The sequence below is a fragment of the Paenibacillus sp. S33 genome (assembly GCF_053615415.1).
The window spans coordinates 1,721,715-1,779,385 of record NZ_JBSIEZ010000001.1 but is presented as its reverse complement, the minus strand read 5'-3'; the positions used below and the strand labels follow the sequence as shown (position 1 = coordinate 1,779,385).

At 40.8% G+C, this 57,671-nt stretch carries 57 protein-coding genes and 5 pseudogenes (2 of these 62 cut by a window edge); 14 read left to right on the top strand and 48 right to left on the bottom strand.

The features are described from left to right. Together mtnK and mtnA are read left to right on the top strand one after the other, a co-directional pair. Positions 1-772: the 3' portion of an S-methyl-5-thioribose kinase gene (gene mtnK / locus ACWGXJ_RS08380; RefSeq protein WP_452566557.1), read on the top strand. Its footprint begins 452 nt before the window's first position; only the last 772 of its 1,224 coding nucleotides appear in the window; its start codon lies off the left edge, out of view; it ends in the stop codon at positions 770-772. 5 nt (positions 773-777) lie between these two features. Next, positions 778-1,887, top strand: a complete 1,110-nt coding sequence (gene mtnA / locus ACWGXJ_RS08375) for an S-methyl-5-thioribose-1-phosphate isomerase (protein ID WP_452566556.1) — start codon at positions 778-780, stop codon at positions 1,885-1,887. Positions 1,888-2,037: 150 nt separating this feature from the next. Here the strand turns inward: mtnA and ACWGXJ_RS08370 are convergent, their stop codons facing one another. From ACWGXJ_RS08370 to ACWGXJ_RS08315, 12 genes and pseudogenes are all read right to left on the bottom strand, one after another. Beyond that, on the bottom strand, positions 2,038-2,340 hold the full coding sequence (locus ACWGXJ_RS08370) for a YunC family protein (RefSeq protein WP_061831876.1): 303 nt from the start codon (positions 2,338-2,340) through the stop codon (positions 2,038-2,040). Positions 2,341-2,621: 281 nt separating this feature from the next. Further along, positions 2,622-2,873, bottom strand: coding sequence for a hypothetical protein (locus tag ACWGXJ_RS08365; RefSeq protein WP_023987879.1), 252 nt, complete (start codon positions 2,871-2,873; stop codon positions 2,622-2,624). A gap of 13 nt (positions 2,874-2,886) precedes the next feature. Next, on the bottom strand, positions 2,887-3,315 hold the full coding sequence (locus ACWGXJ_RS08360; RefSeq protein WP_452566555.1) for a hypothetical protein: 429 nt from the start codon (positions 3,313-3,315) through the stop codon (positions 2,887-2,889). 8 nt (positions 3,316-3,323) lie between these two features. Then, a pseudogene (locus ACWGXJ_RS08355) lies at positions 3,324-4,049 on the bottom strand (WXG100 family type VII secretion target); the annotation flags it as partial. 461 nt (positions 4,050-4,510) lie between these two features. After that, positions 4,511-4,732, bottom strand: coding sequence for a hypothetical protein (locus tag ACWGXJ_RS08350; RefSeq protein ID WP_440722899.1), 222 nt, complete (start codon positions 4,730-4,732; stop codon positions 4,511-4,513). A 676-nt stretch (positions 4,733-5,408) separates the two neighbouring features. Further along, a complete protein-coding gene (locus tag ACWGXJ_RS08345; RefSeq protein ID WP_452566554.1) occupies positions 5,409-5,732 on the bottom strand; it encodes a hypothetical protein in 324 nt (107 codons plus the stop codon). 1,010 nt (positions 5,733-6,742) lie between these two features. Further along, positions 6,743-6,958: a DUF3102 domain-containing protein gene (locus tag ACWGXJ_RS08340; RefSeq protein WP_452566553.1), complete on the bottom strand. Its 216-nt coding sequence runs from the start codon at positions 6,956-6,958 to the stop codon at positions 6,743-6,745. A gap of 91 nt (positions 6,959-7,049) precedes the next feature. After that, positions 7,050-7,499, bottom strand: a complete 450-nt coding sequence (locus tag ACWGXJ_RS08335) for a copper amine oxidase N-terminal domain-containing protein (protein WP_452566552.1) — start codon at positions 7,497-7,499, stop codon at positions 7,050-7,052. Next, positions 7,426-8,571: a YrpD family protein gene (locus tag ACWGXJ_RS08330; RefSeq protein ID WP_452566551.1), complete on the bottom strand. Its 1,146-nt coding sequence runs from the start codon at positions 8,569-8,571 to the stop codon at positions 7,426-7,428. Before ACWGXJ_RS08330 ends, ACWGXJ_RS08335 begins: the two co-directional genes overlap by 74 nt. Positions 8,572-8,780: 209 nt before the next feature. Next, positions 8,781-9,255, bottom strand: a pseudogene (locus ACWGXJ_RS08325) (hypothetical protein). 89 nt (positions 9,256-9,344) lie between these two features. Next, positions 9,345-10,013: a hypothetical protein gene (locus tag ACWGXJ_RS08320; protein WP_322176118.1), complete on the bottom strand. Its 669-nt coding sequence runs from the start codon at positions 10,011-10,013 to the stop codon at positions 9,345-9,347. Between the two features lie 84 nt (positions 10,014-10,097). After that, positions 10,098-10,733, bottom strand: a complete 636-nt coding sequence (locus ACWGXJ_RS08315) for a restriction endonuclease (protein WP_452566550.1) — start codon at positions 10,731-10,733, stop codon at positions 10,098-10,100. Positions 10,734-11,760: 1,027 nt separating this feature from the next. Here ACWGXJ_RS08315 and ACWGXJ_RS08310 point away from each other — a divergent pair. Further along, on the top strand, positions 11,761-11,988 hold the full coding sequence (locus ACWGXJ_RS08310; RefSeq protein WP_322158468.1) for a DUF3139 domain-containing protein: 228 nt from the start codon (positions 11,761-11,763) through the stop codon (positions 11,986-11,988). 286 nt (positions 11,989-12,274) lie between these two features. Here ACWGXJ_RS08310 and ACWGXJ_RS08305 read toward each other — a convergent pair. The 3 genes and pseudogenes from ACWGXJ_RS08305 to ACWGXJ_RS08295 form a co-directional block, all read right to left on the bottom strand. Next, a pseudogene (locus tag ACWGXJ_RS08305) lies at positions 12,275-12,394 on the bottom strand (DUF1805 domain-containing protein); the annotation flags it as partial. A 304-nt stretch (positions 12,395-12,698) separates the two neighbouring features. Next, positions 12,699-12,974, bottom strand: coding sequence for a hypothetical protein (locus ACWGXJ_RS08300; protein ID WP_452567885.1), 276 nt, complete (start codon positions 12,972-12,974; stop codon positions 12,699-12,701). A 28-nt stretch (positions 12,975-13,002) separates the two neighbouring features. Beyond that, the gene (locus ACWGXJ_RS08295) at positions 13,003-14,262 is read right to left on the bottom strand and encodes a WXG100 family type VII secretion target (protein WP_452566549.1); all 1,260 of its coding nucleotides are present in this window, start codon (positions 14,260-14,262) and stop codon (positions 13,003-13,005) included. 1,301 nt (positions 14,263-15,563) lie between these two features. On the opposite strand from ACWGXJ_RS08295, the gene ACWGXJ_RS08290 reads away from it, so the two are divergent. Together ACWGXJ_RS08290 and ACWGXJ_RS08285 are read left to right on the top strand one after the other, a co-directional pair. Continuing rightward, complete coding sequence (locus ACWGXJ_RS08290) at positions 15,564-15,908, top strand: amidase domain-containing protein (protein WP_452566548.1); 345 nt, start codon at positions 15,564-15,566, stop codon at positions 15,906-15,908. 125 nt (positions 15,909-16,033) lie between these two features. Beyond that, entirely contained in the window at positions 16,034-16,396 is a 363-nt protein-coding gene (locus ACWGXJ_RS08285; protein WP_452566547.1) for a hypothetical protein, read from the top strand. Between the two features lie 489 nt (positions 16,397-16,885). On the opposite strand, the gene ACWGXJ_RS08280 is transcribed toward ACWGXJ_RS08285, so the two are convergent. The 20 genes and pseudogenes from ACWGXJ_RS08280 to ACWGXJ_RS08185 all read right to left on the bottom strand — a co-directional run bounded on the left by ACWGXJ_RS08280 (position 16,886) and on the right by ACWGXJ_RS08185 (position 35,586). Beyond that, positions 16,886-17,026, bottom strand: coding sequence for a hypothetical protein (locus tag ACWGXJ_RS08280; RefSeq protein ID WP_250261883.1), 141 nt, complete (start codon positions 17,024-17,026; stop codon positions 16,886-16,888). A 191-nt stretch (positions 17,027-17,217) separates the two neighbouring features. After that, positions 17,218-17,764: pseudogene (locus tag ACWGXJ_RS08275) on the bottom strand (RNA 2'-phosphotransferase). A gap of 451 nt (positions 17,765-18,215) precedes the next feature. Beyond that, positions 18,216-18,407: a hypothetical protein gene (locus ACWGXJ_RS08270; protein WP_155729773.1), complete on the bottom strand. Its 192-nt coding sequence runs from the start codon at positions 18,405-18,407 to the stop codon at positions 18,216-18,218. Positions 18,408-18,507: 100 nt separating this feature from the next. Continuing rightward, complete coding sequence (locus ACWGXJ_RS08265; RefSeq protein WP_452566546.1) at positions 18,508-19,287, bottom strand: hypothetical protein; 780 nt, start codon at positions 19,285-19,287, stop codon at positions 18,508-18,510. A gap of 714 nt (positions 19,288-20,001) precedes the next feature. Beyond that, positions 20,002-20,490: a hypothetical protein gene (locus tag ACWGXJ_RS08260; protein ID WP_250267935.1), complete on the bottom strand. Its 489-nt coding sequence runs from the start codon at positions 20,488-20,490 to the stop codon at positions 20,002-20,004. Next, positions 20,490-21,833, bottom strand: a complete 1,344-nt coding sequence (locus tag ACWGXJ_RS08255) for a WXG100 family type VII secretion target (RefSeq protein ID WP_452566545.1) — start codon at positions 21,831-21,833, stop codon at positions 20,490-20,492. The genes ACWGXJ_RS08260 and ACWGXJ_RS08255 overlap by 1 nt, the downstream gene beginning before the upstream one ends. A 269-nt stretch (positions 21,834-22,102) precedes the next feature. Next, positions 22,103-22,648 (bottom strand): RNA 2'-phosphotransferase, encoded by a 546-nt coding sequence (locus tag ACWGXJ_RS08250; protein WP_452567884.1) that lies wholly within the window; start codon positions 22,646-22,648, stop codon positions 22,103-22,105. A 33-nt stretch (positions 22,649-22,681) separates the two neighbouring features. Then, entirely contained in the window at positions 22,682-22,882 is a 201-nt protein-coding gene (locus ACWGXJ_RS08245) for a hypothetical protein (RefSeq protein WP_028542918.1), read from the bottom strand. 177 nt (positions 22,883-23,059) lie between these two features. Continuing rightward, a complete protein-coding gene (locus ACWGXJ_RS08240) occupies positions 23,060-23,605 on the bottom strand; it encodes a hypothetical protein (RefSeq protein WP_452566544.1) in 546 nt (181 codons plus the stop codon). Positions 23,606-23,937: 332 nt separating this feature from the next. Continuing rightward, the gene (locus ACWGXJ_RS08235) at positions 23,938-24,177 is read right to left on the bottom strand and encodes a hypothetical protein (protein WP_452566543.1); all 240 of its coding nucleotides are present in this window, start codon (positions 24,175-24,177) and stop codon (positions 23,938-23,940) included. A gap of 4 nt (positions 24,178-24,181) precedes the next feature. Further along, entirely contained in the window at positions 24,182-24,475 is a 294-nt protein-coding gene (locus ACWGXJ_RS08230) for a hypothetical protein (RefSeq protein ID WP_452566542.1), read from the bottom strand. A gap of 521 nt (positions 24,476-24,996) precedes the next feature. After that, entirely contained in the window at positions 24,997-26,367 is a 1,371-nt protein-coding gene (locus ACWGXJ_RS08225; RefSeq protein ID WP_452566541.1) for a transcriptional regulator, read from the bottom strand. A 1,039-nt stretch (positions 26,368-27,406) separates the two neighbouring features. Continuing rightward, complete coding sequence (locus ACWGXJ_RS08220) at positions 27,407-28,738, bottom strand: transcriptional regulator (protein WP_452567883.1); 1,332 nt, start codon at positions 28,736-28,738, stop codon at positions 27,407-27,409. A gap of 222 nt (positions 28,739-28,960) precedes the next feature. Beyond that, positions 28,961-29,416, bottom strand: a complete 456-nt coding sequence (locus ACWGXJ_RS08215) for an N-acetyltransferase family protein (protein WP_452566540.1) — start codon at positions 29,414-29,416, stop codon at positions 28,961-28,963. Positions 29,417-29,513: 97 nt separating this feature from the next. Continuing rightward, entirely contained in the window at positions 29,514-30,191 is a 678-nt protein-coding gene (locus ACWGXJ_RS08210; protein WP_452566539.1) for a VOC family protein, read from the bottom strand. 98 nt (positions 30,192-30,289) lie between these two features. Further along, entirely contained in the window at positions 30,290-30,553 is a 264-nt protein-coding gene (locus tag ACWGXJ_RS08205) for a hypothetical protein (protein WP_452566538.1), read from the bottom strand. Positions 30,554-30,851: 298 nt separating this feature from the next. After that, positions 30,852-32,027 carry an MFS transporter gene (locus ACWGXJ_RS08200; protein WP_452566537.1) on the bottom strand — a complete coding sequence of 392 codons (1,176 nt, stop codon included), beginning with the start codon at positions 32,025-32,027 and terminating at the stop codon, positions 30,852-30,854. Between the two features lie 76 nt (positions 32,028-32,103). Then, on the bottom strand, positions 32,104-32,415 hold the full coding sequence (locus ACWGXJ_RS08195; RefSeq protein WP_023987858.1) for an ArsR/SmtB family transcription factor: 312 nt from the start codon (positions 32,413-32,415) through the stop codon (positions 32,104-32,106). A 130-nt stretch (positions 32,416-32,545) separates the two neighbouring features. Then, entirely contained in the window at positions 32,546-34,594 is a 2,049-nt protein-coding gene (locus ACWGXJ_RS08190) for an iron ABC transporter permease (protein WP_452566536.1), read from the bottom strand. After that, the gene (locus ACWGXJ_RS08185; protein WP_165176047.1) at positions 34,591-35,586 is read right to left on the bottom strand and encodes an ABC transporter substrate-binding protein; all 996 of its coding nucleotides are present in this window, start codon (positions 35,584-35,586) and stop codon (positions 34,591-34,593) included. The genes ACWGXJ_RS08190 and ACWGXJ_RS08185 overlap by 4 nt, the downstream gene beginning before the upstream one ends. A 168-nt stretch (positions 35,587-35,754) precedes the next feature. On the opposite strand from ACWGXJ_RS08185, the gene infC reads away from it, so the two are divergent. From infC to ACWGXJ_RS08170, 3 genes and pseudogenes are all read left to right on the top strand, one after another. Beyond that, on the top strand, positions 35,755-36,267 hold the full coding sequence (gene infC / locus ACWGXJ_RS08180) for a translation initiation factor IF-3 (protein ID WP_250261899.1): 513 nt from the start codon (positions 35,755-35,757) through the stop codon (positions 36,265-36,267). A 60-nt stretch (positions 36,268-36,327) separates the two neighbouring features. Then, positions 36,328-36,777, top strand: a pseudogene (locus ACWGXJ_RS08175) (kanamycin nucleotidyltransferase C-terminal domain-containing protein); the annotation flags it as partial. 368 nt (positions 36,778-37,145) lie between these two features. Continuing rightward, the gene (locus tag ACWGXJ_RS08170) at positions 37,146-37,694 is read left to right on the top strand and encodes a hypothetical protein (protein ID WP_452566535.1); all 549 of its coding nucleotides are present in this window, start codon (positions 37,146-37,148) and stop codon (positions 37,692-37,694) included. Between the two features lie 106 nt (positions 37,695-37,800). Here the strand turns inward: ACWGXJ_RS08170 and ACWGXJ_RS08165 are convergent, their stop codons facing one another. Continuing rightward, positions 37,801-38,184, bottom strand: a complete 384-nt coding sequence (locus tag ACWGXJ_RS08165) for a DUF423 domain-containing protein (protein WP_322158499.1) — start codon at positions 38,182-38,184, stop codon at positions 37,801-37,803. Between the two features lie 219 nt (positions 38,185-38,403). On the opposite strand from ACWGXJ_RS08165, the gene ACWGXJ_RS08160 reads away from it, so the two are divergent. From ACWGXJ_RS08160 to ACWGXJ_RS08150, 3 genes are all read left to right on the top strand, one after another. Beyond that, complete coding sequence (locus ACWGXJ_RS08160; protein ID WP_452566534.1) at positions 38,404-38,883, top strand: hypothetical protein; 480 nt, start codon at positions 38,404-38,406, stop codon at positions 38,881-38,883. 32 nt (positions 38,884-38,915) lie between these two features. Next, positions 38,916-39,767, top strand: coding sequence for a DegV family protein (locus ACWGXJ_RS08155; RefSeq protein WP_069291558.1), 852 nt, complete (start codon positions 38,916-38,918; stop codon positions 39,765-39,767). A 157-nt stretch (positions 39,768-39,924) separates the two neighbouring features. Further along, on the top strand, positions 39,925-41,550 hold the full coding sequence (locus ACWGXJ_RS08150; RefSeq protein WP_452566533.1) for an S-layer homology domain-containing protein: 1,626 nt from the start codon (positions 39,925-39,927) through the stop codon (positions 41,548-41,550). Between the two features lie 69 nt (positions 41,551-41,619). Here the strand turns inward: ACWGXJ_RS08150 and ACWGXJ_RS08145 are convergent, their stop codons facing one another. Both ACWGXJ_RS08145 and ACWGXJ_RS08140 read right to left on the bottom strand, forming a co-directional pair. Then, the gene (locus tag ACWGXJ_RS08145) at positions 41,620-43,209 is read right to left on the bottom strand and encodes an amidohydrolase (RefSeq protein ID WP_452566532.1); all 1,590 of its coding nucleotides are present in this window, start codon (positions 43,207-43,209) and stop codon (positions 41,620-41,622) included. Positions 43,210-43,260: 51 nt separating this feature from the next. Next, positions 43,261-43,953 (bottom strand): 4'-phosphopantetheinyl transferase family protein, encoded by a 693-nt coding sequence (locus ACWGXJ_RS08140; protein WP_452566531.1) that lies wholly within the window; start codon positions 43,951-43,953, stop codon positions 43,261-43,263. Positions 43,954-44,180: 227 nt separating this feature from the next. Between ACWGXJ_RS08140 and ACWGXJ_RS08135 the strand changes: the two genes are divergently transcribed. Then, positions 44,181-45,647, top strand: a complete 1,467-nt coding sequence (locus ACWGXJ_RS08135; RefSeq protein WP_452566530.1) for an RICIN domain-containing protein — start codon at positions 44,181-44,183, stop codon at positions 45,645-45,647. Between the two features lie 111 nt (positions 45,648-45,758). Here the strand turns inward: ACWGXJ_RS08135 and ACWGXJ_RS08130 are convergent, their stop codons facing one another. The 6 genes from ACWGXJ_RS08130 to ACWGXJ_RS08105 all read right to left on the bottom strand — a co-directional run bounded on the left by ACWGXJ_RS08130 (position 45,759) and on the right by ACWGXJ_RS08105 (position 52,222). After that, positions 45,759-46,274, bottom strand: a complete 516-nt coding sequence (locus tag ACWGXJ_RS08130; RefSeq protein WP_013309488.1) for an acyl-CoA thioesterase — start codon at positions 46,272-46,274, stop codon at positions 45,759-45,761. Positions 46,275-46,374: 100 nt separating this feature from the next. Further along, a complete protein-coding gene (locus tag ACWGXJ_RS08125; RefSeq protein ID WP_039269838.1) occupies positions 46,375-46,923 on the bottom strand; it encodes a helix-turn-helix domain-containing protein in 549 nt (182 codons plus the stop codon). A 243-nt stretch (positions 46,924-47,166) separates the two neighbouring features. Further along, the gene (locus tag ACWGXJ_RS08120; RefSeq protein ID WP_452566529.1) at positions 47,167-48,705 is read right to left on the bottom strand and encodes a glycoside hydrolase family 32 protein; all 1,539 of its coding nucleotides are present in this window, start codon (positions 48,703-48,705) and stop codon (positions 47,167-47,169) included. A 98-nt stretch (positions 48,706-48,803) separates the two neighbouring features. Further along, positions 48,804-50,423, bottom strand: a complete 1,620-nt coding sequence (locus ACWGXJ_RS08115; RefSeq protein WP_254326027.1) for an ABC transporter substrate-binding protein — start codon at positions 50,421-50,423, stop codon at positions 48,804-48,806. A gap of 18 nt (positions 50,424-50,441) precedes the next feature. Continuing rightward, the gene (locus tag ACWGXJ_RS08110) at positions 50,442-51,323 is read right to left on the bottom strand and encodes a carbohydrate ABC transporter permease (RefSeq protein ID WP_013309484.1); all 882 of its coding nucleotides are present in this window, start codon (positions 51,321-51,323) and stop codon (positions 50,442-50,444) included. A gap of 14 nt (positions 51,324-51,337) precedes the next feature. After that, positions 51,338-52,222, bottom strand: a complete 885-nt coding sequence (locus tag ACWGXJ_RS08105; protein WP_230584986.1) for an ABC transporter permease — start codon at positions 52,220-52,222, stop codon at positions 51,338-51,340. Between the two features lie 506 nt (positions 52,223-52,728). Here ACWGXJ_RS08105 and ACWGXJ_RS08100 point away from each other — a divergent pair. Beyond that, complete coding sequence (locus tag ACWGXJ_RS08100; protein WP_452566528.1) at positions 52,729-53,763, top strand: LacI family DNA-binding transcriptional regulator; 1,035 nt, start codon at positions 52,729-52,731, stop codon at positions 53,761-53,763. Between the two features lie 22 nt (positions 53,764-53,785). Beyond that, positions 53,786-54,760, top strand: a complete 975-nt coding sequence (locus tag ACWGXJ_RS08095; protein ID WP_235307910.1) for a PfkB family carbohydrate kinase — start codon at positions 53,786-53,788, stop codon at positions 54,758-54,760. Between the two features lie 434 nt (positions 54,761-55,194). Here ACWGXJ_RS08095 and ACWGXJ_RS08090 read toward each other — a convergent pair whose 3' ends face one another. From ACWGXJ_RS08090 to ACWGXJ_RS08075, 4 genes are all read right to left on the bottom strand, one after another. After that, complete coding sequence (locus tag ACWGXJ_RS08090) at positions 55,195-55,470, bottom strand: hypothetical protein (protein ID WP_322162900.1); 276 nt, start codon at positions 55,468-55,470, stop codon at positions 55,195-55,197. A gap of 181 nt (positions 55,471-55,651) precedes the next feature. Further along, positions 55,652-56,455, bottom strand: a complete 804-nt coding sequence (locus ACWGXJ_RS08085; protein WP_165176075.1) for a Cof-type HAD-IIB family hydrolase — start codon at positions 56,453-56,455, stop codon at positions 55,652-55,654. Positions 56,456-56,482: 27 nt separating this feature from the next. Then, positions 56,483-57,223: a DeoR/GlpR family DNA-binding transcription regulator gene (locus ACWGXJ_RS08080; protein ID WP_367987566.1), complete on the bottom strand. Its 741-nt coding sequence runs from the start codon at positions 57,221-57,223 to the stop codon at positions 56,483-56,485. A gap of 199 nt (positions 57,224-57,422) precedes the next feature. Then, positions 57,423-57,671 carry the final stretch of a GH32 C-terminal domain-containing protein gene (locus tag ACWGXJ_RS08075; RefSeq protein WP_452567882.1) on the bottom strand. The gene runs 2,850 nt beyond the window's last position, so the window shows 249 of its 3,099 coding nt (coding positions 2,851-3,099); its start codon lies beyond the right edge, outside the window — the gene reads right to left on this strand; its stop codon occupies positions 57,423-57,425.

Here is a 57,671-nt window from a genome sequence, read left to right as displayed (position 1 = left end):
CATGAATCAGCAGGACAAAAAAGATCTGGTTAAACGCTTTATCAACCCAGATCTCTGCAAAATAACTGAAGATCTGATTCTGGATGAACCGTATCGGTTCTCAGATAATAACAGCTATGGTGCCTACATCGAAGACGAAGCAGAGGCGCTACGTACAGATCAAGTGCTTCACTTGGAAGTGGCTTTGCTGCGAGAAAAGTTTTTGACACGAACCGAAGCGCTTCTGCACGGTGACCTTCATACTGGCAGCATTTTCGTAACGACCGAATCGACTAAAGTCATTGATCCTGAATTTGCCTACTACGGCCCCATGGGCTTTGACATCGGAGCGGTGATCGCCAATCTGCTGTTGAACTACGCAGCTCAGCCCGGATGGACCTCTGGCGAGAAAGCTCTAAAGGAAAGACGTGACTGGCTTCTGGAGACTGCCAGTCAGGTATGGGAGCAGTTTGAGAGTAGGTTCCGTAAACTGTGGGAAGAGCATGTCACCGATCATATGGCACGTACAGCGGGATATCAGGACTTGTATCTCCAGAAAGTACTGCAAGATACGATTGGTTTTGCAGGGTGCAAAGTGATTCGCCGTATCATCAGCCTGTCGCATGTGGCAGATATCGACACCATTGCCGATCCTGCTATCAAGGAAGCTGCGGAACGTCTGGCGTTATCTATCGGTAAATCCTTGGTTCTTCGCAATCGCGAGCTTCATTCGATTTGGGAACTGGGAGACATTGTTCGGACAGCAACAGCTGCCCAAACTAAAGGAGCTTAATGAATATGAGTGAAGAGAAAGAATTGGCACCCGTAACCTCTGGGAAAACTGCAGTGTCCAGGCAGGCTCTATCTTCGCTGGTGTGGAAAGGTAACCATTTGTCCATGCTGGATCAGCGTCTGCTGCCCGAAACGATTGTCATGTTGGATTTATTCACGGCCGATGAAGTATGGGATGGCATACATGCCATGAAGGTACGCGGTGCGCCCGCCATCGGGATGGCAGCGGCCTACGGCGTTGTGCTAGGAGCTACCGCCTACGACGGCACCGACGCTGCTGGGTGGCTGGAGCATGTACATGCCGTGTGCGGACATTTGGCTACCTCACGGCCGACAGCCGTGAACCTCTTCTGGGCTCTGGACCGCATGAAGAAGCGGGCCGGGGAACTCATCGTTGAAGCTGGCGGAGGCCAGGTCGAAGACTGGAATGCCGGGCTGGAGCGTGAAGCCATAGCCATTCAGGCAGAGGATGAAGAAGTATGTCGCCAGATCGGCATCCATGCTTTACCTCTGTTCGAGGACGGGATGGGCGTACTCACTCACTGCAATGCAGGCGGATTGGCGACAGCCAAATACGGAACAGCGCTCGCGCCGATGTACCTTGCGCAGGAGAACGGCATCCACCTCAAAGTATTTGCTGACGAAACCCGCCCCGTGCTGCAGGGTGCGCGCCTGACCGCTTTCGAGCTTCAGCAGGCAGGCATTGATGTCACCCTGCTCTGCGACAATATGGCGGGCATGGTGATGTCCAAAGGATGGGTACAGGCCGTTATTGTCGGCACAGATAGAGTCGCTGCTAATGGCGATGTGGCCAACAAAATCGGCACATACAGTCTAGCTGTGCTAGCGAAGGCGCATGGCATTCCTTTTTATGTCGCTTCCCCACTATCTACCATTGATTTGCAGACCGCAACAGGCGCAGATATTCCGATCGAGGAGCGTTCTGCGGAGGAAGTTACCGAAAGCTTTGGTAAAAGGACCGCCCCGCAGGGCATCAAAGTCTACAACCCAGCTTTCGATGTTACACCTCATGAGTACATTACCGCCATCATTACCGAAAAAGGAATTGTACAAGCACCCTTTAGCGAGAGCCTGACCAATTTGTTTGCCGAATAATTGTTCTTGCAGATCATATAGTTCGTATATAATTCAAAGAATTCTTCTCGATAGAATAGAACTTCTCATGAAAAAAACCGGAGCCAAAAAGTCCGGTTTTTTTCGGTTCTTGTTCCTCTACTTTTATGCAACATATGCACATAGGCTTCATTACACCAGTTTCAAAAGTGCTTCGTATCCTGGCATACCTGGCTTAATCCCCAGTTGCTCCGCTTCTGTCGTCACCGATTCCATCGGCGCTTCCAACAATTCTTTCAGCGTTTTTACCCCCACAGCTCGTGCGGCAAGAATTTTCCGATCCGCCAGCCGCTCATTGAGCAGTCCAACATCCAGTGCACCACACATGATGTAACCACGGGAGTTGGAGATAGTCAGCAGCGTTGTTTTAGGCAGTTTGACTTCGACTCCGATAAATGTATGCTCACCCACTTGTACGGGTTCCATGTGTATCATGGTTATTACATGCACCTCCTCTTTGTTTACCCGGGATATTTTATGCGGCATTTGCGGGTAAGTGTGGACGCTCGTGGATACGTTCAAAATTTTAGGAGGATTATGTATTTACAGCAAAACAGGCAATATCAAAAAAGACTCTCCTGTTTAAACCCACCTCTAATTTCTTAGGTGCATGCAAATTATCTTCTTTATCAGATAAATTACTATGAAAAATGGAAAAAGCTCACTCACATTTTATTGTTAAAGGAGCAAGCTCGGTTCGTATTATTGAAGCTACTTTATGATTCAAATGTCAACTTTTCGGGAAATATACCACCTTCTTTAACGAAGCAACGTGCCATCCGCTGTGCAGCCCTATCAAAATAAAATTTATTTGAATGACTCGGATCTGGTAAAGGTTCAATTTCAGAGAATAGCTTAGTCTCTTTGTTCAATTGAATTTTCCCCATAATGTGTTCATTTGGACCATATCTATAAATAACTACATTCTCATCCTCATGTTCTTTAAAAAGCAAAACAAATGCTCCCATTATAAAATCTCCTCTATTCTATTTCCCATGGACGACCCGACCTTACCGTTGCTTTATGAGCAGTCTCATAGTCTGTTTTAAATATACCCTCAAATCTGGATTCAAACAATTCATGATTAAGCAAATCCATATCTTTTTCTGTTTGTAATCCTTTTTGTAATCTATCCCAAGCTTGAGCTATTTCGTAATCAGAATGAAATCTGCCATAACCACTTGACTTTATATGTTCATTTATGAAAACGTGTTCTTTGATTCTTTGAACTCTACTTTCCTTCATTCCAGAATTTTCAGCTATTGCTCTTACATCACTATCAGAAGCTCTGATTTGATCATACATCTCATCTGCTTCAGCTTCTCTACGGAAATATTCATCAATTGAAAGATCGTTTCTTCCACCTGTTTGTACTTCTGTTTTAGGTTCAGATTCTATTGAATTACGCAATTCGAATTCGTATTATTCTTCGGAATCTCATACTTAATAGATGATTTCAAACTAATTTTAGGCTTGATTACCGAACTAACTCCTCCAAACAATCCTGCTGTACCGATCATATTAGCCCAGTGTTCCTTTGACCAGGCATTGTTGGGATTAAATGCTCCCTGAATCATGCCCGATACCCCAAATGTACCGAAATTGAGCATGTCATTCCATGAATCGTTTTGTTTAGCTGCCCGTTCCATGTACCCTTGATACATTCCCTTCGGAATGCCGTACGACATATAATCTAGAAAGCTCCAGACTGAATCAAACTTTTTCTCATAGCGTACTGAATTAGCGTCTACAAAATCCTGACCTAGTTCAGTTAAGCTATCTACTGATTTTTGGAACGCATTCCGTGTATCTGGAGCAGGAACAGCACATGAATTCGGTGGAGGTGGTAAACAACTTGCGTCAATGTTACCTGCTTCCATCAGATCTGCTAATCTGAATTTATCTGCATGGTGACGTAATTCCCTAGCAATAGAATCCGTCAAGGTAACAAAGTCATTCATATTCTTCTGAGAGGTTTGGAAGGAATAGTAAAAGTTCTCTTTAGTCAGTCCTTCCCACAATTGCCCCATAGATGAAATTTGTTGTACTAAATTACTATTCATTTGAGTTGCCGTTTGCTGTGCTAACTCAAACTGCTTGGAGGCAGTCATAAGTTGCTCAGGTGTCATTTTAATTGTTGTCATAATATACATCTGTTAGAGTTCGTTATGACATAGTAACATTATTCCGATTTATGGAAAACGAACTTAATTCCTAATGGTTATGTGAAATAAGATAACTTTATACCTATGACCAAAAGCTTATAGTCATCGCTTTCAACTCCTGATCTTCAAACATATCCTGTAACTCAGGAATCAACTTTAGGAGTTTTTTATAGTTATGTAGCTGTTGTTTCGTGATACCGAGTTCCTTAACAGTATCGGTAATATCTTTTAGATGGGCATTTTGTTCATCTGCTTGATTCCCTTATCCTAGCTCAACAACTAGTCATGTTTGATATTGGAGCATGGTAAATTGAATTTGACGCATCTACGTATAAAGCAAGGTGTTTGTAAATGTCATCCTCCTTTATTCAGATTGACTAACTATGTAAAAGGCCCACTCCCGTTTTTATTATTAAGGAGTAGGCTCAAATTGTACTTTTTCAAATGTCTATGTTATCCCACAACTCTAAAATAGTCTTATCATCAATCTTCCCAAGAGTAAACAACTCTCTTGCTGATTCAAACGACTGCGAAAAACTGTCTCTTTCACGAGTAAGAAAGTACCCTTCTTCATTCTGGCTAATCCAATAGCTATCATTTTTATAGGAGAACTGAAACTCTTCCCCCATTTCAAAACGTTCCACCAATTCATTGTATTCCAAAAAAGTCCCTCCTACTTCTTGTTAACTCTTTTAAATGCCCATCTTTCTTGCCATTCAAAAACATGTTCATGAGACCACTCTGAATGCTGCTTTGAATTTCCATGATTCGTGTAACCTACATCGCGTGTAGCGCAATTGTTTTAATTTTCTTAGGTGTAATGGCATCTTACTACTTTATAACGAATGTTAAGCATAGGAGACTATATGCTTTGTCGTGCTTACAATTTATGTGGTACCCCATACACAGCTCCCAGACCACAAAAAGTCCTTTAAATGAGGCTTTATTTTTCAGTCTTTAAAAAACATAAATCCTCTCTAACCCATACTAACCAAAAAGGCTAGATGAATAATCCCATCTAGCCCACTGTATTATTTAGTGTTAAGTATTGATAGTTATAGTTTATTGGGCACTGATAGCTCATCAAAAAAACCTTAGAGGCATAAAGATAATCAAAGCAGTAAAACTATTCTTGGACTATTAAGCCCTTTATTTTTTCACAAATTTTTTCGGCGTCACTTTTGTTCTTAGAATTAAATAGAAGATTATCCAAGAAATCTTCAACAAAATTCCTTACAGTAGAATCAAATATACCAATGGGGATATATTCAACTCCAATTGGATTCATGAAAGTGATCCCTTCCGAAGAGTACGTAGACTCATTATCCCATGCAATCTCTATTTCATCGTTAACTCCCTGAAGAATACATCAGGCAAAAATGAGCCTGCTCTATTTGAAAACCATGAGTGTTTAAACTCCCATTCTTGCTTTGTATCGAACCATTGATCAAATTCAGCGTCATTATCGGACTCAAACAACAAACAATTATCTATAAGTTCAAGAGAGTTTTGTCCTTCAACTGGAAGAGGAAATGCTTCATCACTCAATATATGCATATGATTTTCACTAAACCATTCAACAATATAAATTAAATTCCATTGAAAAGGTGTTACAACGTTTTCTCTCTTATACTCGAAAATATTTCTTCCTCGAACAAACAATTCAATTCTTCCCCATGATTCACCAGCTAAACTCTTTTCGTTAAAAGGATTATTTACAAATTCATATTGGATAGCAAAAGTACTTTTATCTCCAAATGTTCTCAGAATAACGCACCTCACTTATTTCTTAATAGCTTATTGTACTCCACTTTCGTAATTTTACCATCCCTTAGGAACTGCCTTAATACATCAGCAGGTACTTCTCTAGCAGGGTTCGTAACCTCACATGGATGCCAACCCATTTCACCATCTGGTTGAAATTTAACAAGCTTCCCCTCATAAATATTATATAGTTGCTTATTTTTTGAAGATGAGTAGGCTGCATCCAATAACTTTATACTATTTGACATGTACCATAACCGCTTATGACATAGTGTTGAAAAAGACCTTGACTAAATTGAGCATAAAAAAAGGGCAACCGAAGTCGCCCTAGATATTCCAATTATAAAACTTAACTTTTCAAATGCTTTAGTACACAAATCTATTTACTGTCTTCTTTCTTGATGTAAGTAGCATCATATTGAATGATTGCTTTAGTTTCATCATTAGTCTTTGAAACATCGTAGACTACTTCATCTTTATTTAAATTATCTTCATCATGGAGAGATTGCGGTTTTTTTATAAATAATCCATCTTTAGTATAGATTTTATCAGGATGATTAAGTTCTCTAATACACTATCAGGGACTATTGCTTTTGTAACGCCCTTCATTTCTTCAGAAGTATCGTCACTAGCAAAAACATTATTACTAATAACTAAATTCAATTGTATGAAATACAAAATTGGATTTTCCTTTATTTATCTGCATTTTGTATCGTAGCTCAATCGAATCGTAGGACTAAGGGAAGGAGCGGAATGGAAGTGTTATTTTCATCTATTTTCACTCTATCAAGTTGGTTCATGTCATATAAATAATAGATGAAACTCAAATCTAACCTCACGCACAGTTATTTCATCCACCGTCTTCTTCTCACCAGTTGAAGGGACAATATGCACCTGATCAATAAAATCTAGACGATCAATGGATTCGGTGAGAGAACCATTTCGAAAACTTTGCTGTCTGTCAAAAGCGACGACATCGTCGCATTTCCAAACTGCTCAAAAGCTTTTATCATTCTTTGCGCTGTTCTGGGAGTAAAATCAACTGTCTTTAACCACTCGTACCACTCATCATGAACCAAGTCATTCTCTTTTACATACTTTAATCTTCGTCCAATCTCAAACACTGACTGTCCAGCTATTTGTTTATAACTGTTTATTTCTTTATATTAGTTCAAAACAAAAAATAACCCCGGAATATTTACCGGGCCAAAGTCTCTATTCTTTTGCAGCTTTAGGGAGAGTTATGTGTATAGAAAGTGATGGTTTATCATAATTCACTTTCGCACCTATCGATTCACTAATGAACCTAAGGTTCACATATAAAACTCCATTAACTAAAGCCGGGGATTGCGTCAAATTATACTTTTTATTATTCACATAACCATCATTACTATCCTGAGTCAATTTTATTACATTGGAACCGTCCTTGCTTGAGGCCGTTACTGTTTTTTGTGCGTTATCCCATTTCACTTCCATATCATATCTTGCGAAGATATCACGAAATGGAACCATTGCCACTCCAGAATAGGAAATAAAAGTTTCATAATCAAGTTTCTTATTATTAACGTATACTTTAGGTTTGAATACCTCTTCAGCATAAATCGCTCCAGAAAAAACTGCTGCTATTAATAGAATTAAAACCATTATAAAAAGATTTCTTTTCATTAGTATTACTTCCTTTTACAGTTATAGTGACAGTGTTATTACCATCGCGTTTGATGTTAGCAAAATCAGTAAGCGGAGCACTAAAGGCACTACTTGGGACTGAGGCACCGTCTACTTTAATACTTGAATAGGTAGCTTTATTCCGTCCTCTATCATCTGTTGAAACAACCGTTGATAGAAGCTTCCATTGATCGACGCTATTAAGACCGAGACTATCATTAGTTTCCATAATAGAAATTAAGGGAGTATCTTTACTGCTACTACAGGACTGATTTGAACATGTTGCTGTACCATTAATCTTCATCCTTACTTTACCACCATCATTATACCATATATACAAATTCACATCGGAATTTGGTAAGTATGCATTTGCACCTTGTACATCTGCATAGCCTGCAATAAGTTTAGCAGGACTGCATACTTTACCTTTTTTCACGACCATAGTTGGTTTCCATCCTTTTTCAGCTAAACCTAAACCAACACTAGAATCATAGACTAGTCCCATGTCTGCTTCGTATGCACCTGAAGAGAATCCAGAATAGTTATAGGCAGCTGTCTCTTCACCAACTTGTGAATCAAGTGGAAGTCTTAACAAAGTAGATAGGTAGCTTCCATTTTTGACTATATTCTGTCTACCCCCAATACCATCCCCAATATTATAAGCTAAAGTATTGATTCTATCGTTTTGACCTTCAGTTAAGTATTTAACATCTGGCTTTTCAATAGTAAGTTCTGGAGCTTTATCGGGAGCCTCTTCATATTTGTAAACATAATCTTCGGCTATAATAGTGTAATCATAAATTGCATTATCATAAACACTTTCCGACACATTTTTATTTAAACCTAGCTTTTGGTTTCCGACTCTATCCTCTTCAATCCCTTTCTTAATATGATTTACAAGTTCATCAATTTTTGCACTAGAGATGTCATCCGGTTTATGTATTACAATTTCCCTACCATTAGTCCCCTCCAAAATTTTGTCTGCACTTTCTGCGCTTGCAATATGTCCAGCAAACGGAGAAAAAACCAAAGAAGCAGCTGCCATAATTGATAATATCATTTCCTTTTTCATTTTAACTTCCTCTAAATAGAATTTTTTTGAAAATGTTATACGAGATAATATTACCCATTTTTTCCTATTTATCAACATTAAAATCTATTTAAAACCTTATATGTTAATTTTAAAGAATAAATAGACATATACGCACTTATTATTAGTCAATTAGTCTATGTTCCTTATTTGGGTTAATATAAAAAGAGCAACCGACACATGTCAGTTGCTCACCTCTCAACAAAATACCTGTTGGTCATATACCACGCTTTCCCCTTAATCGTATCCACCATACGCTTCTTGCTATCCAAGAATACAATCTCGCCACACTCTTTACAGCCCCATTTGTTCCTCTTGTACGCTGACTCCTCAACATAAGAAGCTCCACATTTACATTCTACCTGAATTAATGTTCTATACTGACTGTATGCATCTGCTAACTGTTCACTGGCTTTACTTGCTACTGTAAATTGCTGTATCACTGCTATATGTTCTCTTTGCTCTGAGTATTCATTATGTACCTTAAAATCTGCTACCAACTCAGGGTTTAAACCAAAATATTGTTTACCCACTGTAGTCACATACTTACTTCCTACACGATATGATTCTATCCAGTCTTGTATTTGTTTAGTGGATAGTTGGATTGTTCCTTTAATACCGCTATTTAACGTGTAAGGTCATTGTGTGATGCTGGTTTTGATTCATATATGAAGCTGCTCCTTTAATCTATCTTATAATGTTCATTATACTATAAATAGAAAACAAAAAAGACGTGGTTGCCCACGCCCTTACAATTAATTAATTTTAACGAATGTGTCAAAGAATTTCTGCCGATTGGATTTATCATAGATGTATGGATCAGAAAATTTATCGTTCCAAGTCCCATCTTTTATACTCAAGCTTTCAATTTTATATCCCAGGAATTTATTCAGGCTATTTCTATCCACATCAATTGAATATGTTTTCCCATCGAATGGCAAGATCATTGAGACAGCATTTAAATCGTGAAACTGGCGTAATAACCTAGCACTTTCACCAACTAATATTTTTTGAATTGCATTTTCTGTCCCAAGGTGATTACTGTAATCTTCGTTCTTCACCAAACTATCAGGCTTATCTTCTTTATAATCTGAATAACTGCCATAGTATAAAATCAAAACATTATTGTCTTTAATTGAAACACTCTTTATAAATGGGTTTCCAGTAGCGTAAGATATATATTCTTTAAACACTGTTTCATCTGCTGGTAATGTTGATAAAGGGTCTGCTGTTACCTTAGCATCTTTGGGGATATCTTCAGTTTTAGATGTTACTTGCTTCACCTCAGTTTGAACTGGTTTAGTAGCATCAGGCTTATCTTTTTTACTGACCAAATCTACGATAAAAATAACAGCAAATAAAACAAGTAATCGAACCCACAAGTTATTGTACCACTCACGCTTATCTACCTGAGAAATTTTCACATCATTTGCCCCTTTTGAGACAGGAATTTTAAAATTTCTTCGTTAAATATAAAATCATCGTATTACTACAGGAGTCTCCAGTATCTAGTTACCTGAAGCGATAAGCTTTTCAGCCTTGCGATCCATTTTAATCACTTTACTGTTATTCCTATAATCATCCCATGAATCCAAACTCAAGTATGGCTCTGCTTCAATAATATCTTTTACCTTGCTGTGCTGTTGTTCTTTGAATAGCTCAATCATTTTAATTAAATCGTTGCGATCCAACAGCTTTACTCCATTATAACTGGCTAACTGTTCACACGAAGTTGTGTATTTGCTTGAAGTAATGACAATAGATTTCTTAGCTCTGTAAAATCGCATAGAACTATACACTTCCTGAACTGCGCTCAAACCAACAGGATTGCTTATTGCATACCGTTTAGCCTGAATGACATTACGGTAGCCCTCTCTGTCCGTAAATACCAAATCTGTTCCAAAATCTCTACTGTCTTGTGTTTTATACGCATCACCATAGCCTAAACACTGGAACAGCCTGAACAGATACATTTCAAAGTCCTTGCCATCCTCCATACGGTCTATTTCGTTAATGCCAATTTTATAAGGGTCAATATTCTGCGTTACTTTATACGGTTCCTGAACTCTAGGCTTCTTAAATAAGCGTAGCAACACCAAAGCAATCAATACAACAACGACACACACTATCACAAATATAGACAACAATGTTCCTCCTTAGCTACTTTGGCTCTTTTTCACACTATCTTATAATACAACATATAGGGATAATTTCCCATATATTTTGGATAAGTATAGTAAATTGTTAACAAAGAAACGTCTATTGCTAGGCGAATAGCTTCATATTCATGGGGGATGACTCTTCTTGACTCCTGTATACACATTCCTTCTTGTTTTGCCTTCCTCTTTGTAACCTTTGCTTCACATAGACATGCAAAGAGCCTAGACCAATTTTTTAAGCTTATATGTTGTACATTTTATTGAACGTCATTCCAGGTTTAGTGAATCACGAAGAAAAAAGAATAAAATTCCTGATTATAAGAAGTTTTCTTTTCCTTATACTTTTGACAAACTGTCATAAGCCTTGTTATGACTGGATTTAACGTAATGTTAATGTTAGACGCTGTGTACCTAGATTTTCAGGGGTTTTATCCATAGGGCTAACACCAAAGATTGAGTAATAATGATTACATCATTATTCCTTTTTCTTGATTTAAAACAATATAATTGACATAATATCAATAAACATCCTTACCAAAGATTTTTAAGATCGCTATATTTATAGACTTTTCCTACATTACTTTGAATGGCTTCATAGTACAAGAATTCTACTTTTCCAAAAACATTATTGGAGGCTAACAAATGAGTAAATTTGAAAAAAATCTAATTAAGTATTTGTCTTACGGTTTTTTTGTAGGAATATACTATTCCTTTATTAAAGGGCCAGCAACAACGAGTACTCCGATCAACGGTATGTTTGAATTTTATACGGTACCCACTTCTACTTTTATTTTCAGAACATTATCAACCTCGTTTCTACTAAGCCTCTTTGCTGGAGTGGTGTATACAATTACCTTTTTATGTATAAGAGGAAATGAGTAGATTCTTTGAATAACTCCAAAGCAAAAGAAGCTGTTCAAATCGCAACGGCTCCTTTTCTTAAGTGACGGTTCGAAGCAAATATTACGTCATTGGTAGCGCTCTTTAGCTTGCTCCAACAAAGGAGATAGTTATGAGAAAATATGGAATAGCAATCTTTATAGTAATGATATTCGCAAGCGTTTGGATGCTTAGTAGTTACACTAAAAGTGATACTCAAAACAAAGTATTCGATTATCTTGTAAAGATTCAAGGATACAAACCATCTGAAATTTATTCAGTTAAAACTCAAATAGGTAAAGCTCCCTTAGTTAGTACACAAGTTATTTTTAAGGACGAAACCAATGCAAGGTATTTTTAAAGAGCAAGATAAAATTATTCAGTATAGCCAAGCCCCATTAAAGGAATAGATGATGGGGCGTATAATTATTCTTTGAAGGATTATAACGGAAATGCATGCACAGTCACATGCTTGTCCTTCTCCAAGAGGTCACAAATGCGGTTACAAAATTCAGTCATTTATAAGATTTTAATAGTATGAATCAGTACAGATCAGTAAATTGAAAATGCTATGAAAGCTTGTCCCGCTTGACTTTACGGCTTAAACATCGAAAAATTTCACCACCTCAAATTCGGTACATCTTAGACGCACCACACATGATGTAACCACGGGAGTTGGAGATAGTCAGTAGCGTTGTTTTAGGCAGTTTGACCTCGACTCCGATAAATGTATGCTCACCCACTTGTACGGGCTCCATGTGTATCATGGTTATTACATGCACCTCCTCTTTGTTTACCCGGGATATTTTATGCGGCATTTGCGGGTAAGTGTGGACGCTCGTGGATACGTTCAAAATATCATGGTGAATAACTATAACTCGAGGGGGCCTCCTAACTTTGGGCAAAATTCAGTACAATGTTCTTTTCGTTTAGTTGTTTAAATATTTTGTAGGCGTAAGTTCATTGTTTATATTTACAACACTATAAATAAAGATAGGAGTATGCGATTCGCATACTCCACTTTTTCAGATGCCTTAATTTATTTTATGAAAATCGCAATACATTATAAATCTACAGTAATTGCACTACTTTTGTCCCCTTTTTTATATCTTTAATATTTTCCGAATCCTTTACACTAATACCAATGAGTGGAAGGTTAGCAATGGAAAAAGAAATGCTAATATCCAATACGTCCAGTTCACATTTCGTCCCATCTAACTTATCTACTTGTATTTTTGAACCTATCAAACTTTTCAAATTGGTATAATCCGGCTTATCTAATTCAATATTTGTTCCAATTAAAACGATTCCTTTATTGGGTGTTTTAACAATATCTTCTAACTTCATAATCTCCAAAAGAACATCTCCATTCTAACTAACGTTCATGTATGAACAGTATATCTTTAACTTCCCTAATTTTGATACCTTCGTTTTTTAATCTAGTAATTCCATCTCTTAAAAGCATGATTCTTTCTAATTGAGTCAAGTCAGGAGCAAATCTTGCAGCTCGGATACTTGCTTGAGCTTCGTCAAGTGCAAAGTTCCTAGTTATAACATTAAATTCATCATCCATAACTTGAAAGGATTTTCCGGCTAGTCCTGCTTCATAATGCCCGACAACTTCATGAGCTATTGTTCCATGACCAGTAATCCGGCTATTAGCTGCTAATTTACCTGTGGCATTAGAAGGAAGTACATCATTATTTATATTGAGAATCGTATCGAATAATAATCCTGTAGGAGAAGTATCATTAGGCCCCGCTACACGGATATTTTCTTCTGGCATTCCTATTTTTTTTGCATACTGAGTTAAACTTCCAATTTGTGCTTCAGTTAAAGGCACTTGATTACGCAGACCATTAGTATCTATAATTTTTCTTGTATTGTCCGCACCTTCTATTATTCGGGTAGTTCCATCTTTTAACGGAGTATATTTTACAGACCCCGATAACCCAATTTTAGGTTTAATTACTGAACTAACTCCTCCAAGTAATCCAGCAGTACCGATCATATTAGCCCAGTGTTCCTTTGACCACGCATTGGTAGGATTAAATGCTCCCTGAATCATACCCGTTACTCCAAATGTACCGAAATTGAGCATGTCATTCCACGAATCGTTTTGTTTAGCTGCCCGTTCCATATATCCTTCATACATTCCTTTCGGAATACCATACGACATATAATCTAAGAAGCTCCAAACCGAATCAAACTTTTTCTCATAACGTACTGAATTAGCGTCTACAAAATCCTGACCTAGTTCAGTTAAGCTATCTACTGATTTTTGGAACGCATTCCGTGTATCTGGAGCAGGAACAGCACATGAATTCGGTGGAGGTGGTAAACAACTTGCGTCAATGTTACCTGCTTCCATCAGATCTGCTAATCTGAATTTATCTGCATGGTGACGTAATTTCCTAGCAATAGAATCCGTCAGGGTAACAAAGTCATTCATATTCTTCTGAGAGACTTGAAATTGACTATAAAATTGTTGTTTAGTTGTACCATCCCATGACTGCTCCATAAAAGAAATTTGCTGCATCAATTGACTATTCATTTGAGTTGCCGTTTGCTGTGCTAACTCAAACTGATTGGAGACAGTCATAAGCTGCTCAGGTGTCACTTTAATTGTTGTCATAATATACCTCTGTTTGAGTTCGTTATGACATAATAACACTATTCAAATTTATGGAAAACCATCTTAATTCCTAATTGTTATGTGAAGAATTAACCTTTCTACCTATGTCTAAAGGCCTTATAGTGCGTAACGACAACCATATCCTGCAACTCAGGGATAAGCGTTAGGAGTTTTTTATAGTTATGTAGCTGCTGAGTTATTATGTTCAAATCATTGGCAATATCCTCTTGAGTTTTTGCCAAACCAAAATTATTTTGGTTTTCCTCTTATCATGGCAACCAATTTTATTTATAAAAACATACAAATAGTTCCTTTTTTATGTTACGGTTAGATGGTGATTAAAAAATATGGTAAAGGATGTGTTTTTATTGAAGTGGAAAAATACAGTAGTTATTCTTACTGGTAAATTGCCTTTTACCTATGGTAATAGCAAGGCTCAACTTGATGGTTGGGTAATCAACTTAAACCAATGAAAAAGAAAACTATTTTCATCATAATTGGAGTGGTTTTAGCAATTTTTATCGTCTTTTTCCTTTTTAACCTGTGGGCGGTCAAGAATCTGCATGTGCCTTCCCAATAATTCAATAATAAAGGAGGTAACATGAATAAGAAGAAGGCTTGGAAGATAGCTGGCTTTTCTGTCTTAGCGATTGTTTTATTTTATGTTTTTTTTGCTATTGTGGGATATTATCAATTTATCAGTAACGTAAGACCTTGACTATGCACTCTATTCTATACAATTGAATTGTTGTGAATGCTGTATCACAGCTTTCTAAAAGACAAGAGCCTTCCTGTAAAGGAGGGCTTTATTTTTGTAGACTATTTTGAGAAAAACATAAATAGGTTTCAACCATACATACTAAAAAGGCTAGACAGGACAACCCCATCTAACCTTCACTTAAATGTTATATTATTTAGTGCTTTGTCTTGTTTTCCGTTGAACCATTTAAGGAGTGCTTATTTTAACTCCTTTTCAATCCGTAATTACGTTTAAAATCCCCCAATAGTATCATTAAGTTGAATAACCTGATGACTATTTGAAACAGGTACAGTGACAATAAACAAAAAGCTAGCTGCAATAAATAGAAGAGCCATTCTTTTCAACATTATCTAACCACACCTTTTCAATGAATTTTGAATATTTCCCCTTTGTTTCGGGAATTGCATGGGTACGGAAATGCTCAAACATTCCTACACAGTTTAAATAATAAGTCTCATTATTCAGTGTATGATAACTTTCCAAAGAATAAAAAGGGTGGACATAAAACCGTTAGCATATGCAAATGGATACAGTTCAGTTAATGCAAGAGCCTATGCTTACCAATGGTGGGATGACCGTAATCCAACTTACTCTAATTACTACCTTTGTTTCACAGGCATTAAATGCTGGTGGTATGTTACAATGGAGTGGTTTATATTTAACTGGTGATGATGCTTGGTACTTTAAAGATAACTTCCTCTCTAAGCCATCCCATAGCTGGGGAAGAGCACATAACTTCTACAATCACTGGAAGTATAGAGCTAAATTAGCATCTAGTACAAACGATATGTCAATGGGAGACCCAGTAAATGCTGACTTTAATAATGATGGTGACATTGATCATACAGCTATTATAACTGAGTTTACGAATGGTCATTTTTTTTGACTCAGCATACAACAGATTTGAAAAGACGCTCCCCTATCTACTTGGTATTCAAATGGGTACAAGGTTTATGCATGGAAAATGAGTACTGCAAAAAGAAGCCCAAATGACTGAGGTGTTTTATGCGCTTGATTTGTTTAGTATTATTAATAATCCTTGCATCATGTTCAAATGTAACAGATAGTTCGACCCAGGAGGTTAGTACTGAATATGAAAATGTTCAGGAACTTAATAATTTGCCTCTTCCCAGCACTGCCATCGAAGTCGATGGAAAATCTACTAAACATTTAAAAAAATACGAAGTTTCTCAACCTTTTGAAAATTTTAATGCTGCATATCAAAAAGAACTCAAAGATGAGGGATGGGAAATAACTGAAGTCGAAAGCAACAAAGTAATATCAGTAGAAAAAAACAATATTAAGTACTTACTGATTATCACTAAAAGTTCTGACAATCAAACAACCAAGGTTACAGTTAGAAAAAATTCTTAAGACCCCACACGGGGTCTTTATTTATATTATGAATATGGAAGTCTCAAAATCCCCGTAACGCTCACCTGTGTTGGCTTAACGCTCTCCTTTGAGCTTATCTCACTTACTATTCTCACCTGCTGATATTCATAATCTTTTATGATCATTTCATAATTCATAGTTGCAGTTTTTTTCTCTAGAATAAACTTTTCCAAAACCACTGTTCCAAAGAATGCTATATCGTACGATCATTTTGTCCATATACAAATATCTTCTTTTTAATAGATTTTTTTATGGCTCAACTCAAATAACCATTTGATCTGACCTCACAGAAGTATGATGCAAAGTCACATGCTTGTCCCCCTCCAAGAGGTCACAAATGCGGTCACAAAATTCACTCATTTATAAGATTTTAATAGAATGAATCAGTACAGATCAGTAAATTGAAGATTGCTATGAAAGCTTGTCTCGCTTGACTTTACGGCTTAGACAGCGGAAAATTTTACTACCTCAAATTCGATAAACCTTAGACGCACCACACATGATGTAACCACGGGAGTTGGAGATAGTCAGCAGCGTTGTTTTAGGCAGTTTGACTTCGACTCCGATAAATGTATGCTCACCCACTTGTACGGGTTCCATGTGTATCATGGTTATTACATGCACCTCCTCTTTGTTCACCCGGGATATTTTATGCGGCATTTGCGGGTAAGTGTGGACGCTCGTGGATACGTTCAAAATATAGGAGGATTATTTATGTATAGCAAAACATGCTATATCAAAAAGACTAGACGAATCATTCCATCTAGTCCCTTTATCATTTAATGTTCTAGGTTTACACTTTATTCAAGCTTCTTTAAGACTGTGGGGATATAAGGTTGGCAAGCCAAACACCATGATTGGCTTTATAAAACTTTACTTGATTGGCTAATGCCTTTTCTGTGTCTACTTCGAGGATCACTAGTTCCCCACGTCTTTTGCCTGCTAAAATTGCAAACTCAAGGGATTCCGACAGATGTACATACTTTCTACCCATTGGCTTAATTCCTTCATTGAAAATATTATGGATTACCTTTGTGTTTGTACCATGATAGAGAATGGTTGGTGGAGTAGCCTCCTTATAATCTAACCTGTCTTTACTGTGACCATAATTAGCTCTTATGTACCCATTAACAATCTCATAACTTTGCTTTGAACAATGGTTTACTACTTGCTTGATACCCAACTCACTAACATCGGCCCATCTATTCTCTGATCTTATCCCTTGAATCAGGTCTTGAATGTCACAATAACCCTCATGGTCTAGCTCAAACCAAACTGTTCTGGTGTATGTCTCAGAATCTTACTCATAAACTTACTGAGGCTCTCTTCTTGTTTTGGTGTTAACATTGTATACTCCTTTAATAAAATATTTGTCTATCTATAATAATCTATCCGATGATTCATAGCGCCTTGTGAAGTAAAGCCCCAAACCTCCGATAAGGAAAGATGTAGCTCCAATTAAAAAACCTCTTAGACTGTATCTGTTATAAGCCTCCAATATAATAAGTTTTAGACTGACCCAAATATAAAACCAGCGGCAGTCAGGACCTGAAAATAAAGTCTTAGACTGCCGCTGGTTTATTGAACTAACGTTCTCTGTTAGCGTAACAAGTGGTGCAAAATTATTTCATGTGATAAGACTGGCTGTTTTGATAAAGTTTATTTGATACAAGATGAGGTTCTTGTCATCCGCCGTACCGATCCAGCCAGTCGCGCTGCCACGCCTCGAAGGAATTGCCACTTATACTCTGCAGCAGCTTGCCACTGGGGAGCGAGAACATGCCATCCCCGTTGATATCTACAACCGTTTCGGTGCTGCCGATCGGATTGCCGTCAGTAAGAAACACACCGAGGCGATAAATTCTCCCTGAATCGCTAGGCTTCCAATCGCCTTAAATCGTTCTACCTCTATGGTTTTGCCGAAATAATCGGCTGGATCAACGTCTTCCATCAGTCCCCATTCGACCATATCTGGCGTACGGGTCAGCACTTTCCGATGCGACTGTCGAGAATCCTCTCTATCTCTGGATATTCCTCGAATCTTCGTTCGATGAAATGTTGAATAACCGCCCCGTAAAGGGGCGGTTTTCTTATGCTTGCATAAATGCTTCTAACGGTTCCAGAGTCGCGAACGTCTTCTTCGCATCCTTCTTCCGTTGCTCATCATAGAGTTTGGTCAACTCTTCGAATGATTTAGCTTTAATCTTCGTATAACTCGATTTGGTGTATCTGTTTATGTACGTCTTTACCCCTTCCTCTTCACTCCACTCGTAAACGACATCATATTTGTCCCTCATATTCTTTAAATGAAGTGACCGGCGCAACACTGCAAAGTGTTCTTTAATGGCTTCATCACATTCCTCCATAATCTTCTCGTATGTGCAGCCAACTCGCATCAGAATCTCCAATGCCCGTTCATCGCCGTATCTCGCGAGAAATTCCTTCAACGAAACCAGCGCATATAGCATTATTTGTTCCTTGTCATTTGGATTCCTGTATTCATAACAGCCTACAACCAAATTGCGGTCGGTCATTTCCTCCTTACTGAATTGCATATTAAACAAATACTCGAGTGTCTTTTGCTTCATAACGGTTTCCAACATCTGTTCTTTATCAATCCTGATGCCCGTTGTCACCCACGGAAACGGTAGTTGGCCGTTACTTTCACGCGGTATGCTACCCCTAAGATTCAAAATCGGCATACCCGTAGCCATTGCGTACGACCTGTTATATCCGTCGCCCGCGAATATTTCCTGTTCTTCTTGCATGTGTCCTGCCCCTCCTTTTAGTACCAAGTTCCATTCGGCGCGTAGTGCCACCAGTTGTCTGCGAAGTGAATCTCCACTCGATTCCAGCGAATTGCGATCCAAATTATCCTCCGCACTTTCCAGTAATTTCTTGGTTAAGCAATAGTTCTCCGTTCGTATTATGAGCTGTGACCTACGCTTATGGGCTTTGTCACTTCCGCTCTTCCAGTCCCGCTATGTCCATTGTCAGGCAACACTTTTATTTCCATCTCTCCAGGCACTTCATGAAGTCTCCGTTACAATCGGTTAGACGAACCGAGGAATAAGACCCTATAGTAAACTATTGCATATCCATAAAACTACCACTTTTTTGTGTTGGTCTCCTATTAGTTCATCATCGCTGCTTTTCATGAACCCGCGAAGATACTTCTGGGATAAATTGTATCATATGAGAACCATAAGTCCATCTAATGGTTGCGTTATCCTGCCCGTTGGCTAATGCCGGCTGCCATTCTACAACTTTATTTTTCACGGTCTAATGCTTTGTTTTTCAGTCTAACACTTTATTTTCACAGAACAATAGTCTCATTAGACTATTTTGTTCTTCCCATAATTTTAAGAATGTATCATACTTCATAACATTCACGCACCTTCCGTATACTTTACCCATATCGCTAAGTTAGTAGCCTGATTGAAGACTCTCCTGTTTAAACCCGCCTCTTAATTCTTAGGTGCATGCAAATTATCTTCTTTATCAGATAAATTACTATGAAAAAAGCTTGCTCCCATTTTACTGTTAAAGGAGCAAGCTTATAGATATTTATCAATTGCTGTGAGTTATATTGATTTAGGATTTTTATAGCACCAGTTTGGATCATAGGGCAGAGATCTGAACTTCTGCATATCTTCCCAACTGTAGACCCAATCGTAATCAGGAATCCAAAAATAGTCAGTAGGATTTAGCTTGAGATATTCATATATAAATCGAAAAATCAGCTCTTCAACACCATAAACATCTTCAATACATCCTACTTGATACAAGGACAAGCTTGAATCTAATCCACTAATATCTTCATCATGCTCATAATTAATTTCGTAATTATCAATTCCGTCAATATAGAATATAAACTGCTGGTTATTTTCAGCACCCAGTGGGTTATAAGATATATTTAGAGTTGTTGAAAAAAACTGTTCGTTCTTATATTTTTTATCATTGTCAAAATATAATCCAGCATCTGCATGAAAGGCAGCTACGATTGCATCTCCCAGTAATTTCTCAGGTGTATATTTTTCTCGTTCTATTAAAATAAAAGCCGAACTTCCCATCACTTAACCACCTTTCTTAATTCCTCTAAGGAATTTACAACAGTTACTCCTAGCTTCTTGATATTATCTAATTTTTCTTTATTACTTTGAGATAGATTGCCCAAAGGCTTATCGATATAAAGTATAACTTTCTTCTGTTCTGGATTAAAATAAAGCTTATCAGTCGTAATTGTCATTTTCTCCAGTTGTCCTTCTTTAACTGCTTTGATTGAAGCCTTAACCTCAATTAATTCATTTTTTGTAACTACATCTAAATCACCTGCAAATTGACCATCTTTCTTTAAAATTTTTTGTCCAAAACCAGTGACTTCCCGTTCTTCTTTTAAAAAGCCAGCTACTTTTGCTTCAGTTGCCTTTCCTACATCTGAGCTATTCATAAAGTTCTCAATATCCCGGTTAATATTTTTGGGATGTTGATCAACCCATGTCAATTCATTGCCAGCAGGGTTTGTATATTTCGTCTTATTTCCTTCCTTAATTATACTCCCTATATTATTATTGTGAGTTCCCTCGATTACATGTGGAGCCTTTTCTGCCTTAGCTCCCGAAGATGGAGTAGAATTAGATGAACCTCCACCTTCTCCTTTCGCCATCTGCCACAATTCCGCTGAGCTTTTTCCTATTCCGCTTGCACCTTTAACTGCGGTTGTACCTCCATGTGCCACTAAAGCTGCTGAGCCAATCAATCCAGGTATTCCGATAATACTACCAACTCCCGTGGATGAAACAGCAACTGATAATCCTTCTCCACCTGTTCCAACGATTACCTCACCAGCTCCCTGCAATGTTGTAGCTACGTGACCAAGAATTTCACCTACTTTAGCTGCCATTGGATGATCATAGTCACGGTCTTTGTCAGGCAGCATCCCCAAGGTTAAATCTTCCTGAATAGCACCTTTCGCTCCCTGAGCAGTATCCCACAGAATTTCTCCTTGAAGCTTGCTAGCTTCCATCTGAGCTTCAGCCTTGGCGATCTCCGCTTTTCCGATCTGTTCAAAAATTTTATGTAACCAACCTTCACCACTTGATGCCGTTTTAACAGGCACACCATTCCCTGGCACATCCAGTACGACTTTTTCTCCATCTACCTGTGTGAAGTTTTTTGAAATAAAAATGAGTTCTTGTGCAACCGTAGAAAGTCGTTCAAGCGTCACGCCCATGGATTGTCTAGAGACCTGAAAATCTTGAAAAAACCTCTCTCGGGTAGCACCAGACCAACCTTGTTGGACAAAATCAATTCTTCCATTCAGTAAATTTAACATACGTTCCATTTCGTGTTTACCATGCAAGAACTGGTCAGCCACTTCCATTAGCTTATCAGGTGGAACCAATATTCTCCCCAATTGATCACGTCCATTTTAATTTAGATGGAAATAATCTTATCAGAAGGAGATGTTTAGGGATATCCACCTGTTATCCTGAAATTTCCTTTTATATTATGTGACAAATGGACTGATATAAACGGATTTACTATGTCAAAAGTATTGTATAAATGCCTTGCAAAGTAAATTATTTGACTCTTTTGAGAGCATCCAATTTTATAGAAATAATAGATTCACTAACAGATTCAAGTAATGCAACTGACTTTTTAATACAAACGAAAATATCATTGTTAAATTTTTTTGAAATATTGTGGAGGCACAAAATCGGCAAGCCAAACACCATTGTTAGCGATATAGAACTTCACATTATTATCCAGCGCTTTTACTGTATCGATTTCAAGAATGACTAATTCACCACGTCTCTTACCTGCCAATGTTGCAAATTCAAGTGTCTCAGATAGATGAACATACTTTCTCTCCATTGGTTTAATACCCTCGGTAATAATTTTATCAACTACTTTGCTATTTGTTCCGTGATAAAGGGCAGTTGGTGGAGTGGATTCTTTGTAATCTAATCTTCCTGTACTGTGCCCGTAGTTAGCTCGTATGTATCCATTTATCATGTTGTATCGCTTCTTTGGACAATTAGTTACGACTTGATCAATCCCTGCTTCTCCTATATCCAACCATCTATTCTCTGATTTAATTGCTGAAATTAAGTCTTGCACGTGGCAATAACCTTCATGGTCCAACTTAATTCCAAACTGTTCTGGTGTATGCCTAAGAATTTTACTCATAAATTTACTAAGGCTCTCTTCTTGTTTTGGTGATAACATCATATACTCCTTCTAATGTAATATTTGCTTTATCTATAGTAACCAATCTGATGATTCATAGCGTCTTGTGAAGTAAAGCACTAATCCCCCGATAAGGAAAAATGTAGCTCCAATTAAAAAACCTCTTAGACTATATCTGCTATAAGCCTCCAATAATACTGCAACTCCCAGCCCACAAGGGAAATACCCGAAAATACCTCTTATCAAAGCCATGATAAAAAACTTACGATTCATAAATTTTTCTCCTCGCTAATCGTACTTCATTATATAAAAACGAACAAATTTATTTCATCCATATCCATATATCCTCTTTGTCCCCATTTCATAGCAATCCAAAGTCTCCAACAATGACTTCCATTCTTAGCCTAAATTAAAAAGACAACAGGTGATACCTGCTGCCTTTACTCACCATTATTCAGCTTCCGTCAACATTTTTAAAATGCCAGTAAATGAGCCGTCAATCGACATAATACCTCCATTAACTTGCTTGCTAAATTGAGACTCTGTAAGTTTATCTTTTCCCGCCGTGTGATTCTTAATGAATTTTATAAGCTCTGCTTTCTGATTTGCAATATCCTTTAATGCTTGTTCGCTTTCTTTTTTATAATTTTTAACTGTTTTATTTAGTTCCACCTTAGCCACGCCGAGCTGCTTCTTTAATTTATCACAATCAGCCTTGGCTTGAGCTATTACCACTTTACTAGATTTATTTTTCACTTCGTTTTTATAACGTGCAGATGCTTGATTTAATCTTTGAGTTAGCTCACGAACCTCTGCCCCCAGAACAGCATTAAGTTTTTTTTGTGCAACTTTAATTTCTTTTACACGATCTTTGTAATCCTCAAAGTATATTTTTTCGATTTCACTTGTTGACATAGCTTTTGTAGCTTTTGCTGCTAATACTTGTGATGGAATTAAGATAGCAAACATTAATAGTAGTAGAATAGCTTTCTTCATATGTATCTCCTTCTTTGGTAGTAGTGCAATTATCATAAGGGAAATGAAGGGAATAGGCAATATGTCTTGTTATTTAAATACTACTTTCCACATTATATAATCTTCCAATGATCGAATAAGCATTTTACAGATAAAAGTCCCCTCCCGTTTTTATTGTTAAGGAGCCAGCTCAAATTGTACTTTTTCAATCTCTTTCTTCTTAAGATTTCGTATTATCCCCACACAAGGAAAGAGAATCTTCAATTGAGGATTAACTAAGTTATTCAAATCTCCAAATAATAGATCCATCAGTAGATGTTATTATGCTGGGGGGTTCGTTATGGAGGGAAATTTCAATAAAGGGGCTCTTTTTTTTGTAACCAATTATATATATATCCTTCGTCGTTAATCGGCTTAGATACTATCTTTTTGACTTCAATAACCGCAGCATCATATTCAATGAACCCATTATCATCTTCATCTAAACCATTGTTTGTTTCATAAATGGTACCCCTAGTACCAATAATCTTTAATCCATTTCCCCACTGAATAGTTAATTCTTCTTTCGGTACTGAAATAATGGCTTCTATCAAAGAATCATATCACATATATTCCTCCTTGGTTAAGGCGCTGCTGGTACATGAGCGTCATCTTTACTGTAATGAATAATTCCATTTGTTGTTTCTTTGAACATACCAGTATCTCTATAATAATATTTCCCGATAGGTTTTCGAAATCAATCCTTTCTCGTCTGGCTTTAAACATAGCACCTTTTCCAGAATAACTATCAAGTAATTCTTGTTTTTCCCATAAGAAGCGCAACTTCCCTTCTCGCCATCTGCCACAATTTCGCAAGCTTTTCCCTATACCACTCTGCGGTTGTACTTCCATGCGCCACCAAAGCTGTCGATCCAATTATCATGGCACTCAAACTATACTCCCTACTCCTGTAGATGAAACAACAACTGATCATCCTTCTCCACCTATTCCAGCTACTACCTCACCAGCCCCTGCAACTCAGGAATCAGTGTCAGGAGTTTCTTATAGTTATGTAACTGCTGTTTTGTGATGCCAAGTTCCTGAGCGATATCAGCTTGTGTTTTGGCATAGAAATTAAAATTATTTGACTCCCTATCAGCGTGCAGGTTATTTCATTTTTGATACCATAAACCTTTCTAGCTCAACAATACATTTAGCAAGTTGCTCCATACATGCTAAAAAAGGCTAGACGGATAATCCCATCTAACCTTTTTGAGAATAGTTGTATTCTCAGGGTCTACTGTGATCTTGAACTTGAGAGCATTTTATTCTCAGATTCCCCCGTGGTGACCTGTTAGTTCATTCTCTTAATGCTCAATAAGAGGAGCTACCACTGCTACTACATAAAACTGGACTGGAAGAATGGGGTCAGCTTACTCTTCATCTTCGTTAACCGCTTTAATCAGGTCCCCGTAAACTGCCTTCGTGTGAGCAGATGCATGTTCTTTAAAATGTGTAAACAACCTCATACATCTAATTGCTTGTATTCTATTATTAGCTTCAGCAGACTTTTCCAAACAGCTGAACAAAAATGTGAAGCCGTCTGAAAATCTCCCCTTACGCAAAAGATAGATTGCCAATTCCCTTGAAAAATGAGTAAAACGTTCTGAACTAATTTGTTGAGTATATACGCCTACCTGATTTTGTTCATTCAAAAAAGACTGAATTTCTGCTTCAAACAATTCAAGGATGTGATCTATATTTATATTATATCGATTAGCCACCTCAATTATATTATCTATTGCGGGGAGTATTTCATCTTTCTTTGAAGAAAAATAAGCAACATAATCAGGGATTACACTTAAGTCGCCTGACATAAGCCTATTCACATAAATATTAGCGCTTGCCCATTCTTTAAATTGATTTTTCCATTCTAGGGTCGTTTCATCTTTCTCTTCTACCCAGCTTAAGTCGGCATATCTCTGGATATGTTGGAGTGCTGTCTCATAATCTTTATTAGCATCACAAACTTCAGCACGTATTAAATGCGAAAATGCCCAGTAGACAAATGAAGGGTATAGCGGCTTCTTTGTATGTTCACTATTTTCAGAATGCTGTTGATCAATTTTGTATTGTATTTTCGCTTTATTTCCCAGAATTTTAGCAAAATAATCCAATTTAGCCCATTTTCGTAGAGAACGATATGTATTCACCAACGCTCTTAGTGCATCAAGCTGATCTATTTCATCTAATCTTTCAACGTAAGGCTCGAACTGAACCGCTGCATCATAGTTTTTCTCTTGATCGTCTCCAACACGAATCGTAAACAATCGATAATGGCAAACCGCCAATCGCTCTGAATGTTGCTGCCTTTCACTCTCGGCCACATTTTCATAAAGAAACGCCGCTGCTTCATTGTGACCATCTCTGTAAATATTCTCAGCTACTTCAAAGAGTAACGGAGGATAGATTGGATTATCCAGCAACAAAAATACAACTCGTTGCAAGTAATCGAGTCGATCAAGCTCCACACATCGGTACAAAAAAGGGCTAATTCTTCGCCAGTTGAGCGTTTCTTCTATGATACACTCTTCAATGTAACGTTCATAAAAATAGTCTGGTGGTAATTCCATCCCGGCAGTAATGCGATCCAATTGGTTAACGGATAAAATACGATTTCCAGTAACAATACTGCTAACCGTACCTACATTCAAATCAATGATGTGTCCAAACTCGGTCATGGTTAAGCTTTTCCGTATCAGATAGGTTTGAACTTCTGCTCTAATCGTAGGTGTGATCTCCATAGATAAACCACCCTTCATCATAAACTTTTCATATGATGCATAGATAAAAAACTATGTAATTGAGAAACGAGTTATTAAATTAATTTATTTGATCACTCATGATTATACCGTTTTTTAGAATAAAATCATATATATTTCAGGTATTTACTCAAGATACCTTTTTGGATAGTTTACAATGATTTCATATTAAGTGGAATATCAGAGGACAACTCAAGCAATACAAAGTTACCAGATTGAGTAGATGTGTTCAAATTCCATTATAATTTATCGGTAGATTCGTCTTAAAATTGATATGTAAAGCTGACCAACTACCGTCTACAATTTGCGTATGTATTAAGTCAAAAAATAGGCTGAGTCAGGAAGTGGAAGTGCTATGCCCATATTTGTGGAAATTGAATGGTAATTTGATTTTAACCACCTCCGGGGTATATAAAAGCAGAAATCAGCGTCCATTAAATAACTATACGGTGTAGATAGATGTGCTAGAGGAAATTGTAGAAATTAAAGAGATGTTTTGGGTGTAAATATCCCCCCCATTTTATCTAAATAATAATATATGGATATTAAAAACAAAGAAACCTAGACATATTATCTAGGCTGTAACAGTGTACGTAGTGTACACATATGAATTTAGAGTCTGTTCATTTCAGTCAGTTATGAGATTTTAATAAAATGAACCCGTACATGTCAGTAAATTGAAAACAGCTATGAAAGCTTTATTTATCCAGATATTTTTATGCAGCAATTGCAGTGCTGTGGACATCCGTGGAGCCATAAAATATTTAGGGTTTATTCATGTATAGCAAAATAATATTAAAATAAGTCACATAAAAAGAGCTAGACGGACAATCCCATCTAACTACTTGATAATAGTTGATTTTCTATGCTCTACTGTAATCATGAACTTGCGACATTTTATTCTCACATTCCTCCATGTTGCCCTGTGGGCTCATAAGTAGACCCTTTGCCTTGGTGCTGAAGAAAGGGAACCGCTACTACTACTAGTATAAAACTGGTAACTAAAAAAGATAGAATTACTTTACGTTTCATCATTATCCACCTCATTAATTAAATTTCTATATGCTGTCTTCGTCTCAGATGCTGCACATTCCTGATAGAACTCATATAGCTTTACACACTTAATTATATACGACTTATTATTGGTTAATGTAGATTTTCCCAAACAATTTAACAAAAAAGTAAATCCATCCACAAAATTATTTTTGTTAAAGTAGTAAACCGCTAATTCATGTGTGAAATGAACATAACGTTCTATAACTAATTGTTGATTGTACGTACCTACACACTCAGGTTTATCCAGCAAAACTAAAATTTCTGTTTGAAATTGATTTAGTATATTATCAACATTTAAATGATATCGATTAGCAGCTTCAAGTATGTTATCTAATCCGGAAAGTAACTCTTCTTTCCTTGAAGAAAAAAATGTTACATAATCAGCCAAAACACCAATTTCACCAGCATGAAGTTTATTTACATAAGTATTGGCTTTAGACCATTCTTTATATCTCATTTTCCATTCTGAAGTGACTTCATCAGTTTCTTTCACCCAACTTAAGTCACCATATGTGTACGTATGTTGAAGTGCCTTCTGATAATCTTTATGAGCTTCACAAACTTCAGCACGAAGTAAATGTGAGAATGCCCAATAAGCAAACAGAGGAAAACTTGGTTTCTTTGAATTTTCTTTTTTCATATGATGCCGCTGTTGTTCCAGTTTGTATTGAATTTTAGCTTTGTCTCCCAAAGCTTTAGCGAACAGTTCTACTTTGTCCCATTTACGTAACGAACGGTATGTATTCGCCAAATCTTTTAACGCTTCTAACTGATCTATCTCATCTAGTCGTTCAACATATATTTCAAATTGAACTGCCGCCTCATAATTTTTCTCTTGATTGTCTCCTTGCCTCGTATGGAACAAGCGGTACTGACACATAGCGAGGCGTTCTGAGTATTGTTTTTTCTCACTTAAAGCTACATTTTCATAAAGTATGGCTGCCGCTTGGTACATCTTTTCATGAAATAATTCTTCAGCAAGCTCAAATAAGGATTCTGAATAGCCCAACTTATCCATCAATAGATTGACCACATCATGAATGCAGTCCAGTTTGTTTAATTTCGCACAATTATGTATAAAAGGACTCATTCGACGCCAATTCGGATTAGCCTCTGTTAAATACTCAGACACATACCGTTCGTAGTAATAACCAACGGGATGCCCCATCGCTTGTGTAATTCGGTTTAGCTGATCCACTGAAAGTGTGCGGTTCCCATTAATAATACTGCTCATGGTGCCCGGATTCATTTCTGCCTCTCTAGCTAAATCACTTAGTATTAAATCATTATCTTTCATATGTTTTGTTATCTCTGTGAGTATCGTGGTTGTTGTGTTGTACAAAGTAACCACCCCTTATCAGGAACTTAGTAGGATATCAACTTATTAAAAAAGGACTATTGCAATCCAATGATTGTATAGCCTTTCCGCAATTTATTGTACCATCTTTTGGCACAATATCATATACCTTTCAGAACCTTACTTAAGATACCTTTGATGGGCTTGCAAAGAATTTAAGCTCTATAAATCCTGAGACATACGAATCATATCTCTACACTGTATGCCATTCTCATAAATTTCTTCTAGATAGTTGTGTCTGACAAAGAAATCTAGATCTACACCAACAATTCTGAACCCACATTTTTGGTAGAGAGCTAACTGCCCAATGCTAGAGTTTCCTGTACCCATTTCCATCGTTTTATAACCTTGTGCCCTGGCTGTTTCAATTGCATGTGTTACTAATTGTCTGCCTATTCCTTTACCATGCATATCTTCTGATACTGCTATATTCACTAACTCAACTGTTTCAGGTCTTGTAGGTAAAAGGACATAGACTCCGACAATATGCTGGTCAATTTCTGCTACATAACACTGCCCTCTTTTCAAATATTCCTCAACAAGTTGGTGCGAAGGATCAGCTAGTAACAAAAGCTCTATTGGATAATTTTCATTTGAATTAAGTAGTCTAATATTCATATATTCTCTCCTGAATGTATTGTGGTCCCCGGACTTCCCTCTTTCGTAGGCTCATTCCAGAAATCCGGGGGTGGTGGCGATGAGATGAAGCCTTAACTCAGATTGATCTCAATTCATACAAACCATTGTGAAGCGAAAGACTGGCAGAGTGTGGACCTTCAAACAAGACACTGATGCTGAACACGGTCGGAAGCCTATCATCAGGAAACCAAGGCCGTTGCTTGTCTATGATAATAAAGGAACCTTCCACATCCCCTAGCGGTGCGAATTTCTGTCCAGCCCCTCCCCATGAATTAAGTTGGAATGTTTCGGTAATTATTCTAGATACCTCTGGAACATCATCGACCGGAAGACCAATCTCGCTTATACGAAGTATAGAGTTGGGTCCGAAAGCTTCAGCGACTGCATTATCGAGTGTATGATGGGCAATGAATTCAACAAGGTTATGATCTGGATCATAGAAATAAAGCGCTGTTGCATTCCAGTTTTCGAAAAAAAACTCATCATCTTCTTGGGGTCTTGAAATCAATGAAATCCCACGGTCGATGGCCCACTGTTTTGCCTCTATGAATTTATTTGTTGGAATCGTAAAGGCAATATGGTAAAACTCATTTTCCATGTGGGAGGATTCCTGAAAAGCAACAACCGATTCCCCTACTTGAAACGACAACCGCGAAGGACCTTCCTCCGCAATCTGCAAACCCAAGAGAGAGCCGTAAAAAGCTTTCATTGCTTCGAAACTGTGGGTGCCTAAGAGCACTTCTATTAATTTCAATGCATTGATCCTCCCCATAAATAATATTGAAGCCCATTAGTCCGTCGTATCCAGATCAGCATTTTATCTCAGACTGTATGAGGTCATTACATTGGTTATTAATTATCCTTTAAATCGCTTAGAAGTTTCGTGTTCACATCTAACGCCGTAAATTGAAGTAGTATATCCTGTTCATCCAGAGCTTTACTTTTTGCCAATTCGAGATAAAGCTTGGGCTGGTCACGAAATGCTCTTGCACTTCCAATCGAGTATGCCTTCTTGAGATATTTATGAGCTAATACAGGGTTGCTCTGATGAAGAAGTGTTTCCGCCATCTGAATATAAGGTTGAGCATGTATAATCCGGTGCCCTGTACCTTCCAAATCTAAAATCTCCTCATTTAAAAGCTCTACTGATCGCTGAGTATGCCCGTTATAATTGAGAATTTGAACGTATTGATGCAAGGTTACACCTGTACATAGAGATGCCTACCCCTTCATTGCGATTAGCGAAAACGCTTAATTAAGGATATCACTCCCCAGATGAGCAACGCCAAAATCCCGATAACGATTACGAATGTCATTAAGATCGAAGTCCATACGAAATTTCAATCAACATCACCCCATGCATCATTTTATGGTCATCATCTTCTAGAGTACTCTTCTAATATCTCTCCATATTTTAACGCACGTTGACTTCCGTTGCATTCGAATTGAACAATTTTATTTTTAAAATCATAGATAAAAACGCTAGCAGTGCAAACATCAGTCCGCTCCAGATGAGCTGGTGTATTCCCAAGTGAGAGATAAACCACCCGCCCGTAGCAGCCCCCATCGTAATACCTAGATTAGAAAATGAGACAAACAGGCTATTACCAAACTCTGGAGCTTCTTTCGCTTCAGTGGTTAACCATGTTTGACTAATAATAAGCCCCCCAGAATGCACGGCCCCCCAAATGAGCACAACCACAATCATCGGTAGGAAAGAAGCACCCAGAGCATAAGTGAATGCGTAAATGACCATATATAGCAAAGGAAACATGATAACGGTCTTTGTCAGATTTTTATGTAATAATCCTCCAAATAAAAAGTTTCCAAAAATCATAATGATTCCAAATACCATCAACATCATACTGATCCATGACCCGTTCATAAGAGTTACTTCTCCAAGATATTCGGCAAAGTAGCTATACACCGAAAACATAGCTGCAAAGATAAAAATAACAGTCACAATGTTGAACCACAATTGAGGTTTACGTAATATACCAAGCTGTTTGCCATAAGACATCTTTTCCTGAACGGGCAGGGAAGGAAGCCATACGAGTATTCCCACAAATGCAATCATGCTTACGACAGCTCCAAACAAGAAAGCAGCTTCTAACGATATCTTTTCAGCAAGATAGGAAGTCAAAGGCACGCCAAACGCAAATCCTACTGTAATTCCAGCGAAAACCTTGGTGACGGCTTTACTACTCTTTTCAGGGGGGACAAGATGAGATGCCGTCACGAGAGCGACCGAAAAAAAGACAGGATGAAAAATAGCAGGAAGAACACGAAAAATGAGCATGACCTCAAAATGAGTGGTATAGGCATAGACAATATTAGAAATGACAAAACTGAATACAGCGGTTAATAGAATGACTTTACGATTCATGCCGGAAACGAGTAAGGTCAAGAACGGACCTGAAATGGCAACAACTAAAGAAAAAATACTGACGAGCCAACCAGCCTGGGCAGCTGATACATTGAATTTTTGGGTTACTTGAGGGAGAACGCCTATAATCCCCATTTCCGTTGTAATAATGCCGAATACGCCTAAAGCCAGAATGATAATAAGTAACGGGTTAACCTTTTTCATTTTAAGTATAAGCCTCCATTTTAATTATATATATAGATTTGTAGATATGTTATGTGAAAAAAAACCTCCTTTCAGTTTATAGTTCCTTTTGAACGTACTCGGCAAATTCCCGAATTGTTTTTTCATTCCGACGATAGTACGTCCACTTCCCAATACGCTCAGACTCTAACAAACCGGATTTTTGCATCGTTAATAAATAACTTGAAATCACAGACTGCGCAAGTCCCGCTTTAGCCTGAATATCTCCCACACATACACCAATTTGAAAATTAAGCCCTTGTTTTAGATAAGCCTGTTCATCAAAAAACTCTTCTGGTTTTTTTAACCACAGCATAATTAGACGACGAGTTTCGTTTGACAATGCTTTATAAATCAATGACGGTTCCATATAAAACATTATATCTATTTTATTAGATTTGTAAATATAAAGCCCAATGACTACGTAGGAGAATTAATAATAAAGGCTGCTTCCCCACAGAAAATCCGCTGGGAAACAGCCTGTTTGTGTACATATTCAACTACACTGACTTACTCTTATTGGAGCGATACATCAAGTACAGGAAATACGGTGCACCGATCAGTGCGATCAGCAATCCGGAAGGAATTTCGGTCGGCGCAAGCACTGTCCGGCCAATCGTATCAGCCAGCACCAACATTACCGCTCCCAAGATGCTCGACAGAACAATGGAGCGGCGTACATGGTGCCCAATCAACGTACGCACGATATGCGGAGCAATCAGCCCGATGAAGCCAACTGTACCCACACAGGCCACCGCTCCGCCCGCCAGCAGCACACCCACTGCCATGGCCAGCAGCCGGGTGCGGCGCACCGGAAGTCCCAGTCCCATGGCGCTGCTATCGTCAAACACCAAAAGATCGAAGCGGCGAGCTAGCCACCAGGCTATTGGCAACAACACGAGCAGAAAAGCCAGAATCGTCGCCACCTGCCCCCAGTTTCGAGCGTAGGTACTACCCGTCAGCCAAATATAGCCTGTGCTGCCCCAGAGCGAACCTTGGATAATCAGTATCTGAATGCCAGCTGCTCCGATCGCTGATACGGCAATCCCAAGTAGGATGACCACAGACGGGTTTAGGTGCTTGTTCCATGATAAAAAGAAGATCACCGCCGCCGACACCGTCGCTCCGGCAATCGCCGCGATGGGCAGCATATAAACAGGCAGCCCAGGCCAAACGATAATCACTGCAAGCGCACCAAAGCCAGCCCCTGAAGAAACACCAATGATCGAGGCATCCGCTAAGGGATTACGAACGGCTAATTGGATCAAGACACCGCTGACCGCAAGCGCGACACCAGCCCCGGCTGCCACCAGCGTGCGCGGAATTCTAAACTGCAGCAAAGCCGAATTTGCGTTCCCACCGCCGAACAGGCCGGACAGCAAATCGCCGACCGGAATTCGCATTCCTCCAAACATCAGGCTGAATACGGTCAACAGCACAGCACCGCACCCAAGCAACATGACCAGTCTGCCATACGGTAATTTCCGGGAGCGCACACCTATGTTCATTGAAGATTGTCCACTAATACCAGAAGGCAGCTTCATCTTCCACAGAATCAACCAAATTAACCAAGGAGCCCCAATCAAGGCCATCATTGCTCCGGTCGGCAGATCCATGCTTGATTGGTGAACCATTTTCGCCAGCACATCAGCGCCGGTCAACAGTAATGCCCCCCACAGGAAGGAACCAGGCAGCACCCAGCGATGCATTTTTAGACCGCTTAAGCGCACCAAATGCGGAGCTACCAAACCCACAAAACCAATGGGTCCAATGACGCTGACTGTAATGGTCGACAGCAGGACAGCCAATACAATTCCCACCGCCCGGGTCAAGCTAACCTTTTGTCCGAGCGACGTGGATGTGGACTCATCCAGATCCAGGACATCAAACTGTCTTGACAGCAGAACGGCAATGACCGAGAGTCCTACGACCCAGGGCCAGGCGTAAGTTGTCCCGCTCCAGTCGTTTTGCACAAGCGAGCCAGAACCCCAGAGAAACAATCCCTGGGTTTCAAATGAATAAAAGATATGCAAAGCTCCGGTAAACGAACCGAGAACCATGGATACAATCAAGCCGGCAAGCGCCAAGCGAATCGGACTTCCAGCTCGTCCCCCGCCCATGAAGTAAGCGAGTACCGCTGCAAGCAGGCCGCCGACAGCGGCAAATAGAAACGGCGCCTGATGCAGCAATCCGGGAAACATCACCGCGCCAAGGACGACCACAAAGTAGGCACCAGCGTTAATTCCTAGTGTATCAGAAGCCGCCAGCGGATTTTTGGTGATGGCCTGGAGCAGAGCACCGGCGATGGCCAGCGCACCACCTGCTAGGATTCCGATGACCGTACGCGGCATTCGGAGATCCCACACCATGTTATGATCAAGCGTATTCTGACGCTGGGTCAACGCCTCAATTACTGTATGCAGCGGGATTGAAGCCTCTCCATAACACAAGCTTACAAAAAAAAGCACGATGAGGACGATCAATCCGCCCCCAAAGATGCTTCCTACACGCCAAGTCTTCGATAAACCCGTTGTGTCTGTTCGGGTCATTTCGTCAGAGCTCCAACTACTTGATCAACCAGTACTTTGGATGAGATAGGACCACCGAATGTCCATGTTGTACCGTCCAGCGGATAGGTCCGTTTTTCTTTGACAAAGTTCAGTCCGTTCCATACCGAGTTGTTCTTCATCGCGGCTCCAAATACATCGTCCGTCTTTTGTGTAATATAGATAAAATTGCTGTCCTGTACAGCTGGAAGAGCTTCAATGCCAACGGTGCTAAACCCGTATTTCTCGGTCTGGTCCGACTTCCAGTCGTTCACCATGCCGATTTTCGCAAGCGTTCCCACTACAACCGAATTTTCTTTGAACATTCGTAGACTGGCAGCATTTTGAGCTGTAAAGGCCTGTGTCAGCGCATAGTGAAAGTCTGCTTTGCCCGCCTTCTCCAATGTAGCCTTTGCATCTACATAGTGCTGGTCAAGTTCGCTTAGGACCTTATCAGCCTGTTCCGTTTTACCGGTAGCTACAGCCACTTGCTTAAAGATTTCAACCATACGGTCGTAATCATAGCCGTTCCCCTTGTAAGGATCGAATTCTATCGTTGGTGCAATTCCTTTAAGCTGCGCATAGATCGCTGCATTGTTATCGGCGTTAGAGATAATAAGATCCGGCTTGAGCGCCGCAATCGCTTCTAGATTCGGTTCGCCCCGTGTGCCGATATCAGTTACGGTATCAGCCAGCTTCGCCTCCGGTGTTACCCACAGCTTGTAGTTTTCATTGTCTGCATTGCCGACCGGCTGTACGCCAAGTGCAATGAGGTCCTCGGTAAACGTCCATTCGAGTACCACGACACGTTCCGCTGGCTTGTCCAGTTTGACTTCCCCGTGGTCGTCCTTAACCGTAACCGGACCAGCCGTTGTGGATGTCTGCTCAGACCCTGCAGTACCTTCCGTCTTCGAGCTATCCCCAGCTGCACCGCAGCCCGCCAATACAATAGTAAAAACTACAAATAATAATAGGCTATTCAACATCTTTTTCATTTCTCTCAATCACCCCTGTATGTATATTGCATTGGAAAATGATAATCATTATCAGTAAAAGATTATAGGGGTTAGTGACTTTTGTCAATACGGATGAATCTAAAATTGAATCACAAACAGGTTCCGTATATGATAGCTTTATCATTGTTTAAGGGAGGCTACATTTACGTGGCAGTATTAATCAACGAGCAAATTAAAGCTGACGAAGTGGTACTCACTGGACTCGCGGGAGAGAAGCTCGGCGTTGTCTCCAAGTCAGAAGCCTTGGCTATGGCCCGATCCCAAGGGGTAGACCTGGTCTGCACCTCACTCATGAGCAGTCCACCGCCCTGTAGCTTGGTCGCAAAGGGCAAAGGAAAAGCGCTGGCGCAAAAAGAAACAGCAGCAAGCAAGAATGTCGGCCGAGCCGCAAGAAACAGCGGCAAAGAAAAGGTCAAGGAGCTTCGCTTCACTGCTCATATTGAGGAGCATGATTACGACACGAAGCTGCGTCAGGCAGACAAACATCTGCGTTCCGGCAAACCGGTGCAGTTGGTCGTTAAAGCGTCTGGTGCAAAAGAAGCACCTGTCGCCAAAGCGGTACTAGAGCGGTTACTAGTCGATCTGAAGGAAGCCGGACTCAAGGATACTGGAATCCAGACGGGCGGCAAGGGCTCACAAGTGAAATTAAACCCTCGCTGAATGGCAAATCCGTAAATTGGACAAATCACTAAGACCGTAGGAAGCAGAGGGAGATCACTAATGGACATGAATGGACCTGTCAACATTTCTCGAAGTGAGAGACTTCAGACTTGCCACGAAATAGCTGCGAGGTTACATGAAGTATACAGAGACAAAATTCTGGCTATAGGGATCTATGGATCTGTTGCCAAAGGTACTGACGGCCCTTTCTCGGACATTGAAATGTTTTGCGTACTGAGTGAACCAAACGGCCCCGTAGAATTTAGCCATGAATGGTCGGCAGGGCCCTGGAAAGCTGAGGTGAACGTCTGTAGTTCAGACATTCTTCTTAAAATTGCCTCTACTGTTGAGGGCGATTGGCCGTTGACACATGGACCCTTCTTTTCCCCACTTCGTCTGTATGATCCTAAAAACTTTTTTTCTATATTAAAGGAAGCGGCCGAATCCCCAACAAAGGAAGATTTCAGGCATGCCATCAACGAAGTGCTTGTAGGTGAAATGTATGAGTTTAATCGAAAATAAAATTGCTTTAATTGCGTTTACTATAATATATCATTTTTTTGATATGCCCAATCCCCCTTTCAATAAGGGGGATTTTACTTTTCTTCTGGATGTATGATACTGCTTCGTTATATTTTTCCACTGTAATATATTTAAAATTTAAACTACTTGATTTCACTCCCTACCTCCTTTATTCTCTGTATATGTAACTCTGGCTTTGCTTATCTGAGAAAATATTACGCATAGGGCTTTATATAGATTTTATTTTTGTTAATATCCAACAACAGGGCCTTAGGCACTATGATAGATTACGTTTTAATGATATATTGATAGGTACTATAAAAGACTAATTACCCATGGCTTGGGCTGGAGGATGTATGCAAAAGGAATCAAATCAAGACGAAACCAGTTATTTATTTAATGTAGATGTATTAGTTAAAGGTCGTTCGAACGTAGAGGCCCTTCAGTTCCTGCTTAATCTCTTGAGCCAAAATGAACAAATTGCGGATAGCCGGATTCAATCCGGTATCGAACTTGGCAATTTAATTGAAGCTGCACTGTACCTAAAAAAACAGTCGGCCGTGAATAACCCATCTAATGCAGCCGCTACGCTCGCGGAAAAATTCTCTAAAAAGAAATCAGCCGCAATTACGAACAAGCCACCAGTCGTTCAAGAGATCAAACAATCCCACGTACAGCCAAAGCCTGCAATTCAACAAGACCTTAGTACGTATGAATGGATCAAACGCTATATTCAAGATAACACGCTTGTACGGTTAATCGTGAACCGCTATGGCGGACAGCGCAGCATTCCTTGCCGCATCCTCAATCTGGATCATGAGAATAGCCTACTGAGTGTGTATCATGTAGATGAGAAGCAAGTGTACTCCTTTAAAATGAATGAGATCGATGAAATCACATCGTAAATGTAAATACTTCACAAAAAAACGAAGCATGAAAAAAGAGAACGATCAGGAAAAACATGACGTCTTTCTTGTCCATTCTCTTTTTTTGCATTATCCGAAAAGAACTCTAATCCTCTTTCTTCAGACTCATGGCAGCCCATGCCAGCAATATCCATCCTGCAATAAAACACACGCCTCCTAGAGGGGTAATGGCCCCCAGCACACGGATTCCGGTCAAACTTAGCACATACAAGCTACCAGAAAACAAAATGATACCCGTCAATAACAGACGCGCCGCCCATCTTAAACGGTTGGAAGGACCCCACTGTCCGGCAGCCAACGCAATGATCAGCAAACCGACAGCGTGAATCATATGATATTTCACACCTGTTTCATACACGGCCAAAGCATCCGCGTCGATCCGGGCTTTCACAATATGTGCCCCGAACGCTCCAATGGCTACCGCCAACATCATCATTATAGATCCCACAAATATCCATTTTCGTTGCATGTTTGTGTACTCCTTTTCATCTCATCCTTTTAGCCGAATGTTCTTCTTATTTTATCGAAACCGTATGAAGTTTACCAGCCAGCGTGTGTGAACAGACCGCATACAGAATTGGATGATTAGCCCCTGTCTTTTGAAGGGTAATGTGTAGGGTGGCTTGCTTTTTTGTTTATTTTGTGGAAAATTAGTACCTGTTCGGACTATGTTCAAGGAGTGGAAAAAATGAGTTACCAAGATCCTGATCCTAATTTGCAAAAACCTGCTGCGTCTGAGGAGCACCTTGTTTTTTCAGAAGCTCCTGTGTTTCAGCCTCCGGTCAAGCTCAAACATTCCGGTCCCGGAATTGCTTCTTTTATTATGTCGCTTGTCAGCCTGATCGGATATATTATTCTGGCTATTATGGTTATTAATCTGCTGGCTCATTTCAGCCAATACCAAACGTTGAACCCGGAAGTCGCTCTACAGCAAACCGGAACGGTATTGCTTCCTTTTATTTTTTTAGGCAGCCTGTTGCTGAATTGTAGCGGACTTGTGGTCGGTATCATTGGAATTGCGTTAAAAAACCGTAAGAAAACCTTTGCTATTACAGGCTTAATCATTAATGCACTTATTATTGTGGGCTTTATTGCTCTTCTGGCCATCGGTCTTTCCGTTCCGAATAGCACAGCGGATATCTATCCTTCCTCCGTGCAATCTTTATAATTTTTCTGCATCACACAGAGAGGATTCAATGTATGAACAAAATTAAAATTTTTGCCGACAGTACCAGTGATGTTCCTGCTCACTGGCGTCAACAGTACGAGATTAGCATTGTGCCATTGTATACAGTATTTGGTGATGAGGCATTGCAGGATGGGGTGAACATTCACCCGGAACAATTATTTCAACGTGTAAGCCGCGAGGGACATTTACCGCGTACCGCCGCACCTTCTCCGTCGGATTTTATTCAAGCCTTTGCGCCCTACATAGAACAAGGGGACGACATTTTATATATTAGTCTGTCTTCCGAGCTATCATCTACGTACCAGAATGCGCTACTCGCTGCCTCTGAATTTCCGGAAGGCCGCGTTACGGTTTTTGATTCCTTGAATTTATCGTGCGGCTTTGGCCTGCTTGTGATGAAAGCTGCTCGTGCGGCAACCAACGGCAATACGATAGAGCAGATTGTAGACATGTTGACGAAAACCAGGCCGCTCATAGACACGGAATTTGTCATTGATACACTTGAATACCTGTATAAAGGCGGAAGATGTTCAGGCATGCAAAACCTAATCGGCAGTCTGCTCAAAATTCGTCCGGTGATCAAAGTGATTGATGGAAAAATGACGCCTGCCTACAAAGTCCGCGGCAAACGTGAAAAAGCTTTGGATCAGATGCTGCAAAATGCACTGAATCAACGAGATCAGATGGATAACGATATCATTATTGTCGTGCACGCTTTGGCCGAGGAAGATGCGCTGATGCTGCAAGCTCGCTTGAAAGAAGAAACGAACGCACAAGAGGTACTGCTAACTACAGCAGGCTGTGTCATTTCCAGTCATTGTGGTCCACAGACCATCGGTATTATGTATGCCAAAAAAGCATAGTTTATCCAATATCAAACCCGTTGCCGCATAGGTGGCGGGTTTTTTGGTGTTTTTCCAACAATTTAGCAATGAATAACTTTCCTCTTTTTGATAGTATTATTCGTCGAGTAACGATATATGAGTCTACAATCTATCATAAAAAAGAAGGTTATTTGGTATGAGTTCCAAACGATCACGTTGGTTAACCAGGCTCACCCTTTCAGCAACTGCATCCATCACAATATTCACAACATTCACTTCATACTTAGCTGCTCCAGCAGCAGCTTCCGGCGCTACGTTCCAAGATATTGCACACAGCTATGCCTATCAGTCTATTATTTCCCTGCACGCTAAAGGAATTTTGAACGGTACACAACCTGGTTACTTCTCTCCTAAAAAGGCTGTTACCAGAGCCGAATGGGTTACCGCACTGGACCGTACACTCGGTCTGGAGCCTGTACAAGCGGCCGTTTCCTCCTACCGAGATGTTGCCAAAAAGACGTGGTACTATGGATGGATTGAAGCGGCTTCTCAACTTAATATCGTTCAGGGGGGAACGTCTGCTACATTCCAACCTAATAGTCCTATAACCCGTCAAGAAGCGGCCTTAATGATCGCACGTCTCATCCGCTCTTCGGGCGGATCAGGAGATGCTACTTCCTCCTTCACAGATACTGGCGAAATTGCAGATTGGGCCCTTGATGCGGTAACCACCGTAAATCGTTACGGCTTTATGAAAGGTGAAAGTAACTATTTCCGTCCTGCATCCTCTCTGACCCGTGAAGAAACAGCAGTATTGCTGGAACGACTGCTAACGTATTCAACAAAGCATGCTAACCAAACTGCTTCCACCGCTTCTTCCATCCGAATAGGCTGGCAATATGATCAAACCGTTCAGCAGTTTGAAAATACGGTGCTCCAATCCAACATCAACACCCTATCACCACGTTGGTTTTTTCTAAATGAAACAGGTATTATCAGCGATTATACCAATTCGTCGCTGCTTGCCTGGGCCAAACAGTATCATAAAAATATCTGGGCGATGGTAGGCAACCGTTCCAACCTGGCACTGACGCACCAAATTCTGTCCAGTGAGGTTCTACGAAATACGACTATAACTCAGCTTGCTAATGCCGTATCTGTGTACGGTTTGAACGGACTTGTCATTGATTTTGAAAATGTAGATGGTCAGGATCGTGCCAATTTAACATTGTTCGTCCAACAATTAAAAGCTAAGTTGAAGAGTCAGAATACGGTACTGGCGATTTGTGTATCCCCTGATTACGGAACGGACTGGACTGCCGCGTTTGATTATAAACAGCTTGGCGCTGCGGCAGACTATCTGATCCTGATGGGATATGACGAGCATTGGGGAGGTAGCTCGATCCCCGGCTCTGTGTCCTCACTGCCATGGCTCCGTGAAAGCGTGCGGCGTTTTGTACAAACCACCTATCCGGAGAAAGCGATATTGGCGTTACCATTATTTACACGGAACTGGACGCTTAACACTAGCGGGCAATCAATCGCTTCCTCTGATATTTCATTAGATCAGCAAAACCAGCTAGTATCTCGTTCCGGCTCCAAACCAATCTGGAATGAGGATATTCAGCAGTATACCGTGTCTTACAAAGACACGCAGCTTCATAAGCTGTGGCTCGAGGAAGGACGATCCTTCACTCGTAAGTATCGCTTGGGACAGGATGCTGGGTTTGCTGGCTTCGCCTACTGGTATCCGGGCGGAGCAAGCTCTGATCTGTGGTCCAGTGTAAAAAACGCAGACCGATTTATACAGCGTGGTTTATAAAATACGAAGCCTTCAACCTCACATGAAAAGTGAAGTTGAAGGCTTTTGACATATATACTTATCCCCAGCCTATGACCGATATGCAACTTTCCCGTTTACAACTGTCATTCGTACCTTAACATCAAGTAAAGCTTGCGGGCTTTCCGATACATCACGGTCAATGACTGTAAAGTCAGCGGCTTTCCCTTCAGCTATCGTCCCTCTTTCATCAGCCTCACCGGCTGCTACTGCGCTTCCCGTGGTAAACAAATGAATGGCTTCATGTACATCCAGCTTTTCAGCGGGAAGATAGCCCTCATGCATTTCTTCCGGCTTGGCACGAGTCACTGCCGCATGAATACCAAGAAAAGGGTTTAACGGCTCAATCGGCGCGTCGCTACCTCCAGCACATGGAATGCCTGCTTCCAGTAGCTTTTTCCAGGCATATAAATATTCAGTCCGTTCTTTCCCCACCCGACCCAGTACCCAAGGGAAGTCACTTGCGACAAAACGGGGCTGGATGTCCGCGATCAGCGGCAGCTTCGCCATTCTCTTGACCAAATCACCCCTGAGCACCTGTCCATGGATCAGGCGGTCTGGCAAACCGCTTTCCTCCGTGAGCGCATGAGCCTCCATCGCTGTCAAAATCATGTGCGCCGCCCCATCCCCTATGGCATGCACAGCCACCGGATAGCCTGCGGCTCTGACAGCAGCCACCATCTGTTTCAGCTCAGGCTGCGGTTGGATCGCCATTCCACAGGTATGTGGAGCATCACTATAAGGTTCGGATAATAATGCCGTTCTTCCACCAATAGCGCCATCGGCAAATATTTTTATCGCACCGATTTTAAACCACTCATTTCCGGTACCTGCACGCAGCCCTTGCACTTTCGCTTCTTCCAAAAATGGATGATAGATGAGCTGGTGTGTGCGAAAAGGAAGACCTTCTTCCCTCAGCTCCCTGTAAATTTGCTGCATCGTCTCCACGCTGCCCAAAAAACGTAAATCCTCTGTGTGCGCAGCAGTCAAACCAAGCCTTAGCGCATCCATGCAAGCCCGCCGAATCGTATCCTTCTTAACCGAATAATCCGGCTCTGGCTGCACGCTAGTAAAGGCAAAGGATGCTTCCTCAAAAATCAATCCGTTCAACCGTCCATCTGCATCTCGCCCATAGGCTCCCGAAGCCGGGTCAGGGGTGTCCTCGTTAATACCCGCACGTCGAAATGCCTCTGAATTGGCCAAGAACGTATGAAAGCACGTACGAGTGAGATATACCGGATGCTGATCTGTAATGGCATCCAGCTCGGCTATATCCGGTATTTCAACAGGAATAAACGCATTTTCATTCCAGTTGAGTCCTAAAATCCATTCTCCTGGCGGTGTTACAGCGACCCGTTTGCGCAGCATAGCCAGCATCTCTTCCTTGGAGGTAGCTGATGTTAAATCCAGCATAGCCAGCTTCATACCATGCATAGACAAATGCATATGTGAATCGGTTAAGCCTGGCAGTACATAGGCGTCTTCCCAATCCACAGTTTCATATTCCTTACCGGACAACTGTAATTCAAGCTCCCGAGCATACCCGATGGCCTGTATCCGTCCATGCTGTACAACGATGGAGTCTCCTTTCGAAACCCACTCCCCATACAACCGGCCGTGCTTGAACAAAACGAATGTCAACGCCACTCATCTCCTTTTTTCAACTATACGCATATCCACTTCATATTACGCCTATGTTGCCACTTCCAAGCGTAGTGTATTTATATCTATCTGCTGCACCTGCTGGGCAAATTGGTCATGAGCTGCACAGACAGCCATTTTATAATCCTGATCCAGCTCATACTGCTTAAAATGACAATACTCGGTGGTAAAGCCCTCTGTCGTGAAGCCAATGAATGGTTGTGCCTTTAGCTCAAATGAAAAAGACTTCAACGGTAGGGTTAGTCCCTGCCCCTCGGCCTTGACAAAGCTTTCCTTAAGCGTCCATAGATCGTAAAAATACGATAAGCGGCTGTCTGCGTCCTGACGCATTAACGCATCATACTCTGTGTCTGAAAAGCACACTCTACCTACCTTAAAATCAATAGGACGGAGCTGTTCAATGTCGATTCCAAGCGGGTGATCATCAATAGCGCATACCACCCATTTTCCCGAGTGAGAAACATTAAAATGGAATGCGGGTGCATTGATCAAGGAAGGCTTACCGAATGCATTGTATGTAAATTGAAGACTGGCATTAGATACCTTCAATTGCCGGCAGGCCAACCATCTCAGCAGCACATCGGCATATAAGCCTCTCAAAGCATCTTCCCGATGTAAAAAACGACCTAACTTCTGCTGCTTTTCCAGCGAAACCTGATTTACCAGTGATTCGTAATGCTCCTCAGCCTCCGGCTTGCTCGTATCAATCGCGTATATTTTCATGGTTGCCTCCTGTATACCTAATGAATATCAGCCAGTTTGTAACACTCACCGTTCGATGGAAGTCTGTTAGATCTGGATGGCGTGTGCCGTGTACATGGTCAATATACTACTCTAGCACTTTCAATTCAATATGGATACAATTGGGATAAGTAGCTCTATTAAAACTACTTCATAGAGTCCATTAATGAAAGCGCTTTAAAATAAAACATACAGAGGAGGACGAAACAATGAAATATGATTTTGCCCGCTTGCTGTGTATTATGCTCTCTATTTTGCTGACGTTGAGCATTTTTCAGATGTTTTCACCTAAGATCGCTTCAGCCGCTTCAGCGAATGTTGTGAATGGCATTCAGTTTAAAGATACAGATGGAAACGTGGTCCATGCCCATGGGGGTGGTATGATTAAAGTAGACGGTTACTATTATTGGTTTGGTGAAAATCGTAATCCCAACGGCACATTCAAGGCGGTATCCGCCTACCGTTCCTCTGATTTAAAAAACTGGGAGTTTCGTAAAAACGTACTGACCAGCAGCTCCGCCGTAGAGCTGAATGTTTCGAATATTGAACGTCCGAAAGTGATTTATAATGAAAAAACACGTAAATACGTATTATGGATGCACAAGGAGAATGGGGTTAATTACAACGAGGCCCGAGTGGCTGTCGCCTCTTCCGATACGGTGGACGGCGATTACACGTATCAGGGCAGCTTCCGTCCTCTGGATTACGATTCGCGCGATATGACCGTATACAACGATAACGGTACAGCTTACCTCATTTCGGCTACCCGGGTAAACGCAGATCTGAACATTTATCGACTGACACCGGATTTTCTGCAAGTTGAATCGCTGGTGACTACACTTTGGCCTGGACAATATCGTGAAGCTCCGGCGATGTTCAAAAAAGGAGACGTCTACTTCCTGATTACATCCGGGGCAACCGGCTGGAATCCCAATCAGGCCAAGTATGCTACCGCATCCAGCATTGAAGGAACCTGGAGTAATACGATAAACTTCGGGGACGGTACGACATATGGTTCACAGTCGGCTTACGTGATCCCTGTTGAAGGTGCCCAGACAACTTCATACCTGTATTTGGGCGACCGTTGGGCGGGTGCGTGGAGCGGTCCTGTGCAGGATTCTCAATATGTATGGTTGCCACTGCGTTTTCCAACAGCGACTTCATTAGCCATGGATTGGTTCGACAGCATTAATATTGACACCGCCAGTGGTGTGGTCGAGGGGATAACGACGCCAATTGCCATTGATCCGGATGCCTATTATCAGCTAGTGAATCGCAAGAGCAATAAGCCACTAAGCATTATTGGCAATGCAACGACGGACGGCGCAGATCTGGAGCAGCGTGCAAATTCCGGGGCAGCAAACCAGCAATGGCAGCTCAAGGATGCAGGCAGCGGATATTATAAAATTATGAACCGCAACAGCGGAAAGCTAATTGGTGTTGAAAGCGGTACGACAACAGACGGTACAGTTATTGAGCAGTGGAGCGACGGAGGCTGGTCCAGTCAGCATTGGCAATTAGTATCCGTAACCGGTGGTTATTACAAGCTGAAAAATCGGGCAACCGGCAAGCTGATCGATATTTCTGAAGGCGCCACCGCCGATGGAGCTAAAGCCATTCAATGGGGCGATAACGGTGGGACAAATCAGCATTTCCGTGTAGTTAAAGTAGAATAGCTTCAAGTTATTTTCAAAAGGAGCCGTATTCCAAGCAGATCATGGTCGACTGCTAACGGAAAAGACGGCTCCCTTTTACGTAAAACGATGAAATTGATAATCTCTAGTACGTTACAGTTCCCACGGATAATCTGTTGTCAGAAAACTAGCCAGCTGCTTGCTTTCTTCCCTCCGCTGACGCCGTATGGCTGCGCGTGATGGAGCCGTCTGGTGCAATTGTAACTGCTCTTCTGTTTCTGGAATCACCTGCGGCACGGTCACTTTACGGTTGTTCTCGTCCAATGCCACAAAGGTCAGGAAGGCGGTGGCTGCGATTTTTCGGTCGCCAGTCATCAGTCCTTCACGAATTACCTTTACGAACACCTCCATCGAGCTACGGCCTGTCCAGGTTACGAACGCTTCCAGCGTGACAGAATCACTCGGATGGATAGGTAGCAAAAAATCCACCGAATCCGTAGAGGCTGTAACTGTGTTCGTACGACACAGCTTAGCAGCTGCAATAGATGCGATATCGTCGATATACGACATCAATCGGCCGCCGAAGAGCGTGTTATGATTGTTGATATCGTTGGGAAATACTCGGGACGTCTTGAAGCAGTAGGTTTCTCGGATGTACTTGCTTTCCATGGGTTCTTTCCTCTCTTTTCCTCGTTGCTCTCTTTTTATATCTCTGGATTTTGCAAAATCCTGATGTGGAAGCCTGTTTTAGACTATGCTAATCATCCCACTAATCCGCATAATAAATCAATACATAAAAATCGGCATCCTCTTCCGAATCATTGCGGTAGGTATGTATGTCAGATACTTGGAATTGCACAGCATCCCCTGCACTCAGCTTGAGCTGTTGCCCCTGCATTTCAAAGTACATCTCCCCACGGATCATGAGAATCGTTTCCTCACCCAGATGCTTCTCTGCCTGGTGTGTAAAGCCTGGCTTCAGACTTACCGTGAACACCTCAAACTTCTTTTCAGCGTGATACGGGAATACAGGGTAAACAAAATAGTTACCATCCTCATCAATAACCGGATGCAGGTCTTCCCTCCGAATCTTCGTGATTTGCGGCGGGTCTTCTTTGAGAAAGGTGGAGAAGGATACATGCAGACCGTTCGCAATTTTCCAAAGGGTTGTTACCGTAGGATTGGATTTCCCCTTCTCAATCTGAGCCAGCATCCCTTTGCTGACCCCTGTCAGTTCAGCCACCTTATCCAAACTTAATCCTCTAGTCTTCCTGATTTGAGCCAAATTAGAGCCAATAATATGCTGCATTGAATCCACGGAACGTTGCCTCCTTGTATCCAAAAGTCTATATAAGAAGAATACACAATTTACTCGAGAGAGGTTCATTCGAAAATGAATCTACAATTAAGTCTTAACAGCCTTATTGCTATCTAGCTTACACAAACTCATTATCTTATCCAATATAAAAAAGTGTCAAATTGAAAAATCAATTTGACACTCGCTACTCAATGAGTTCCTTCGTGAGATAATTAAAATTTGAATAATATCAATAGTTAACGTCTAAACATTCTCATTTCCCCAAATGCTTACCAGATCATTGATCTGAAGCGACACGACCCTTAGTTCTCCACCAATGGCGTAGAGTTCTAAACCCTTACTTTCGAAGTCCGGAAAAATCATGTCTGAAATGATTGCTTTTCCATGATTGCCGAAGACTTCGACACTTGACCAATCCAGATAAATGCTCAACTGTATCCTCTCATTCTCTGGCTTCATAGTGGCCTTGTGTATTGCTGTGAAATCGGAATGAAAATCAGTGGCGCTCGACTTCGTCCGATCGACGAACAATTCCTCATTCGAGATATTATATCCGATGATCGTCTCCTGATTGGCGGACTTCCGTACTTTAAACCCGAATTCCACGGCAGTACCGATTTCAAATTCTACAATAATTTCTGCCTTGGCTGCGAAAATATCAGACAACACGTTCATACCTGGCTTAATCGTCAAGTCTTGCAGAGACAAAATTGGTTTTCTTAGCTGACTTAATTCATTTATAGGTGTTTGGATTAGGCGAAGTCCCTCCGGATAAGTTCTAAGCTGTAACTCACGAGGAATTGACATCTTGCCACGCCATTCCTCTGAAGGTAGCGTGGTACCATAACGCCAATTGTTCATCCAGCCGACCCAAATCTTTCGTCCGTCCTCGTTTGGAATGCCATTCCAGGTCACGGCCGCGTAAAAGTCTGATCCATAGTCTACCCATTTGATAGTATCGATAGATTCCAACGCTTCATCTGGCGTGAACGACTTACCGTCAAAGCTGCCTACGAAATACATCATGCCAGAACCGCCTGCCGGTGGTTCCGGATCGTCTGGATTCACACCATTTCTATCCCCGACGCTTAGCATCAGAATCCACTTCGTGGTATTAGGATCCTCATCCACTTGGATTCGAAATATATCAGGACATTCAAATATCCCTCGGTGGATATGCGGAATGTCGGAACCGAATTCGCTTGCAAAAGACCATTCTTTCAGGTTTGGAGATGTGTAAAATTCTACACGGTCCCTTACGGCAAGAACCATGATCCACATTGATGATTCATCATGCCAAATCACCTTCGGATCACGAAAGTCTAGCGTGTCCGTTGGAAATAAAACCGGGTTACCTTCATATTTTGTCCAGGTTCGACCCTTATCCTTGCTGTAAGCAATGCTTTGCACCTGCGGCTTTCCAGGCTGAGCCTTGTTGCCCTCATTCGTATAAATGGCAACCAATCCTGATCCTTCCTCGTCGAAAAATCCGCTGGTATTGTTCTTATCCACCACCGCACTCCCCGAGAAGATCGCTCCGTCCTCCCCAGGTGGAATTGCCGGTGGAAGCTCAGTCCAATGCACTAGATCCTTGCTTACCGCATGACCCCAATGCATGTTGCCAAAATCAGGTTGCGTATCATGGGGGGTATGCTGGTAGAACAGGTGGTACTCTCCTTCAAAGTAAACCAAGCCGTTGGGATCGTTCATCCAATTTTTCTCCGGTGAATAATGAAATTGAGGCCTGTACGTTTCACTATAGTTACTTTTTAATTCTTTCATAGTATCCGCTCTCCTTTTAATTGTTGATAAGGTATTTAACATAATAATTTGAGTTTGCTCGTTTGCAAATGAATTTGAGATACTACCATTTAAATGTTTCAGCCTTGATCTTTAAGATATCTGTCATAGCCTTTTTGTTTGATTTCCAGCCATTTATCTAGCCCCAGTCTGGACAGCTCGGCTTTATATTCGGCCCATTCTTCTTCCACTTTACCCGTCTTGATCCATTCCGCCCGCTTGCGGTTAACGTAAGCAAACAAATCGGTTTCCAATGTGGAGATCTGCTTCTGATCCTCCAACGAGAAGAAGACTTTCGGGAAATTATGGTCAGCCTTCATATAAGGAACGAGTCTTTCCTTCATGAGCTTAAGCCGTCCCACTGCATCATTGGGCTTGGTCGTTACTTTTCCGTAATACTCGTCAAGAATTGCCAATGGACCGCCGATATTCGTTTTTTGCCGCAGCTCGACAGGGGCCGTTCCCTTAAGCGGAAGATGCTTCAGCATATGACTCGCTTCATCGTATTCAAAAATGTTCTGCTGAGTTTTGTCACCGTAGGTGCCCCAGTTGTCCTGTACGGACTGGATAGGATCATACAGTTGGTCAATCCATTTTGCCGTAAGCTCAAGATTTTTGTTGTCACTGGTAATCACCATTCTCCCCCGGTCAAAGCCGAGATTGTTCGTGCGGGTCACATTGACTTCACCGCTTGGTCCGGCGAGCGGATTCATCAATTCATATTTATCGTTATCTCCTGAGATGTTCGCCTTATCCCATTGAAAGTAGAGACCATATTTTTCATTCTGGCCTTTGGCCAGATACGTATTGTAATCTTGCTCGAATGACTCTTCGTCGATCAGGTTCAGCTTATACAGCTCATTAAGATATTTAATCCCCTCTTTATAACCATCCTGATCGGCAGTGAAGACCACTTTCCCCTCATTGGTCACTACCGTATGATCGCCGTTGTCCCCAAGACCGAATGATCCGAACAGAAAATTCAGGTCCTCATTGCCGTTATTGAGCATAAAGGACAGCGGGATTTCATCCGCTTGGCCATTTCCGTTAGGGTCGCCATTTTTAAATGCGAGCAGAACTTTTTTTAAATCCTCGGTGGTTTTTGGCATTTTAAGTCCCAGCTTTTTCAGCCACTCCACATTGATCCATGGCATGTCGTTTACAGAATGAATGCTCTCCTTCTCAGAACCCAGTTCTTCAATCCAAGGAAAGGCATAAATGTGCCCGTCCTGTGCGGTTATCATGGATCTGTACTCAGGTGCTTCCTTCAATACCTTCTGCAGATTCGGCATATATTTTTGAATCAAATCCTCTAAAGGGATAATAGTTCCATCCTTTCCGAGATTCAACAAATCATAATCAGAATATCCGGCATCCAGTATGGCATCTGGAAGATCTCCACTGGCAACAGCAAGGTTTCTTTTTTCAATGAAGGAATCGGAGGTGAAGTTGGTAAAATCGATATGCACCCCTGTTTTTTCTTCCAGTCTTTTATAAATCAACTTTTCATTTGGATCGGAAGGTGCCAGCGGTGAGCTTTGAGTCATAAAATGCAAAGTAACTTTCTCTTTAAGCGGCAGAGTAACATTTTCCAGCTTGTAATCTTCGGATGCCGCAGAATTATTGCCTGAACCGCCACATCCGGCAAGCAGTGAAGTAGAAAGTGCCAACACAGACAAGGTTAGTAATGTTTTTTTCATCTCTATTCCCCCGATTTGTTATTTGATCGAACCTACCATGACACCCTTTTCGAAATACTTCTGGAAGAATGGATACATGACAATCAAAGGCAAACTTGATATGACAATGGCAGAGTACTTAATCATTTCAGACAATTTCTTAAGCTCCGCTTGTGCCATCGCATCGGCAATCATGCCGGGCTGAACCTGATTCTGTATCAAAATGGAGCGCAGTACTAGTTGAAGCGGAAACAGCTTCGGATCATCCAGATAAATCATGGCGTCGAAATAAGAATTCCACTGTCCGACAAAAGCGTATAAAGCTAGAACAAAAATAATAGGCTTGGAAAGCGGCAGGACGATTTTAAAGAAAATACTGAGCTCGGAAGCTCCGTCTATACTCGCCGCCTGGAACAATTCTTTCGGAAGTCCCTGGAAATAAGTCTTTGCCAGAATAATATTGAATACGCTGATCGAGCCGGGCAGAATAATGGCCCAGACCGTATTCAACATGCCTAAATCCTTAATCACCAGGTAGGTAGGAATCAGACCGCCACCGAAAAACATCGTTATCAGGAAAAAGATCATAATGGACCGTTTCCCTACCAACTCTTCAATCGCAAGCGGATAAGCCGCGAAGACGGAAAATAATACGGTTGCGAACGCAAAGGCTGCTGAATAAAAAATAGCATTAAAAAAACCGCGGATCATGGCACTGTTGCTTAGGATTTTGGCATATCCCGTGAGTGTCCAGTCTGATGATGTAATGGCAAACCCTTTGGTAATCAGGGTATTTGGAGTTAAAAAGGACGAAAGCACCACATAAACCAGCGGTAACAGAATAGCGAGAACAAACAAACCAAGTAGAATATAATTGATGATGAGCAGAATCCGGTCCTTCCCGGTGTAATGAATATCCATAAATACCTCCTTCTTTAATACAGCCCTTCTCCTTCGTTCAGCTTCTTGACGACGGTATTTACGAAAATCAACAGGAATACATTAATTACGGAATTGAACAACCCGATTGCCGTAGAATAAGCATAATCGCCGGATTGCAACCCCACCTTGTATACGTAAGTCGCGATGATTTCCGAGGTAGGTGTGTTCAGAGCCGTCTGCATCAGGTAAGCCTTTTCATAGCCGATCGACATAATACCTCCTGCAGCGAGAATGAACAGGACGGCCATGACGGGTTTAAGAGCTGGCAGATCAATGTGGAAGATTCTCTTCATCAATGAAGCGCCATCAATTGTTGCAGCGTCATGCAACTGCGGGTCCACATTGGCTAAGGTGGCCACATAAATGATAGAGGACCAGCCCGCTGTTTGCCATATACCGGACAAAATATATACCGTTCGGAAATAGGCAGGATCAGTCATAAAAGCAATCGGCTTGCCGGTGAAGGTTGTTACCAAAGCGTTCACTATTCCAGCTGGCGATAGAAAAACAAACAGCATACCGGCAACAACAACAACCGAGATGAAGTTAGGTGCGTATACAATAAGCTGAATATTCTTCTTGAACTTCGCTCCTCTGACCAGATTTAGCATTAAGGCCAGAATGATTGGTACTGGGAAGCCGAGAATAAGACCGTAAGCGCTTAATTTAAGCGTATTCATTAAAATGTCATAAAAATTTGGTGAAGAAAGAAACCGCTGAAAATGTTCAAATCCAACCCATTCGCTGCCGAGGATGCCTTTTCTTGGGCTGAAATTTTTAAACGCAATGATCGAGCCGTACATGGGAACATACTTGAAAATGACGGTAAGAATTATGGACGGAAGCAGAAACAAATACAATATATAATTTCGAAGCATATAGCTTAACCAATGGTTTCTTTTTTTTGTTTCTGAAGCCTTTAATCCCCTTTTTTGAACGATCGAATTTGCCAATATTTTCCCTCCTACTGTTCACGGCTTGTTATACGACACAAAATATAAGCCATGTTATGTCATCTCACTGACATAATTAACCAAGATGTTTTTCAAATACTTGCTTGTAATATCCACACCTCCAACAGAACGAGAATTTTACACATTCCCAAAATGAATGGGCTTACAATTTACATTTGAACATATTTTACTCTTACAATTTATCAGATGTACATTTAATTAGTCAATATATTTCGGATGAAAAATTCATTCAAAAAGCGTATTCCAAGATAATTATAATGTTTTCGACAAAAATCTATCAAAAATGCACAATATAAATAAACAAACGTAAACTTTTATTGTTCATTTGAATAAATACATTGTTAAAAACATGAAAATACTATATATTTAGAAATATGAAGAATCTTAATTCGGAGAATAAGGTGAACAATATGACGAGAAAGTCAAAGGTTACGATACAAGATATCGCTGATGCCTTGGGGATTTCCAGAAACACTGCCTCCAAGGCGCTTAATGGAGTGGAGAGTATTCCCGCCGTTACTAGGGACAAGGTAGTCAAAAAAGCAATGGAGCTTAAATACAAACAATTTTCTTATATGGAAACAGTTTCTGAAAAACAAGGTAATATCGCACTTTTGACCTGTAATCTTCCTAATAGCTCACACTTTGGATCTTTGTTGATCAGCGGACTGGAGAAGGAAATCAGCAAACAGGGCTATACTTTATCTATTTATTTTGTTCGTGAGAATGATATCAATTCAATGACCCTACCCGGCAATTTTGAACCTTCGAATGTGGCTGGCATCTTCTGCATCGAAATGTTCAGCAAGGAATACAGCAAGCTGATCACAGATCTTTGCATCCCAACCATTTTTATTGATTGCGCTGCGGATATGATGTATCCAGAATTGAAGGCGGATCTGGTATTAATGGAAAATGAACACAGCACATACTGTGTTACCCGGAAATTGATCGATCATGGCTATGAAAGCTTCGGTTTTGTAGGCGATTACAATCACTGCAAAAGCTTCAATGAACGCTGGACCGGATTTAATAAGGCCTTAGCAGAAGCAGGAATCGCCGTAGATCCTACCCATAGCATTGTAGCGCCTGACCGCAACTTCTTTATAGAGGAGAACTGGATGGAAAAGCAGTTGGATGCCCTGAGGGAGTGTCCCTCCGTCTTTATTTGCGCCAATGATTTCATTGCCATCAGCGTGATCAAATCTTTGAAAAACAAAGGGATTAAAGTCCCGGAAGATGTTGCTGTTTGCGGGTTCGATGATGCTTCGGAATCCCGGGTTGTCGAGCCTCATCTTACAACCGTGCATATTTATAGTAGTCAGATGGGGATTATTTCAGCCGAAATGTTATTGTCCAGAATCAAAGACAATACCATGCCATACCGAGTGACTCATGTTGCAACGGATATCGTATACCGGGACTCGACCCCTGTTCTAAACTAAATCTACCAAGAGGTGAATCAAAGTGAAAAATGACAGAACGGTTCTTTGTGTGGGCGAGTTGCTCATTGATTTTTTCTGCACGGATATTGATGTTAATCTTGCCAAGGGTCAGCATTTCTCCAAGCAGGCCGGCGGCGCTCCGGCAAATGTAAGCGCAGCTGTAGCCAAGCTCGGAGGAAAAGCGTCATTCTTGGGGAAAGTCGGGGCTGATCCCTTTGGCATGTACCTGAAGCAAACGTTGGATGAGCAGCATGTGGATACGTCCATGCTCCTTTTTGATCCGTCAACGCCGACTACACTGGCCTTTGTTTCCCTTGCCGCTAACGGCGAACGGGATTTCGTGTTCAACCGCGGAGCTGACCGTCAACTGTCTCTGCAGGATATTGATAGAGAATGGACCCGGCAGGCAGCCATTCTGCATTTTGGCTCGGCAACGGCCTTGCTCGCCGATCCTTTCCGAGAAGCGTATTTGTCTTTATTGGATGGAGCGAAGGCCAACGGGCAATTCACCTCCTTTGATCCCAATTACCGGGGGGACCTCTGGAAAGACAGGCAGGAGGAATTTATCACACTGTCCAGAAGAGGAATACACAATGCGGATTTGGTAAAGGTAAGCGAAGAGGAATTAAACATCATTACAGGGCTGGCTGACCGCGATGCTTCATTGGATCTTTTGCATGGGTTGGGAGCCAAGACGGTGGCGGTTACCTTGGGGAAAGAAGGAACCCTCATCTCAAGTGGTGCCTCCCGTTCGTTAATCGGCAGTATCGCTGTCAAATCGATCGACTCTACTGGTGCCGGAGATGCCTTCGTCGGAGCAATGCTGTATCAAATCAGCCAGCTGAGTCAGCCTAAGGCATTTACCTCCAACGCGAAGCAGCAGCAGGAATTTGTGACACTTGCCAATCAAGTCGGCGCCATCGTGTGCACTAAAGTTGGAGCGATTGCAGCCTTGCCGTCGTTGGAAGAAGTTAATCGTTTCGTAGCGCAAGGTTGAATCAAGGAATGAAGCGTAAGAACAGCAAAAGGTGTCCGACGATCTCTAAGGTCGCTGGATACCTTTTTAGTTATCCTTTGGAAGGAGAAGTGAGGAAACTAAATCATATCGAGGGAGTTTAATCAAAAGAAAACGAATACTTATCCTACGTAGTCGTTTTCTTTTATATAAGGCAGGCCAGGATTTTTTTCGATTGCCAAAAACTTTTCATCTTTAATTAACTCAGATATTCTCATAAACCATTATAATTCATATTGCAGACTTAGCATTTATCCTGATCGGATTGCAAAGCTATTGCTAATGCAATAAATGATCCTGATGATACATCTATGAGTAAAATGATAATTCGATCAACTATTCAGGCATTGTAAACAATGACAGTGGACAGAACGAGAAAGCTCTTGCCTAATTAACCTAATTAAAACAAAACATTGTTAAGTTACTGCCATCATATTATAGAGTTTTAGTATCCTGATATCATCCTTCGATACTTTTAGTTGTTGGATGAGGCGTGCACCCTCTTTTAGCACTTCTTTGGAAAATAGCATTTTAGCTGCGATAGGCATCATAGGTCTAGAAGAAAATCCATTAAACAAGCCCCATTTTGTATCTGAAGTTAAATAAGACGCTAGGATCTGAACGCTAGCTTTTTCTATAACTGATTCTACAGTAGAATAATAAGTATGAAAAAGGTTTTCATCCTCACTCATACCTAATAAGTTTCCTAATAGACATATATCTGCTTGATTTTGGGGCATCAAATCCAAGAAACAATACTCTCTTGTCAGGTTGCCTCCTGCTATTCGAAATAAGTAACTAGTTAACCCCTCTCTTCTATTTCCAATGCCTATCGTCTTTTGGTGTTTGGATATCCAATGTCACTGGATCATTTCAAACGGACAAAATGTATTCCTCCAAGCCTATTTTCAAACCGTCTTCATCATTGCTCGATGTGACCCTGTCGGCAATTTTCTTAACTTCCTCCGGCGCATTTCCCATTGCAATCCCAAGGCCTGCGTACAAAATCATATCCATGTCATTATAGTTGTCTCCAATGGCCATCGATTCACGATAAGTAATATTAAATATCCCCTCGAGCTCCTGAATGGCATACGATTTGGACACCATCTCATCCATAATTTCCAGATAAGTTCCCTTGGATTTATAAACACTGATACCAGTAACTTCTTTATTGATTTGTTGTACAAGCCGCTCAATGTCTTCGGGATCTCCCATGCATAAAATTTTGTGAATATCATGATCTTCTTCTATATATGAGGGGAGTAACCTCTGTATGGGGGAGCCATTAATAATTTCCGCTTCCTGAATTACCCAAGGATTTTGAATGTTGCCAACGATCCACTGGTCATGTCCATACAAGTTAAAACTGATAGAAGGATAATGATCCATTACAATATCGTATATTCGTTTAATGCTCTTTTTCGATAAACAGATGCTATGAAGGATTTCCCTGTTGCCGCCCAATATTAGAGCACCGCTATAACAAATGACGGGAGCGTGAATATTGAGCTCTTGCTGAAGAGGAAAAATGCCGCTTGGCATTCTCGCTGAAACAAGTACAAAAGGGATATTTCTTCCCACAACTTTTTGGATTGTATTTTTGGTGTCGGACGTAATTTGATGTTTTGAATTTAACAACGTCCCGTCAATATCGCTAAAGATTGCTTGTATCATGGCCGATGGCTCCCTTGCGATTATTTATCACGATTCTTCCTCAAGCGCCTTGATAATTTCTACTCCGCTATCCTGCAACATCAGCAATGAGTGCTCCGGTGCATCCTGATTTGTAATTAGAATATCAATTTCGGAAAAATTCAGGCCTTTAAACGGGCTTGTTAAATTAAATTTTTTGTAATCAGCAAGTAAAAATACTTCTCTGGCACGTCCCGATACCAGCTTTTTAACTAAAGCATCATCACGGTTTGCAAAATACACTCCGTCTTCCATGATGGCGGCAGCTCCTAAAAAAGCTTTGTCAAAAAAAACATCGTTCAACTGCATAGCCGTGTAGTGGTCATAAAAAAAACGGTTTTCATGATTAAATTTGCCCCCGAGCAAGTTTATGTTAATTTCACTTTTTGCTGATAACGCTTCTGCATTATCCAACGAGTGTGTATAAACCGTGAGATTTTTGTCCAATTGCCCACAGAGCAGTTGAATGGTAGTCGATACATCCATGAAACAAACATCTCCGTCAACGATGTGCGCGGAAGCTGCTTTTGCAATGAGCATCTTTTGCTTTGTTGCTGAAGTTACACGTTCCTTGTAGGCTCTTATTTCTTCTTTTAATAAGGGCAAGGCAATACCTCCATGGGTTCTGATAACCCCCCCTTCGTGAACAAGCTTAATAATATCCCTTCTTGCCGTATCTCTCGAGATGTTCAATAAATTACAAATTTCCGAATTTGATAATTGGTTACGGCTTTGGAGATACTCCAAAATTTTTAAAAGTCGTTCCTCTTGGTAAATATAAAGCCCCCCCTATCCCTATATTCACTATAAGCGATTAGACGCTTTTTGTTAAGTGTTTTTAAGCATTTTTATAAAGATAAGCAAATTGCTTATATTGTGTATTTCACATAGCAAGTCCCCGGTCCGCATGCATATTGCATTAAGAGTCCGGGGACTTTATTCATTTTGCCTATTTATTGATAAATTCAATCTTTTGAAGCAAACGTTTTATCATAACTGCCGCCTCTGCGCGGGTAGTTGTTGCATGTGGCTCATAGTGTCCAGTGTCCATACCTTGTGCGATGCCCTGAGCTGTAACAGCGGCTACTGCATTTTGCGCCCAAACCGCGATAGACGAGCGGTCGGCATATCCATCTAGCGATTGCCCGTTTTTGCTGTTGACTGAGACATACCCGGTATATTGTAATGCTTGATGGAC

Excerpts from the sequence above, each read along its gene's own strand:
- mtnA (WP_452566556.1), top strand. The coding sequence starts at position 778 with ATGAGTGAAGAGAAAGAATTGGCACCCGTAACCTCTGGGAAAACTGCA.
- ACWGXJ_RS08370 (WP_061831876.1), bottom strand. The coding sequence starts at position 2,340 with ATGATACACATGGAACCCGTACAAGTGGGTGAGCATACATTTATCGGA.
- ACWGXJ_RS08365 (WP_023987879.1), bottom strand. The coding sequence starts at position 2,873 with ATGGGAGCATTTGTTTTGCTTTTTAAAGAACATGAGGATGAGAATGTA.
- ACWGXJ_RS08335 (WP_452566552.1), bottom strand. The coding sequence starts at position 7,499 with ATGAAAAGAAATCTTTTTATAATGGTTTTAATTCTATTAATAGCAGCA.
- ACWGXJ_RS08330 (WP_452566551.1), bottom strand. The coding sequence starts at position 8,571 with ATGAAAAAGGAAATGATATTATCAATTATGGCAGCTGCTTCTTTGGTT.
- ACWGXJ_RS08310 (WP_322158468.1), top strand. The coding sequence starts at position 11,761 with ATGAGAAAATATGGAATAGCAATCTTTATAGTAATGATATTCGCAAGC.
- ACWGXJ_RS08300 (WP_452567885.1), bottom strand. The coding sequence starts at position 12,974 with ATGAAGTTAGAAGATATTGTTAAAACACCCAATAAAGGAATCGTTTTA.
- ACWGXJ_RS08295 (WP_452566549.1), bottom strand. The coding sequence starts at position 14,262 with ATGACAACAATTAAAGTGACACCTGAGCAGCTTATGACTGTCTCCAAT.
- ACWGXJ_RS08290 (WP_452566548.1), top strand. The coding sequence starts at position 15,564 with ATGCAAGAGCCTATGCTTACCAATGGTGGGATGACCGTAATCCAACTT.
- ACWGXJ_RS08280 (WP_250261883.1), bottom strand. The coding sequence starts at position 17,026 with ATGATACACATGGAACCCGTACAAGTGGGTGAGCATACATTTATCGGA.
- ACWGXJ_RS08260 (WP_250267935.1), bottom strand. The coding sequence starts at position 20,490 with ATGGGAAGTTCGGCTTTTATTTTAATAGAACGAGAAAAATATACACCT.
- ACWGXJ_RS08250 (WP_452567884.1), bottom strand. The coding sequence starts at position 22,648 with ATGTTATCACCAAAACAAGAAGAGAGCCTTAGTAAATTTATGAGTAAA.
- ACWGXJ_RS08245 (WP_028542918.1), bottom strand. The coding sequence starts at position 22,882 with ATGAATCGTAAGTTTTTTATCATGGCTTTGATAAGAGGTATTTTCGGG.
- ACWGXJ_RS08240 (WP_452566544.1), bottom strand. The coding sequence starts at position 23,605 with ATGAAGAAAGCTATTCTACTACTATTAATGTTTGCTATCTTAATTCCA.
- ACWGXJ_RS08230 (WP_452566542.1), bottom strand. The coding sequence starts at position 24,475 with ATGGAAGTACAACCGCAGAGTGGTATAGGGAAAAGCTTGCGAAATTGT.
- ACWGXJ_RS08225 (WP_452566541.1), bottom strand. The coding sequence starts at position 26,367 with ATGGAGATCACACCTACGATTAGAGCAGAAGTTCAAACCTATCTGATA.
- ACWGXJ_RS08220 (WP_452567883.1), bottom strand. The coding sequence starts at position 28,738 with ATGAAAGATAATGATTTAATACTAAGTGATTTAGCTAGAGAGGCAGAA.
- ACWGXJ_RS08215 (WP_452566540.1), bottom strand. The coding sequence starts at position 29,416 with ATGAATATTAGACTACTTAATTCAAATGAAAATTATCCAATAGAGCTT.
- ACWGXJ_RS08200 (WP_452566537.1), bottom strand. The coding sequence starts at position 32,027 with ATGAAAAAGGTTAACCCGTTACTTATTATCATTCTGGCTTTAGGCGTA.
- ACWGXJ_RS08195 (WP_023987858.1), bottom strand. The coding sequence starts at position 32,415 with ATGGAACCGTCATTGATTTATAAAGCATTGTCAAACGAAACTCGTCGT.
- ACWGXJ_RS08190 (WP_452566536.1), bottom strand. The coding sequence starts at position 34,594 with ATGACCCGAACAGACACAACGGGTTTATCGAAGACTTGGCGTGTAGGA.
- ACWGXJ_RS08185 (WP_165176047.1), bottom strand. The coding sequence starts at position 35,586 with ATGAAAAAGATGTTGAATAGCCTATTATTATTTGTAGTTTTTACTATT.
- ACWGXJ_RS08170 (WP_452566535.1), top strand. The coding sequence starts at position 37,146 with ATGCAAAAGGAATCAAATCAAGACGAAACCAGTTATTTATTTAATGTA.
- ACWGXJ_RS08165 (WP_322158499.1), bottom strand. The coding sequence starts at position 38,184 with ATGCAACGAAAATGGATATTTGTGGGATCTATAATGATGATGTTGGCG.
- ACWGXJ_RS08160 (WP_452566534.1), top strand. The coding sequence starts at position 38,404 with ATGAGTTACCAAGATCCTGATCCTAATTTGCAAAAACCTGCTGCGTCT.
- ACWGXJ_RS08155 (WP_069291558.1), top strand. The coding sequence starts at position 38,916 with ATGAACAAAATTAAAATTTTTGCCGACAGTACCAGTGATGTTCCTGCT.
- ACWGXJ_RS08150 (WP_452566533.1), top strand. The coding sequence starts at position 39,925 with ATGAGTTCCAAACGATCACGTTGGTTAACCAGGCTCACCCTTTCAGCA.
- ACWGXJ_RS08140 (WP_452566531.1), bottom strand. The coding sequence starts at position 43,953 with ATGAAAATATACGCGATTGATACGAGCAAGCCGGAGGCTGAGGAGCAT.
- ACWGXJ_RS08135 (WP_452566530.1), top strand. The coding sequence starts at position 44,181 with ATGAAATATGATTTTGCCCGCTTGCTGTGTATTATGCTCTCTATTTTG.
- ACWGXJ_RS08130 (WP_013309488.1), bottom strand. The coding sequence starts at position 46,274 with ATGGAAAGCAAGTACATCCGAGAAACCTACTGCTTCAAGACGTCCCGA.
- ACWGXJ_RS08120 (WP_452566529.1), bottom strand. The coding sequence starts at position 48,705 with ATGAAAGAATTAAAAAGTAACTATAGTGAAACGTACAGGCCTCAATTT.
- ACWGXJ_RS08115 (WP_254326027.1), bottom strand. The coding sequence starts at position 50,423 with ATGAAAAAAACATTACTAACCTTGTCTGTGTTGGCACTTTCTACTTCA.
- ACWGXJ_RS08110 (WP_013309484.1), bottom strand. The coding sequence starts at position 51,323 with ATGGATATTCATTACACCGGGAAGGACCGGATTCTGCTCATCATCAAT.
- ACWGXJ_RS08105 (WP_230584986.1), bottom strand. The coding sequence starts at position 52,222 with ATGCTTCGAAATTATATATTGTATTTGTTTCTGCTTCCGTCCATAATT.
- ACWGXJ_RS08100 (WP_452566528.1), top strand. The coding sequence starts at position 52,729 with ATGACGAGAAAGTCAAAGGTTACGATACAAGATATCGCTGATGCCTTG.
- ACWGXJ_RS08090 (WP_322162900.1), bottom strand. The coding sequence starts at position 55,470 with ATGAGTGAGGATGAAAACCTTTTTCATACTTATTATTCTACTGTAGAA.
- ACWGXJ_RS08085 (WP_165176075.1), bottom strand. The coding sequence starts at position 56,455 with ATGATACAAGCAATCTTTAGCGATATTGACGGGACGTTGTTAAATTCA.